Consider the following 57,671-nt stretch of genomic DNA (forward strand, 5'->3'; position numbering starts at 1 on the left):
TCACTTACGCGCCAGTAAATACTCGGTAATTAAATGACAGGAATAGTTATGACTGGTTTGTCTCGGTTCCCCCAAACTTGGTTGCAAAAAAATAAAATTCATTTTAGCCTCGCCCCCTTAGCACTCGCCTGCTCTATTAGCCTTTTTTCTCAACACACTAGCGCAATGGAAGTTGACGGCCAATTAAATGAAGTGCAGTGGCAAACAGCGCACACATTAGTATTAGATAAAACAATTAGACCTTTTAGTCTTGCGGCTGCGCCAGTTGCCTCTGAAGTGAAATACTTTACGAGTGAAGAAGGCATTCACGTTGCAGTCATTGCTCAGCAACCTAAAACACAGCAAACAGCCATGCGTACAGCCCGCGATAGCAATCTTGAAAGTGACTATATTGAACTCATCATTGATTTTGACAACAGTAAAAATACCGCTTATGGCTTTATTCTTGGCAACGGCGGCTCAATGCGTGATGGCATTTGGCAAAACAATAATAGCTTTAAAAGCGACTGGGACGGTACGTGGTTTGGTAAAACCACACAAACTGATAACAGCTGGACTGCTGAATATTTAATCCCTTGGTCAGTTGCCCCCATGGCACAAGCAAGCAGCGCACAACGTCAGCTTGGCCTTTTTGTCCGTCGTCACGACGTCAAATCTGACAGTAGCTACAGCCAAGTGCCTACATCTCGTGAGCAACCTGATTTTATCCGCGAGTTTGGTACTGTTAGCGTTGATAATTTTGCCAGTTCATCACTGGAAATATTCGGCTCCGCAATGTATCAACGAGATATGTTGAACAGCAAAAATAGCAGCAATCTGAGTCTTGATATATTTTGGCGACCAGATGCGAGCCAGCAATTAAGCGTGGCGCTAAACCCTGATTTTGGCCAAGTTGAATCTGATAACCTCGTCGTTAACTTTTCACCATTTGAAACATTCTTTGCCGAACGTCGCTCTTTCTTCACTGAAAACCAGTCACTGTTCGACTTGCAAGGTAATGCAGGGTTGCGATTAGTGCATACACGGCGCATTGGTGTTGATGGCGATATTGATGCTGCAGTAAAATACACCCGCAATGGTCAAAACATAGATTTTGGTGCCATGATGGTTATCGAAGACGATACTCACAGCGGTTTAGACGCAAGTCGTTTTGCTACAGCCAGAGGTCAATATAAGTTCGCAAAAGCACAAGTTGGTTATTTAGCCACTTACGCAGATAGAGCCAGCGAAGGGCGAGAAGCGCAAGTACATACTATTGATTTTAGAACAGATGTCAGTGACAGCATACAAATACAGGGTCAGTTCAGCGGCAGTTTTATTGATAATAAACACACACAAGAGCCTGACACACAAGGCCAAGGCGCATGGTTTAATGTGGTGCATAAATTTAATGATAACTGGCAGCAACGACTTAATTTAACGCGCTACACTGATGATTATGACGTTAACGATCTAGGCTTTTTATCGCGCAATGATTTACAGCGTATTTACTACTCTAATGAGCGTTATTTTACAGACTTTAGTGCCGATGATTCATTAAAGCAGCGCCGTGTTGAACTTGCTGCGCGAGTTGATTACAACAGCCAAGGCGATCATCTAAAAAGCTTTATATTTCTCAGCGGTAATGAAGAATACAAAGATACCTCATTTTTGTTTTGGCGCGCTGAATATATCACCTCAGGTAAAGATGACCGTACTAGTCGTGGCAATGGTATATTCAATACCGAGTCAGGTTACGAATTTTTTACTGAATATAACTTTGGTAATCAAAACAAGTTTCGCCACCATATTGGTTTAGGGTATGAAGACACTTTTTCTGACGGCCAAGCCACCAGCTTACATTACCATCCCAGTTATTACTTCACTGATAATTATCGTATATCTTGGAGCTTGTGGGCTGAACAGGAAAAAGACAGTTTACTGTGGATAGATAATCAACTGGCTCGCTATAACTTTAAAGAGCTTAATAACAGCATTGATTTTGATGCCACTATTGATGATAAACAAGAACTGAGAGTACGCTTTCAGTGGATCAGTGCCACAGGTACAGATGGCCAAGCACAGCGTATTAATAGTAACGGCGACTTATACGCTAGCAATGCGGTAGCCAATGACTTCTCGCGCTCTACCACTCGCCTGCAAATTCGCTATCGTTATGAGCTGTCGCCACTATCAAATATATTTTTAGTCTACAGCCGAGGCGGACGTTCGGTGAATGACCTAAATCAAGCTAACTTGGAGTTATTTAGTGAAGGTTGGGGAGAGCGCACTGGCGATAATTTTGTCGCAAAAATCCGCTACCGCTTTTAAGCCTACTTAACTGACACTCTGATTACTCACCCCAAGCCTGTTTACTAAGCCCGGGGTGAGTAACGCGCATTCAAAACCGAACACAGCCGTGTTCGATATCGAACACACATCTACTAAAAAACACCACAAAAACAACCAAGCCATTGAAATATAAATAAATTTAATTTTGGCATCAAACTTTCATTAACTACAGTATCAACCAAGATGATGAGTAGATAATGAATATCAATATTGACCAAAAAACAAAACCGAACACATTAAAAGTTGTGCTAATTATTGCAGCGCTTGTGGCTGTCACATGTATCGGTTATTTCACTATTAAACCGACCACACCACAGCTTAGCGCTAACACGCTCAATGTAGTTACTGTACAGCAAGGCGATATTGATATTATGACGCCAGTGTATGGTCAATACGCATCGCGCTATGAGCGCCTGATCAGCGCACCAGCAACAGGGCAAGTGGGTGAGATTTATTTACGAGCAGGTGCTGATGTAGAAGCAACAACTATTATCGCGAAGTTAGTTAATCCTGATTTACAACAGCAATTGTTTGAATCACAGGCCAAACTTGAGCGTATGCATTCTGAATTTGCCTCATTTAAATTTCAAAAACAAAACGAGCAATTAACCTTCCAAGCCGAATTGGCTGATATTGATAGTCAGATACAAGGGGCTAAGTTAGATGTTGACGTAAACCAGCGCCTATCGGATCAAGGTATTGCTGCCAAAATTGATTTAGAGCGTGCCATTCTTAAACACAATCAACTTAAGAAACGCCTAGAATTTGCAAATTACCGCTTTGAAAAACAAAAAGAAATGCACAAGTTAGAACTTGAGCAACAGAAAATTCTATTAACACAGCAACAAAAACAAGTCGATTTAGTCAGCAACAAAGTTGCGGCATTAACTATCACCGCTGGGATTGCAGGCACCCTACAACGTTTAGATATTGAACTTGGAGAGCGGGTAAACCAAGGGCAAGCAATGGCGCGCGTTGGTTCAAAAACACAATTAATGGCAAGACTGAATATCCCACAACGTATTGCTGAGCGTATCCAACTTGGTGCTACGGTTGAATTAAAGCATCCCAATGGCACGCTAAAAGGCACAGTTAAACAGCTGGCATCTGTAGTCGAAAATGGCTTTATTGTAGCTGAAGTACATCTGAGCGAACCATTACCTTCAAACCTACGCCCAGCACAACCAGTCAATGCATTGGTATTCGTTGAGCGCAAAGAGAATGCATTATATGTGAGCCAGCAACCCGGTTTAAAACCACTTGGCGCACAACGACTATACAAACAAATTCCCAACCAACCACAACTACAACAACAGCAAATCACCTTTGGCGAATTAACAGGCTCTGAGCTGTTAATTACCACCGGGGCTATTGCGGGTGAAAAAATTATCACAAATGATTTAAGCCAATGGCATACTTACACCCACTTGGCCCTAGACACTTCAAAACTTTAAGGAAAACCTCATGACAGCACTCGTAACAATTAACAATATCAATAAAGTGTACAGTAAAGGCCAAGTAAAAACACATGCCCTACAAGATGTATCTTTAACTATCAATAAAGGTGAATTCATCGCTATCTCAGGGGCTTCAGGTTGTGGAAAGTCAACCTTGCTCAGTATATTAGGCCTGCTAGATACGCCAACTGATGGCCATTATCAATTAGCCAATATTGATACACATAGCCTTAAAGTTGATCAACGCTCTAGCGTACGTAACAAGCATATTGGCTATGTATTTCAGTCATTCAATTTAATTGATAGCCTCACTGTATTTGAAAACGTGGCATTGCCATTGGAGCACCGCGGCACATCTAGCAAAGAAATAAAAACCGCAGTGGAGAAACAGCTAGCTGCGGTAAACATGAGTGCACGCTTAGATCATAAACCAAACCAGTTATCTGGCGGACAGCAGCAGCGCGTTGCAATCGCTCGCGCATTAGTAGGCAACCCTGACTTACTGCTAGTAGATGAACCAACCGGTAACTTAGATAGCCAAAACGGCGATGCTGTAATGCAACTGTTACTTGATTTAAACAAGCAAGGTGCCACCGTTGTTATGGTGACGCATGATGAACGTTACAGTCAAATGGCACAGCGTCAAATCCGTTTATTTGATGGTAAAGTATTGGTTGAACATCAGGAGGCCGTTGCATGAGTTTTTATCTACGCGCATTACGTCACGGTGTTTTACGGCTATTTACATTGCCACGCTTGTCACTGCCAATTCTACTTACGTTAAGTTTAACGTTGGCAGCGGTGCTTGCTGTTGTCGCCATGAGTAGCCATCTTATTTTTAAACCTTTACCTGATATAAAAGACGAAAACAGCCTGTATGTCATTAACCGTACCATGGCGGTTTCACAAGACATGCGTGTTTCTATGTTTACCGCTAAGCGCTTGGCACTATTAGCTGAGCAATACAAAGGATACGGCCAGTTTGCTGCATACCAAGCTGACGAAAGTGCGGTAAAAGTGCATGAAACGAATTACCCAGTGTCACGTTTTGATGCCAGTAATAACTTTATGACTATGGTCGGAGGAACCCTGCTACTAGGTGAACAACCAAACAAAGTAAATACTCAAAACTCTGTGTGGATCTCTGAGAGTTTATGGCAAAGCGCATTTCAAAAAAACGTAAATGCAATAGGTCAAACATTACAAATAGACGCCACATCGGTGCAAATTCGCGGAGTGATCAGTGACTTTTCATCGTTTAATTCCGATAACGATGAAAAATATACTCAACAAGTTTGGCGTTATTATGATTTAGCCGAAAAAGCAGCAATGCCTACACAAATGACGATAGATGGCAGCCTGCAGCCCCTATTTCGCCAAACCGAACGTGTATTTACGGCCGATGACATGGAGAGTTTTTGGCAGCAGTATTATCTTGACCAAGGTGAACAACTTGGCCCTATGAAACAAATGTTTGAGAGCATGGCCCCAGAAAGCACGGCAACCTTATATCGCGATAACCTGATGGAAGATCAGCAAACCATGCTGTTGTTTTTATTAGCAACTGTGGTCATCTTACTCGTAATGGCAAGCCTCAACCTACTAAACCTATTTATTGCCCATTACCAACAACGCGAACAAGAATTTGCCACACAGTTATGTATGGGCGCATCACGCAACAAATTATTAGTAATGAGCTTTTTAGAAAACCTGAGCACCTTTTTACTCGCTGCAGTATTAGGTTTGTTAGGTGCAGCTTGGCTGATTAGGCTATTACCTATCATCAGTGGTGGTAATATCGCGATGCTTGAACTAGTGCAAATTGATGCAATAACTATTGCTGTTGCGGTTGCAATTGTACTGACGATAAATTTATTTTTTGCATTTTTATCAACCCGTCAGTTTGATCAAACACAACTAATTAGCAACCTTAATAACGGTAATAAGGGTGTCAATGCAGGTAAAGTGACCCGTCTTAGTCACGTGTTATTTATTGCACAGTTAAGCTCCGCTGCGGTTATTTTAACGGGCACCGCTATGCTGGCAAATACCGCCTACGATAAGCTAAATATTCACTTAGGTTTTGAGCCAGGAAATACACTAATAGCCAATGTACGTCTACAAAGTAACGATGATCCGATTTTAGACAGTGCTGAAATTGAGGAAAAAGTAGCGCAAGTCGCACAAGATCCTGAGGCCGCAGAGCAAAAAACTAAGCAACGCTATCAGGGGGCGCTCGAAATAAAAAATCAACTTGAGCAAGCAATCCTCCAAGTGCAGCCAAATATCACCCCACTACAAAGCCAAGGCGAACCCTTTAGTTTTAATACCGTCATAAATATGACTGAGGATGAGCAAACACAAGAGCGCTTTACCTATATGACGATTAATATTGCGCCTGATTATTTACAGACCTATAAGCTCAATTTGCTAGCAGGGCAGAATATGACTCAAACGCAGTATCAAAATTTAGAGCCTGTGGCATTGATCAACGAAACCTTTGCCAAACAATTGTCCACAGATGGCACGATTGAATCGGTAATAGGTAAAAAAGTTTCTAATCGTCAAGTTATTGGAGTAATCGCAAACAATTACACCATGATGGCAAAAGATCAGGGCTATCCGACTATGCTTTACAGTTATTCGCACGATAATGCTAATTTTGGGATCAATATTGCTATGCAGCTACCACCAGGGCAGAGCTTTGACAAACATGCCATTATGCAAGCGATTCAATATGCTCACCCACAAGTGATTGAAGTAGATGCACGCACACTTGATGAGCGCTGGGCAGAACAAACAATGCCGCAGCGCGTACAGTTTTATTTTATCAGTGCGTTATCTCTATTAACTTTGCTACTTGCAGCCGTAGGTAGTAATGGTATGGCGATGAGCTTTACAGAATTAAAACGCTTTGAACTTGCAATACGCATGGCAACCGGCGCAAGCCGTATTAACCTAATGAAGCGAACATTAAAAAGCTTTAATGGCTTACTACTGAGTGCGCTAGCTATTGCTATTACCCTCGCCTGCGGTCTTTATTTAGCGCTACAAAAAGCAATTCCTATGTTGCCAGCATTTTCTTGGCAAGCACTAACAATATTCACTAGTTTATTGATTGCTATCGTCTTTATTGCCATTGTTTTGGTAGTATGGCGTATTATTAATGCTGACCCTATGCGTGCGCTTAGAGAGCAATAAACTTTTAAGGAGATGGCAGCATACGCTGCCATTACAACCACAATGACCCCACACACTATTTTAGTTGTTGATGACGACGATGACATTCGCTTTGCCCTATCACTACTTTTAGAGCAGGCAGGCTATCGTGTGGTTGAAGCTGATGGACCAAGCCAATGCATGCAATTGCTCTGTCGGTTAACGCCTGCGCTGGTGTTACTGGACATGAACTTCACCCGTGATACAACTTCAGGAAAGGAAGGTCTTGCACTACTAGAGCAAATCACGCCATTGGATATTCCCGTTATGCTAATGACTGCATGGGCAAATATTGAACTTGCAGTAACCGGGTTACAAACTGGCGCTAAAGATTTTATTGAAAAACCATGGCGAAAAGAAAAATTACTCAGCCAAATAGCTAATCACATTAAGCCTATTACTACGCAGCCGACACAAAGTGATTGGATAGCATACTCCAGCGCGATGCAATCGCTCAATACCCTAATAACACAGCTTGCACCTACCGATGCTAACTTATTAATTTTAGGAGAAAACGGCACGGGTAAATCACAACTAGCCAAGCGTATACACCAATTAAGCGCACGCAGTGAAGCCCCCTTTGTGAGCCTAAATATGGGTGCTGTTGCAGAGTCTTTATTTGAAAGTGAGCTATTCGGTCATCATAAAGGCGCGTTTACCGACGCTAAGCAAGACCGCACTGGTGCGTTTAGCCGCGCCAAAAATGGCACCTTATTTATGGATGAAATAGGCACTTTACCGTTTCATTTACAGCCTAAATTATTGCAAGTACTCGAAACCGGTGAATTCACACCACTGGGCGCAAACAACAGTGAGCAGGTTAACGTACGCCTAATTGCAGCAACCAATCAAGACTTAGCCAGCGCGATTAAAAACGGGCAATTCCGCCAAGATTTATATTATCGCTTAAACACCTTTGTGATCACGCTCCCAGCTCTGCGTGAACGAAAAGACGATATATTGCCACTCGCCGCACATTTTATTAATCAGTTTGCTGGTAAATATAACAAGTCGCCTTGCACATTATCCCTAAGCGTTGAAGAGCTGCTATGCAACCATAGCTGGCCCGGTAATATTCGTGAGCTAAGCCATGTAATAGAACGCGCTATGTTGATTTGCACGCAGAGTGTCATCGAATTAGCCCATATAATGCTGGATAGCCAAACAAGTAAAAGCCAATTAATTCCACAACTCACACTTGAAGAGCTTGAAAAACAAAGAATCACTGACGTACTACAACAGCATAACCAACAAATAACTGCGGCGGCAAAAAGTTTAGGTATTTCACGTAATGCGCTGTACCGACGGATGGAAAAATACCAACTAGAGGGGTTTGATGAGTAACTTTAAAGTGAGCCATAAAGCCAAGGTAATTAGCACGTTCACTGGTATTTTTTGCGCTATTATTGTGCCAAGTACAGGCTGGATTTACCAATTCAGCCAAGACGTACTGCTAACTACCACTTTGGCTATTTGCCTTAGTTACCTGCTTATTATGTGTATCTACAGGCTATTTAACGCTTATTTTTCGCCTGTTGCTCAGCTACAAGCCTACATTGATGCAAAACAGCAAGGGCAAAGTAACCTTAGCTTAGGTTACAAAGATCCAAGCTCACCATGGACGGCTCTCGGTGCACAAATTGAAACGCTATTTAACAAGCCTGCACCACAATCAACGCATTTGATCGGCGGGCTATTTCAACACTGGCCCCACCCAGTAGCCTTATTTAACGAGCAAGAGCAGCTTATTTTCTTCAATCATCCGATGTATCAGCAACTTAAAACGCCGCTACTACGGGGTATGAGTATGGCTGAATGCGGTTTTACAGTTAAAGATAAACAATGTAGTCATGCTAAATTAAATCAAAATTGGCAAGTGCAACGTATTGCGCTCAATGATGCAAAACAAACACTTATTACCGCCAGTTATATTGGTAATCAACTGCAAGATGCAAAACGTCAATCCCAAGCTGATTTAATTCGTATTTTATCGCATGAGTTAAATAACTCGCTGACCCCCATGGCATCTATGACAGATACACTACTAAGTGCAGAAACACTAAATGAAAAACAAACAAGACAAGTATTAACGCGAGTAAAATCACGCAGTGAATCACTGCTGCAGTTTATAAAAGCCTACTCAGAATTAAGCCGCTTGCCTGCAGCAAAGCCACACTACTTTGATTTAAAAGCCTTGGCGACTCTCAATGCTGCCGAGCAAAATATTCAACTTAATTTTGCAGGCGAGTCGCAATGCTTTGCTGATAAGCTACTTATTGAGCAACTGTTAATTAATGTATTTAAAAATACATTTGAGGCCACTCACAGTCCTGCATGTATAACCTTACGTTGCTTTCACCAAGCCGATATACAAATACTGCAACTGACCGACAACGGCCCAGGCTTTGCTAATCTAGAGCACGCAATCCAGCCTTTATACACCACTAAAAAAACCGGCAACGGGCTTGGACTCGCACTATGTAACGACATAATACAAAAGCACAACGGCCAGCTACAGTTAGCAAATACCGAACATGGCGCGCAAATCACCATTAAACTTCCACAAGGCAGCACCAAATAGCTGTTATTAATAGCGGTTATAAATAAATGGTGCCTTGCATATAGCGTACAGCCCGCCCTGTTAAAGTCACTGTATGATCACCTACATCACATTGCATATGTCCACCCCGGCTTGAAGCTTGATACGCGCTGAGTGACTTTTTACCTAATTGCTGCGCCCAGTAAGGCGCAAGACCCGTATGAATTGAGCCAGTTACAAAGTCTTCATCGCCACCACTTGCAGGCCAAAAATAACGTGAGATAAAATCATATTCTGTACTTTTAGCCGTCGCAACTACATCTAACGGATATAAGGTTTTGAGCAAACTAGAGTCTGTTTTAAGGTGAACGACATCGTCCTCATTTTCATAAATAACAAAGTAAGCCTGCTGGTTTTTCAACACCTTAATTGGTTGTATAGACAAGCCATCAAACAACTCTGAAGGTATATTCTCAGCCTCACTCGGTGCTTGCTTCGGGAAGGTCATAGTAAAGCTAGCATCATCATTTTTATTGATAATTAGCTCACCTACCGCAGGTGCATGAAACGTTACTTGCTTTACATCATGCTGTTCACACAACACAAAAGCGGCGGCAAGTGTGGCATGGCCGCAAAAATCAATTTCCATTAATGGTGAAAACCAACGTATTGCAAAGCTTCCATCGGCTTGTTTGCACGTAAACGCGGTTTCAGACACATTATTCTCAGCGCCTATTTTTAGCATCAACTCATCACTGAGCCACGCTTCAACATCGATTACCGCAGCATAGTTACCTTTGAATAATTCACTAGTGAATGCATCAATTTGATGAATCGTTAATTGCATCTGCTTTCCTAATTAATGAGGTATTTATAACTTAATGTTTAAACACGAAGAGGGCAAAATATCTTTAGGGACTGTGGTTTTATTCTCCCCTATCGCTTGCATACCAGTAACAGGTTTATCAAACCCACACAGCCAAGCAATCGGGCTTGTTGGGCTCCCCATCACAACCGCAGGACGAAATGTAAGTACCGTATTTTGTAAAGTCGCAGAAGCTTTGTTACCTAAGCTAATATGAATGGCGCCGCCATCTACGCTGATCCCAGTAACGCGATTACCAATTAAAAATTCACTCGCGGGTACGCCTGCCTGTTCATTATTTGCAGGAAATCGCCCTTGCTCTAAATAAAAAGCAGTGACGTCTTCGCGAATTGCAGCCGCCATTGCCAAGGGGTCAACCAATTCACTGCGTTGTAAGTATTTACTATATTGCGGCAATGCAACAGACGCCAAAATACCTATAATAGCCACAACGACCATTAACTCAATGAGTGTAAATCCTTTATGCCTCATACTATTTCTCCAATCATAAAAATAGGTTTGTATGCTTGTTGTAAAAACAAGCAAATGATTAAAACTAAAATAGCGGTGAATAGGTAAATGAGCTTGTTGATATAGACTTTAATCGTGTCATTTAATAGCCGCAGCTTTTGCTCTACTAAAAATGCAAATTCATCACTTATCGCCAGTCCATGTAATTGACAGCTTTCTAAATGCATGATTTCGGGTAAAGCTGAACGGTCTTTTGAGCCACGCTCAAAAAAGCCAAGAACTGCCATCAAAGTAGCGTATTGTTGTTTTATCTGCTTAGGAATAAATAAGCCACGTATTCCCAAAAATAAATCTGGTGAGGCTAAATTACACGCCTCTCGTAGTTTAAAAATAGTAAAGCACACAACTGCAAACAGCATTGCTAACACGACAATACCAACATACCAATACTGAGTGTATTGCATTAACGAGTCTGCCACATTGATATTATGAGAACTAAGCACCTCTGAAAAAGTAGGGAGCACAAACACTTGATAGATAGTGCTAATCGCAATAAAAATAACGAACAAAGCAGCTAAATAACTAAGCTTATCTTTATAGTCAAAGGAAGGGGATGCGATGATTTTTGGCAATGTGCTATAACAAGCTGATAATTGCTTTTGCTCACTCGGATTTGGATTGTCGACTAACTGCGCCGCTAATTTTTTTGCAAGCTGACTTTCAGGCTGCCCTGCTTTATAGATTTTTAAGTGAGTCGCTGAACGTAATTGATTTTGCTGGGTAGTGTTAAGATCATTTGCTAGTGAATATAATCGACACAAATAACCGAGCTGATTCCAATTCATACCCTATCCTTTTTATTTTAAGATAGGGTAATTTGCCATACAATCAGCTGGTTTGGAATTAATTGTTGACTATTCAAACACATTTTAGATTATTGCAGGGCGCATTTTATAGTATTGAATACAGCCCAGTTGTGCGGCATTAGTAAGTAGTATCATCACAAATGTTAAGATATGCGAAGTGCTTGGTACAACCATCGCCAATTCTGCAAATAAACCACACACACCCGCTAAAAATTGCAGGCTAAAGTAACGCGCACTTAAGTTACTTATATCGCCACTGCGTAGTGTTTTATAAGTTTGTGGCATTACCCTTACCGAACTCATAATTAGCCCTACAAACGTTAACCACGTCAGCACTTTTGCAATCTCAAGCTCAGGGTTTAGTAAGAGTAAAAATGGTAAAAGTGAGAAGCCAAGCATCGCTGCTAATTGAATTCGCTCCTCTCGCTTTGCGTTATAACGGGCAAAATAGTACAAAATCAAGCCGCTTAAACCACCAGTCACTACAAACGGTAACACCATGTAATACCGCTCAAAGTACAAATTAAAAGTAATAAAGTAGACACTTTGCGCAACACCAAATGTCATCATCAATAACGATAACCCTGACACACTGCGATTTTTACGTATTTTATTAAGTAACGGTAAAAAACTAAATACTAGAATAAATGATGATAATATCGGCAGATAATGCGCCAAAATAAACCTCGCTCGTTATTAATTGGTTAATAAGTTATCAGACTTTAAACAAAACAAATTAAAATTGTAAATCACTGTTTTTATTTGTTTTATGTAAGGCGCGGCATTGTAATGATCTTCCTCAAACAAGCAACCATTGAACAAAATAAACTCACTCGTCAACTGGCAAGTTACCATTACAGTTCCTGTTATCTCCCGCTGATTTACTGCTGTAAATGTTAAAAAACAATAACAGCAATTGAAATAACATTGCGAATTGTTATCATGCGTCATTATTTATTGTTGTGATTACTGGGTTTATGAGAAAAACACTGTTTAAAGTTCATAGTTGGTTTGCTCTTTGTGCATTGATCCCACTGATTGTGATCAGCATTACTGGCAGCATATTAGTATTTAAAAGTGAAATAGACGGTTTGCTCATGCCTGACAGCCACTTTGTTGTGCCGTCGTCCTCTGAGCGAAAGCCAATCGATAGCTTAATTACCATTACCGAAAATGCATTCCCACGATTCGTGATCGGGAGCTGGGAAATATTTAGTGATGATACTGCTGATCGGGTTTATTTAGTTGAACGCGGAACGGGGATTTGGCATAAATTTCATTTAAATCAATATACAGGTGACATTCTCTCCCAACCGGTAGGCACTAGTCACTATTTCACTGATTGGTTTTTAGAACTACATTACACTTTTTTACTCAACGACATAAAAGCACTGCCAGGGCAAACGGGCACTGTTTTAGGGTTTTTCTTCGCATTGTTTTTACTTGTACTAGGTATTACAGGGTTAATTATTTATCGTAAATTTTGGCAGCGTTTATTCTCAGTGCGCTGGCGTGCAACGTTACAAATAGTGCTGAGTGACATTCACAAAATGACAGGTGTGCTTGGCTCGCCGATTATTTTAATTTTAGCGATCACGGGGGGTTATTTTAACTGGGCTGTGTGGTATCACGAGGTGATTGAACATGCAGAAGAAGAACACTTTGTACTGACCAAAAACCTGCACAGCGATGCCATTAATTTTCAAGCTATTCTTGATGATAGTAAAAAGCAAATACCAACGTTTAATACCACTTTTTTAGTTATGCCATTAGAGCCTGATGAAAATATTACCTTATTTGGTGAAGTTGATAGCAACAACCCATTAGCCAGTGAATACGCAAATACTGTTACTTACAACAAGTTAACCGGAAAACACATGGCTAACTGGGATATTCGCGAAGTAGCCGTAGGCTGGAAAGTTATTGATAGTTTTAGAAAATTACACTTTGGCTACTTTGCAGGGTTAATCAGTAAAATTCTATGGTGCGTGATTGGTTTAAGCCCTGTATGGCTTGCAGGTACTGGCTTTTACCTATGGTTTAGCCGCAGAAAACGTAAAAAACAATCGCAAAAAAACCGACAGCAAAAGCAACAACACCCATTAAACAAATAACGAATAGATAAGCTGAAAGAGGCCTTTAAAAGCCTCTTTCACTATTAAAGAGAATAATAAAACCCTAACCAACCTCTAAGCTCATCTTCAAAGCTGTCACCTTCAACCCTGACTAAACCAAAATCAAAATTAAGATCACTTAGACCCGCAGGGCCTAAGCCAAAATTGAAAGGGCCTTGCCACTTCAATCCATAGCTTTGTGCGTATACTTGGCTATCCACCTGGTGCTGTTTATAGTAAAGCCATGGCATTCCCTCTTCCAAGCTAATACCGCCGCCATACCCCTGATAACGTTGACCTACAGTGCTATAAAAGGGAAGCTCGGGTGAAAATACAATGTCACTGTGCGTTTTAGCTGAAATCAGCGAGGAACTAAAGCCACCTATTACAAGGTGTGTATCATCACGATATTGCTGCTGATAACTAACGTACATTGGTACATCATAGGCTTGTCCAAACACCTTCGCAGCTAAATCATAACCTTGCCAACTCTTTGCTTGTGCTTTGCCTGTGTACCATCGGGCATTAACCTCCTGGCCAATAGCAAATACTTGCTGATCATAATGCCATGATTGCTTCACACCTGCTCGTAACCATTGGCTAGCATTATCTTTAAGGGATTTATCTGCATACTCATAATCGGTGTAGTTATATGCCAACTCCGGAGCTAGCTTAAATTCGCCAAAGCGTAGTGGCAGATTTGCAGACAGATAACCCCCAGTTGCAACATAATGCGCACTTAAGGCTGTTTGATACTGTTTTTCGGCATTAAGGTCATACGAAAATAACTCGGCATTAATTTTAACGGGGAGGGCACTGTATCGCACTTGCCCAAACGCCCCTTTAAGTGCAGAGTCATGTAGATCAATACTGTATCCTGCTTGCCAATCTAACTGCTTAAGTAAGTCACTGCCTTTTACACTTAGACTAAATAACGATGCTGACGCTGAGTTATATTGCTCCCCCAGTGCTAAAGTGGCTTTTTGTTGCCAAATATCATAATTAGTTTGCTCACCTATCGGCTGCATATAAACTTTAGCATCAGGCAAAGTATGCTCATCAACAACCAACTTCGGGGCTATACTATTTGGCGCAAAATCAGTGACCAGCTCTGCATTATCACCGACTCTTAGTTGCATCACATCGGGGCCATCGCTGCCAATAGAAAAATACAGCATTGAGTCATCTAGCATAGCAAGTGGGTTAGCAACAGCCTGCTGCCCTTGAGTTAATTTGTGTAAGCTTTTATCGGCTAAATTGTAGCGATAAATATCTGTAGCACCATTTAAGCCAGCAACAAAAAGTACCGAAGCTCCATCACTGCTCCAACTCGGCTGAGAAAGATATTGATAACCTACGGGCATGGGCACCGCGACCGTTTTAGCACCATGCAAATCTTGTATATACAACTGCCAATTATGATTAAACTCGGTTTTTATAAACGCTAACTGCTGCTGATCTGGACTAAGGACTGGATAGTCATAAACAACTGCTAAATCTTTCTCAAATAATGCGTGACTTACACCTGTTTGGACATCAAATCGAACTAATTCAGAATAGCCACCACGCACTTGCTCTGCATAGAGTGTTTGGCCATTATCAGTAATACTAAAACGTCTAATACCTGCCAAGTTAGTCAGTTTCTCAATGTCACCGGTTTGCGTATTCCAGCTAAAAATATCTGCAACTCGGTTGTTAGCGCCCTCCTCCTCAGTACTAAAAGCGCCAAAATAAATTACCTCATCATTTAACCATTGTGGATTTTGAATACCCGCATGATTAATCTGGTTAAGAATGTGCTTTTGCTTACGCTTAAATACACTTGGCGCAGTATCTATAATATCGTTTGGATCGTCAGCTAATAGCGCTTGCTGCTGCTTATTAAACCTCTTTGATGCCTCTTCGTTATCTTGCGTGCTATAAACTTTAAGTTGAGTTTTACCATCACGGTCGCGTTCAACCACAGCTAACTGTTGATTGTTTGGTGATAATGCAGGGTTACTCGCATATAAATCTAGTTCAAGCCACAGCTTACTTGTAAGCGCCTGTTCGCCCTGCTCTTTGCTCATAGCTTGAAAAGTATATTCAGCAACAAAACGACGGTAAAGCTTACTCGGTGAATCATTAAAAACGCCTGCAAAAGCCTCATCAAATTCACGATTTTTAACACCTTGCATCCGCGTCCATACTGCATCTAGCGTTTGCTGCGAGTAATTAAGTTCGAGCCAATTCAAATAGCGCACACCCATTAAATACGCCATTGAGCCAGCCATAAAGCCACCTTCGGTGCTATTTAACTGCCCATAAGTTGGCAATGCGCCTTGTTGTGCAAACTCAATCAGTATCGCTTCGCTATAATTATCAAAGAGCCGCCCGCGCCCGGTCATTTTAGATTCAAGCAAAGTTGCATACCCTTCAGCTGCCCAACGCGGTATTTCGCTATGCGCGATATCATATACATCCCATATATCGCGCAATTCTTGGCGCCAATGACTTCGCGTTGGCTGCGCTAAATGAACTAAATGAATATATTCATGCAAAACAAGAAGCTGTTGCCAACCACTGCTATTTGAAATAACGGTATCTGACTGCGGGGGGGTGGTAAAAAGCGCCATCAATGGTTTATTAGATACTGGTAATGCAAAACCATTGGCGGCATTAAGAGGATCAAACACCACCACATCGACGGTTTCGTCAAGCGCGCGGTTTTGTTGTTTGAGTACTTTACTACGAACAATTTCGAGTTCATTGGCTGCTGAGCGAGCCCAATCAGCACTTTCGGGGCTAAAGTGAACATTAAAATGCTTAGTATGAATAGTTTGCCATTGCACAGCGGCCTGTGCGTTAGTAGCAACTAATAGCGCTGCGGCAAGTAAGGTCTTTTTCATCATGATCCCTGAATCTTTATATTGGCGTTATTATGGCCATAACCAAGATAAAAAGAGAGCATTAAAATGTAAGAAAGCGTGTGCTACTTTTACAACTAATCAAGCTCCAGCGGTCGCACTAAACTGACCAGCATACTGACGATAAAAATTGAGATAACAAACACAAATACGGTACGTAATACCCCTAATCCTGCGCTATACATGGCTAAAGTGATCAAGCCTCCAATAACGAACACGCCACAACGGGCACATAATTGTGATTTTTTACTCTCGCAACGCACATTACACATTAGTACCAGCACACAGCAAAAAGCAATTAAACAAAGCGTTAATGCCATCATAACCTCCAATGAATGAGATAAGGTGGCATTAAGTATAGTGAGAATTAAAAATAGATCAATGCAATTGATAACTATTTGCAATTGGGTTTATTTAACTACATCCAACTGCGTTGATCTGATTCAGCTTGAAATAAAGTAAAGTCAATTATCTCATTTGCTACATCTGCCTTGAGGTATGGCATTGAAACAGTGCCTGCCGCAAGTTGTATATACATGCTTTTCAAGCCGCTTTTACGCATAAAATAAGTGCTTACACTATACGTACTTTGTGCTTTGTATAATTCAAACACACGGTATTGAACACCGATCATACCACTGCGAAATACACCGTAATAGCGACCTTTATATTGATAGAAATAGTAGCCATAACGCTTATAAGATAAATAAACTAACATGCTGAGTAGGGTAAAACTAAGCGCACTATAAAAGGGGTTTATTACTTCATTAAAGTAACCAAATATAGCAAAGATCAAACTCGGCAAAAATGCATATAAGAATAGATTTTTAATCAATAACGCCTTTTCGACTCCTTTAAAATTCAACGTTTTAAAATCAAATCCCTCGGTATTAATCCAAGGGTGCACCCATTGGCAAGCTTGCTTTACCTGCTCCAGTGTTAGCACCGGCATGACTAAGCTTTGCTTACTTTTAGCGCCCGCAGTAAACCCACCGCTGGTTGCTTGCAAGCATTGCACTGTATAGCGCTTTAATAAACGTGCGACAAGGTTTTGTTTAATAAGCATAGATTGAACTTTATCAAGACTCACTGATAACTGGTGACGCTCTAATAGCCCAGATATACGCTTAAATTTTCCACCATGAAAGTACAGCTCATAATTATAAAAGCGGATCAACGACATTAACACCGACAGTAATACTGCGATTAGCACAATAAATACGAATAATGAAAAAACAGCGAGTGCAGCTGCATTTACCAGCATGCCTACTTCTTGTTGATAAAAAGACTCAAGACGGTTAATGACTGCTTTTTCTAAAAACTCAAATACAACATTCATAAAAGGCGCAAGCGCTGCCAGCGCTAAAATCGCCATGTTCGACATCAGACCAAACTTTGCGACTTCTTTATTGCTTAATGTAAGGCACTGGTGTGGTTCACTTGCATCTAAATCATCCGCCTCTGGCGCAGTGGCATCTGGTTGTTGCGTTTGTTTGTAAGCCAGTACACGCTCACGCATCTGCTCTGCATAATTAACGGTAACGCCAGGCAAAACGGCCTCTTGGCTGGTACTCCCTGCGGCATCAAAAATGCAATTAACTAAGCCTAGCGGTTTAAAATAAAATGGTTCAGCGATATTAACGTTTTGTACGCGCAAAAAATTAAGAGTCAGGCGCTCTTTTTTAAATACACCTTTGTTGAGTAAGATTTCGTGATCATCAGAAATGCAATATCGAAAATTTATATAATAAGCAAACGAATAAACGAGTAATCCTACAACAGCCACCGCTCCCGCTATTTGACCCCAAAACAATTTGTCCTGTACCTGTGTGACAAATACAATGCCAATAGGCAAAAGGTTAAATATACCGTCTTTTACAAAACGAAAAGCAAAGTGCAGCACAAAATAAACCAGCGCCCAAGGCGATACTCGCTGCCATTTTAGATTACCCATTTGACTGCTCATTACCAGTGTCGATAACTTTTTCAATCACTAAATCTTCACTTTCGGTCGCTTGCCTGTCTTCGGTGTATTTTTGGATAAACTGACGGATATCTTTACAATCATCATGGCTTAACCCGCTAATATTTAAATCAGCGCTCATGCCACCTGCACTGTATAAACGTAAACTCGCAAGCCCTAGCCTTCGCTCCAACGGGCCCCTGTGAATTTCTGTGTGCTGTATGCGAGAAAGCGGTAAAATTGTTACTTGCTGCCAAATAACCCCTTTTTGATAAGCAATATCATGAGTACGTACTGCCACGCCCCTCAATCGCACACTTATCACATTGTAAGCTAACGAGATCAGTAAAATAATCGGCAAGCCAATCAATAAAGGCGTTTGTGCAAAATTAGAAAAATCGTCATTAAACACACATACACCAGCCAATACAGCCATAACTGGTACATAAAAAAGCAAACAACTAAGTTGTGTATAAAGTAATGCTTTGTCTGCAAGGGGTTTAAAGTCAATAATATGGTGTTTTGGTAAAGTATCTAGCTGATGGTTTTCGAACACAGTGGTTAAATCCTTAAAAAGCCAACCCACATAGTGAGTTGGCTTAAATGAGGTGAGTAAATAGACTATACCCAGCTAATTGTCGTAGCTAGGGTATGACTTTCACCGGGCGCAACAACCGCGCTGTCATTCATTACATTTGCGGCTTCTAAACAAAGCATTGTGTGATACTCATCGTCAGCAAAATTAGATAAGCGCTTTGATTTATCAATCCATGGATTCCACAATACACAAGAGCTTGAGTTCTCACGGCCGACTTCAATAATGCCATCTGGCGTGATAATACGCTGTGTTTCTGATGCTTGGGTATAAACCATATCTGTTTCACGAGCAAAACCAACTAGTTCATTTTGATCAAATGGCCCTTCATCAAACTCTATATACTTCGAACCTTGCAAGCCATCAACCTTAGTATCAACAATTGAAGGGGTGGGGAAATAAGTGTGTAATGCTTGGGTAAAGGTAATGGTTTCGCTGCTCAAATTTGTAGTCGTCAAACGCACTTCAAGTTTTGACGTTAAGATAAACTCAACTTTTAATTTAGATTTATGCGGCCAATAAGTTTCATCCACCTGTGCCATTGGTAAAGTTAAGCTCACTTTAATTTCATCATCTTGCTCAGCCACTTCATCTGCACGCCAAAGACTAGTGCGCGCAACACCATGAATCGGCCATTCTGGGTTAGGGTTTACGCCAAACCATGGCCAACAAATTGGAATGCCACCTCTAATGCCTTTACCTTCTTGGTAATCTTCCTCACTCGACACCCAAATTAATGGCTTTTTGCCGCTAGGTGTAAATTCAGTGAGTTGCGCACCTTGCAAGAAAATTTTAGCACTGCAAAACTCGCTTGCTACATTGATATATTCTAAGCCTGAATCAGTTTGTTCTATGCTTACAGATGGAGATAACTTCATAATACGTCCCATAAAAATGAAAAGCCTGTCACACCTTACCCAATACCTAACCAGTTAGTAAATATTATTTAGTGAGTTTTTATGTCAAATTTACAATTTCTCACTCTGTCGCTGTCTTTTAGCAAGATGAGTACTCTAAACAATTAATTAAAATGCATTGAAATGAAGTAATTTTGATTTCAACTCAAATTAAATAAAAAGCAATCATAGACCACTGTAAAGCTATTAATACGCCATTAATCACCTACATCTATTTGAACTCTATTTATTAGATGTGTAATATTTATTGATTGCGCTCGTACCTTGGCCGTAAATCACCTTCTAATGAGATAAAAAATGCAAAAATATGACGAGTTACTAGTTTCTTTACGCAAAGTGATCCGTGCGATTGACCTTCATTCTAAACAATTAAATAAAACATCAGGCCTCACCGGACCACAATTATTGATCATGACTGAAGTGGCGCAAACAGATGGCATTACGGCAAGTCGCATCGCTCAAAATGTAAATTTAAGCCCTGCCACGGTTACCAATATTTTAGATCGCTTAGAAAACCGAGATTTAGTCAGCCGTGTACGTAGTCAGCTAGATAAGCGCAGAGTAAGCCTCTACCTTACCGAAAGTGGTGAAACTATTTTGCAAGCCGCACCGCAACCGCTACAAGAGCATTTTATTGAGCAGTTTTCCGCACTTGAAGAATGGGAGCAAAGTCAGCTACTCTCATCAATGCAACGAATTGCAACCATGATGGACGCCCAAAGTCTCGATGCAGCCCCCCTGTTAGAAGTTGGAATAATAACTCGCCCAGCTGAAGGTAAGAGCTCAACTCAAACTAGTTAAAACAGCAACTTAAGATTATTCGATAAATTGAGATATTTGGGTTAAATTAAGAAATAGTTTATTCTATATATACTCATTTCGAATTTAGCGATTTATCATGCTTAAACTCTCACAGTTAGCCCTCGCGACCATGCTAGGCGCAACAACTAGCACTGCAAATGCATCTGATATCGATGCCATGCAAGCTCAGCTTAATCTGTTACAACAACAAATGCAGCAATTACAACAGCAACTTGCTGCTGAAAAAGCGAAACAAGCAAAGGTTAATCAACAGCTTGAAGAGCAAAATATAACCATCGCCAAGCAAGCTGAGAACAACACCGAAGCAGCCCAATCAGGTGTTAAATTTGGCGGCGCAATTCGTACTAATTACAGCCATACATCGTACAGTGATGGAAATAAAAATCGCGGCGGCGATTTTGACTTTGATATTTTCCGTTTAAATGTATCTGGCGAGGTTGGCGGTGTATTAATTGGCGGTGAAATTCGCTTTTTTGATTATATGACCGCAATTAAATCTGCATGGGCTGGTTATCAATTTGCTGATGATTGGCAAGTACAAGCTGGTATTACCAAAGTCCCATTTGGTAATGACCCCTATAACTCACATAACTACTTTTTTAGTACCAATTACTACATTGGTTTAGAAGACGATCATGATTTAGGCGTTATATTTAAACGCCAAGTCGCAGACAATTGGCAGCTTGACTTAGGTTTTTTCAAAAATGATGAACTTGGTGGGGTTGATGGTTATGTTGAAGATCGTAGTCACCGCTATTCATATGATATTGTAGGGAGCCGTCCTGTTGACGAGGGCATTTACGCACAGCCAACAAAAGAGCTTGGTGAATACAATACCTTTACAGGCCGCTATGCCTATTATTTTGACCATGGCGAAGGCATGACCACCGAAGTGGGTCTCTCAGCTCTAGCGGGTGGTTTACATGACGGCCAAGATCGCGCGGGCAGCTACAACGCCTGGGCGTTACACCTTAATAGCACCATTAATAAGTGGAATATTCAGCTACAACATGGCGAATATGACTATAACCTAGATGAAACCAACCGCATTGCTGTTGGTTCGTATGCGTTTTATGACTCGATTGCCGCCAGCGCAACCACGAGCACATTCAACGTAGCGTATAGCGTGCCTGTTCAATGGGGACCGGTCAGTAACCTGCAATTTTATAATGATTACGGCATTATTTACAACAAGTCTGATGAGAGTGCAAACACCTGGATGAATGTAACGGGTGTATCTGTCGCCGCTGGTGGCTTATTTACTTACTTTGATTTAGTGCACGCACGTAATCAGCCATTTGTTGGTGGTTCTAGTGCTGGCGACAGCGATGAAACAGAACGCCGCTTTAATATCAATATTGGTTACTATTTCTAAACCTCACTTTACTTAAACACCCAGTATGTATGCATACTGGGTGCTCACTTAACTTTTTTTAATACGTTATAAACTACAACCATAAGCCCTTTGCTTTGTGTGTACTCGAACACACAAACGATAACAATTGTCATTACTGATATAAACTGCTAGCATCCACCTCCTTTTTTAGAAACAAAACAGGTGTGAATTGGAACGATATTACGCTGAGGTCTTAAGCTTTATTTCTCGTTCAGTAGGCTGTCGAGATAAAGCGGAGAACATAGTTCAAGAGGCTTACACTCGCCTACTCAGCAACCGTACTAATAAACAAAGCCAAGACGATAACCATCAACGGGCGTTATTTTTTACCACCGCAAAAAATATTGTTATTGATCACTATAGACGTAGCAAAAAATTTGCAGAACCCGTTGAAATTGAACTGATCGCACCTACTGATTTTGAGCCTGAAGCAAAATTAGCCAGCCAGCAACAACTCAATTTACTTTATACTTGTATTGATCAGCTACCACTTAAAACTAAACAAGCATTTGTGCTTTATAAATTTAAAAATTTGAGTTATCAACAAGTCGCTGATCAAATGGGTATTTCTGTCAGTATGGTTGAAAAACATTTGGCAATCGCCATGCTGGCATGCCGCGATACACTAAAAAAATAATTATGAGAAAATGAAAATGGATCGTCATCAAACACAGTTGCAACTTCAGCAGCAAGCAAACGCTTGGCTTGAACAACAAAAAACGGGGCTTAATAAAAACCAACAGCACGCATTTTTAACATGGCTTAATACCAACCCCGAGCACCTGGCGGCATATCAGCAGAGCCAGCAAGTAGAGCAATTATTAACACAATTTTCTGATAATGATATTGCACAACTTAATATATCAACCACCAAGCGTGTATCACCATTGTGGGCGATTGCTGCGTGTGTGGCATTATTTATGGTCAGCATAACTAGTTATCAATTTTGGCCGCAAAATGACACCAGTGCACATTACAGCGCACAGTATCAATCAGCCCGAAGTGAGCAATTTGATGTTGCGCTGCCTGATGACTCGCAATTAAGCCTTGATGCGCAAACTCACCTGACATTAGCTTTCGATGCTAATCAACGGGTAAATAACCTCATCCAAGGCCGCGCGTTATTTGATGTTGCCAGCGATCCACACCGCCCTTTTATTGTCATCGCTGATAACACAAAAATAACCGTACTTGGGACACGCTTTAGTGTTGATAAAAAACAAAATAGCACACGAATCAGTGTCGAACACGGGCGTGTCAAAGTGCAAAACAAGCAACATTTAATTGAGTTAGTACAAGGCCAGCAAGTACTATTTAATGAGCAAGGTATGGCTGTACAAAACGTAAACCCACATCTTGTTGCTGCGTGGCGTGATGGGCGCTTAATATTTAATAACGCACCTTTGGATGAAGTGTTTGCTGAGTTTAATCGTTATCATGATACTCATTTTGAATTTACTGATAGCACGGTAAGCAATATGATGTTGTCGGGGACTTTTAGCGCAACAGATCTCGATAACTTTTTAAATTTACTCCCTCACGTTTTACCAGTTGAAATTAAAAATACTAATAATCATATAGTTATTAGTAAAATTTAATTAATTTTATATTTTTATAACTTTTTATTGAGGGATTCTCATTATCATTCGTTTTCATATAAACCAATTTGTTTTATATGGAACGATTACAATGCCAAAATACCAGCCTTACCATGCTAAGTTAACCCCGCTTGCCTTCGCATTGGGACTTGCTTTGAGCCTACCAACAATGGCTCAAAGCTCATCAACTATTGTAACCTTCAATATTGCGCAGCAGCCATTAAGTCAGGCACTCAATCAATTAGCAAAGCAAGCAGATATGAGCCTAATTGCTGATGCCGCTATTTTGCGAAATTTACAAGCACCTGCAGTGTATGGCCAAAGAACAATTCATGATGCGTTATCACATGCATTGCAAAATACAGGCATTAACGCGCAAATTATAGATAACACCATTATCATCAAAGCCGATATCGCGGCTGATACATCATCTCAAACACCTGATTTAAGTAAGACCCAGATCAATGAAAAAACGACAATAACAGACGATCAAAATATTGAAGTAATCGTGATCAATGGCGATAAAATAAACCTCAATCGCCATGAGCTTGACCGTAACAAGGGGAGCTCTAATTCAGACATATTTTCAACATTTACCGGTATTGATGCTAATAATTTACGCAATGAAGCTGGCGCATTAGATATAGGTATTCGAGGTGTGCAAGGCGAAGGCCGGGTACCTATTTTTATTGATGGCAGTTTGCAATCAACCCATACCAATCGCGGCTATATGGGTACTTCAGATCGCACTTATATCGATTCAGACCTAATCAGCACTGTTGCCGTAGAGAAAGGTTCGGCCATTAAAGGCGCTGCATTTAGTGCTGGTGCTATTGGCGGAACGGTTAATATTACCACCTTAAATACGAGTGATATTCTAAAGCCTAACGCCGATGTTGGCGCATTAATAAAACTCAAAACATACAATAATAATCACACACCAACCGTCAGTGATGATGCCAACCAGCAACAGTATTATCAGGTTCGTAACCACAATAGTAGCAGTGACTTTGATAATGGCGGCATCATGTTAGCTGGTGCCTATAAAACTGATCAGCTTAATGCTGTAATTGCTTATAGCCACAAAAAAACCGGCAACTACTTTGCTGGTAAGCACGGTTATGAAAATTTCGTTGAAAAATATGAGTGGGGAGGGGTTGGTTTACCACCAGTAAATCAAAATGGTGAAGTAGTAAACACCAGTTTTGAAAGTGAGTCTTATCTTGCAAAAATACAGTATGCTTTTAACGACGAACATAATATTGAGCTAAATACACGTCATCACCAACAAGAAGCGGGTGAAATGCTTGCATCATACTGGCACAAACAAAGAGAAGGCGATTTTTGGATGCAGCCTGACGGTGAGTATGGGTACGTTCCTGCAGGTATAGAAACCATGCCACAATGGCAGCCTGGCTCTGCAGTGGTTAATAGCGCAAACCTACTCTATCGTTTTTTACCAACTAACAATCCATTAATTGATTTGAAAATAAACGCATGGACAACGAATGCAAAACTACAACAGTACAATGCATTAGCAAGCAATTTTGGCCCTAATGCGCTGCAATACTTTCATGAATACAGTAACCAACGCCACGGTTTAGGTGTTTATAATACCTCTGCTTTTAATGTGATTTCAGTGCCGACCACATTGATGTATGGCCTTTCTTTACAAAACGAAATCCTTAAACCTAAAGCAGGGTCTCTAAAACACTTTTACGGGGATAAAACCACCTCTCGTGATGGCAAACAAACAATCCGTAGCTTATTCGTGAATGCACAGTTTGATTTAGATCCAATTGAGTTAACCGTGAACCTTAACCACCATGACTCACAGACTAAAGATAACCAAAGTGAACTGGCGCTAAATTTCGATCCAAAAACAGATTTTACAGCGCAGCTTTATTACAGCTTATTTGATAATACAGCACTAAAAGCGAAGTACAGCAAAGCGTACCGCATGCCAAACATATACGAAACGACCGTTTCAAATGAAGTGTTTTCATATTCGCCTGACTACCCTGTCACACCCGAAAACAGCAACACGTTTGAGCTAGGAATTGAAAGCCACTTTAGTGACACGTTAATTAAGGGTGATAGCCTAACGCTATCAGCTAACTATTTTGATACCCGAATTGAAAACATGTTGGCAACAGCGCAATTGCCAAACAAAGATCCTAATGCTCAACCATGGCAAGTAAAATATACCTTTACCAACTACGACAGCTTTGAATTACCGGGTATTGAACTTAACCTTAATTATAAAAGCGATTTATTCTACAGCACTATTTCATACACCAATTACACCAATATCAAAATATGCTCAGCGCTTATTGCAGATATTGAAGGGGTTAATAACTGTAACAATCAAGGTTTTTCGGGCAGCTTAACGCCTCTTCGTATTCCACCAAAAAGAAACATCGTCGCCACGATTGGTACGTCATTTATCAATAATCGCTTAGATACCGGACTTACCTATAAAGGGCACTCCGAAAAACACCACCCAGCCGGGTTCTTAAGTGGAACTGGCGCAAAAGCTATCAGCAAAATTCCTGCTAGCTACCAGCTTGATTTTTTTGCTAATTATAAATTTAACAACACATTTAGTGGCTATACCACTATCACTAATCTAACTGATAGATACACGGTGTCATCAGGCTCAATTGTTGCTATGCCTGAGCCAGGACGCACTATCACAATCGGCCTCGAGATCAAGCTATAACCCAATGATGGCGGCTAATTAGCCGCCACTTTGTACTTCACATTCCCAAATAAATATTTATAAACCGTCAATCCCATTAAGGAATCAAACAATGACAGCAGTAAGCACTCCATCTAGGGCACTAAAACTTCGCCAACACACCGCTGATTTACATGACAATATCGATAAAAGCATTATGGAAAAAGACCCATTCGCTAGCGTAGATAACTACGTGCAGTTTTTATCATTGCAATATCACTTTTTAAAAGATGTAGCGGCTTTATATGAACACAGTGAATTAAGTGAACATATTGATGACTTGGTAGCACGTCGTCGCTTAAGTTTATTAGAGCAAGACTTTATTGATTTAAGATGTAAATTGCCAACTATTACACTCAATCCTTTAGTTGATAACACTACAGATTTGGCAACCGCACTTGGTTGGTTATATGTTGTTGAAGGCTCAAAAGTAGGCGCAGCAATGTTAGGAAAACAAGTGCAAGTTCGTCTACAATATAACGGAGACTTTGCTGCTCGCTACTTAGCAGGACCAGGTGCTGGGCGTGGTAGTGCGTGGCGTCATCTAGTACAATTAATAGATAACATTGAGCTAAGCGATAAACAAGAGCAGGCACTTATCAACGGTGCTCGTCAAGCGTTCAGCCGCTTTCAACTATATCAGGCACACGTCTATTCATGAGCTTAAAGGTAACGTTAGTCGCGTATAAAAATGCTGGATACCAACTTCTCGGCTTAGCCCTAGTTGGGCTGGGGATCATTGGGATTGTTTTACCCGTTATGCCCACCACTATTTTCTTTATCTTGGCGCTGGCTTGCTTTACACGCTCATCACCTAAACTTACGGCATGGTTACTTAATCATCCAAGATATGGCGCAACACTGCGCCATTGGCAAGAACATAAAGTTGTGCCTATAAAGGCCAAATGGTTTGCAGGTATTGGCATGTTGTGTGGCTTCGTCTTATTGGCTATGTCATCACCATCGGGTTGGGTTCTCTACATGGTTGCCGTAATTGAGTCGTCAGTCATGATTTACTTATTGTCTCGACCATCCCGCCCAAGTCAACCCAAAGAAAAACAAATATCACAACAACAAGTTAAAATATTAGCCGCTTCAATTGCAATGCTAATTCATGCTGTCGTATTAACTGTTTTTATACATCAAGCAACTTCAGTGTAATTTTATAGTAAACCCACATCGGCACTGCATAGTTAGCTTGGCATGCTTCTTCAGTGCCGCTTTATAGTTCGCTAGCAGCCTGTGCCAAATATTGCCAAAATAACTCTACCTGCTGCGTGTTTTCCTGATAAAACACTTTATTAATTGGTAGATACAATTTTATTTCCATTATGTTGTGTTTAGTTATTGTCAGTTGCTCAGTTAAGTTCAATTTTTGGATGTAATGCTGAGCAACCTCACGCTCAAAAATGTACCCATCTAACTTATCTACAGCAACCAATTGCAAGCCACGTTCAAGCGAGAGCTGTGAATCAGCAAGTAAGCCCGCTTGTTGGAATGACTCATATGATAAATAGCCAAAAGGTGCTGATAACCCAAAACGCATATTAGCTCGATATAATAATTCGTTAAGTCCCTGCTTATTTACCAAAGGAGTGACTAAATGATCCCGATCAAATACACCGCCTTTTTTAACAATCAGCGGGTAGCTAGCTTTGGCTAAATAGGCTGCAACAGGTGGAAATTGATACTCGCGCGCTCGCTCATCTGTGCGCGCCATTGAAAATAAGCCTTGGGACTTATTTTGGCTTACATTTTGCTGACATTTTAACCATGAGCTACGTTGGTATTGTACTTTTAAATTGGCGTGTTTACCGGCGGCATTAATATTATCAATAATACTGCCTGTGGGTCTTTTCTCTATATTTTGCCCTAAAACATAAGGCGAAAAATCTTTTGCCTCTAGGCATAGCTGCATCAATGGTTTGGCGGCCACTGCAGGTATAAATAAAGCACATGCTATTAGTAAATAATACTTCATCACTAAGCCTCTAGAATATTATCTCTACCATTATAACATCTTACTTCCTTGGATTTGATAAGCCTCTAGATGGATTTTTAATCACTATCCTAGGGCGTGTTGACCTTTCGTGATTGATTTTGCAGCAGTATGTTTGGTATTTAGGCAAGGCAGCGCCTATGTAGTGTGGTTGTTCCCCATAAATAGGCGATAACGCAGTATAAATGCCAAACATGCGCTGCCCAAAGGGTTCTTCCTAGAGGCGATTAACTCTTTGTTGCTCGGTTTTTACTTAGCCCGCTAGGTTACAAACCTCGCGCCGCGATTAAATCGCCCCTAGATTGAACAAATTTCAATCCACAAAGGTCAACACGCCCTAGTAAACAATGTAAAGTTCGTAAATAATGTTGTGATAGCTAATGCAAATCATTACCATGTAGATAATATTGCCTTAACTACTTAATTATTTATGCCGTTAATAAATAAACGAACCTTATACAGCACTAGCCGTGCGTTACATATTTACCTATCTACAGCGTTGCTATTTTTACTTATTCTATTTTGTGTCAGCGGCATTGTGCTTAACCATGTTGATTGGCTCGAAGGCGATAAAAGTGATGGGCAATTAAATACGCCAATTCCCACGGATTTACTCGACAAAGCACAGCAAAATTTAACAACCTTACCTGCTTTATACCCTGAGATAGAAGCCTTTCTAGCAGCGCAATATGGGTTAACAAAAGTGAAGAGTATTGAGTGGGAAAAAGAAGATGCATTAGTCATGCTCGACTACCCTCTCCCCGCAGGTTTTGCCTTTGCTGAGCTCGACTTTACCAGTGGCGAATTGAACTTAGAATACCAAACGGGTGGAATTTTAAGCCTAATAGGTGATTTACACAAAGGTCGCCACACCGGCGAGGCGTGGAGCTGGGTTATTGATATCTCAGCGGTATTGATGATCTTATTTTCCATCACTGGAATGATTATTTTATTTCAAAATAGAAAAAAACGCTTAGTAGGAATATGGCTAACAGTGCTTGGGGTCGCAACACCTGCCGTCATTTATTTATGCTGGGTACCGCAACTAAAAGGAGTGTCTTAATGCAAAAACTTAACACCTTAATTAGCGCCGTAATCTTATTTACAGCGGCTTTGTTTCTACCTCATGTTACTGCTGCGCAGGCTGAGCTTGAAATTGAAATAACTCTACCTGATTTAGACGTACAGCCATACCACCGCCCTTATGTGGCTGTTTGGTTAGAAACCCCTGAACGAAAGCATGTAACAACACTCGCATTGTGGGTAGAAAAAGCAGAATGGTTTAAAGATTTACGTCAATGGTGGCGTAAAGCTGGTAAAAGCGACGCCAACTTTGACGGCATAACAGGCGCGACAAAACGCCCCGGCACTTACACCATTAATTGGCACGGCAAAGATTTGGCTAACAATGCAGTTAAACCAGGTAAATACTTGCTAAACCTAGAAGTTGTTCGTGAAGAAGGCGGCCGTGATTATACCCGCGTTGCAATCGATCTAACAAAAGATGGCAAAATAACCATTGATGGTACTAATGAATATTCACAAAGTTTCGTCACTATTATTGCTAAGTAATACGTAAGCAAAGCAGCTACAACAATTTAAATAAGGAAAGATTATGAAAATCAATTTACTTAAAAGCGCACTAATTGGTGCACTTACTTTCACTGCTCTTGCATCAAGCTACGCCAGCGCACATGCACAATGGTTAGTGCCATCGCACACCTCTTTATCAGGCGATAAAGCGCATTACGTAATGGTAGATGCGAGTATTTCAAATGAAATTTTTGCACCAGATAAAGCATATCGTCCAAAAGAAAAAGGCGCTGAATATGACGATAACTTAATTATGGCGATTGGCCCTGACGGTAAACCTGTTAGTGACAAAATTCGTGCTTATTACCTAAAGCGCAAAAACTCAGCAGCTGTGAAGCTTGATGGCGAAGGGACTTATCACATTGCCATGACTCAAAAACCACGCTTAATGACATTTTATAAGAATAAAGATGGCGACCGTCGTCGTGTATTTGCTGGTAAAGACAGCAAGGATATTCCAGCCGATGCAACCGATATCAAAACAACGAAAGCAATCTCTACCGTTGATACCTTTGTAAGTCGTAACGGCACATCAAAACCTGCTCTGCTCGGTAAAGGTTTAGAAATAAGTGGTCCAACGCACCCTAATGATTTATTTGTTGGTGAACAAGCGCGTTTTCAACTATTAAAAGCAGGAAAACCTGCGGCTAACGTAGAACTTGCAATCTTAAAAGGCGATACACGCTATCGTAACGAACGTAATGAAGTAAAAATAACCACCGATAAAGAGGGATTTTTTAGCACAACGTGGCAGCACCCTGGCTTATACCTAATTGAAGCCAGTATCAGTGAAGAATCGACTGAAAAAGGCATTGATAGCGTACGCTATTCGTTATTCACGACACTTGATGTAGCGCCAGAGTAACCTCTTTTTATAACGCAAAAAATAAGGTCAAGCTGTTTGCTTGGCCTTTTATTTGCTGTGCTCGCACCAACAATTTTCTATATTTATACACCGAACCATAAAACTAAACCTTTTGATTTTAAATCAAAAAATACCAATCAACGCCAAATCATTTATTCCTAAAAAAACAACAATTACTATAACCTAGTTGCGTTAAGTTTTTTGTGATGAAAAAAAATACAGTTAATTAACGCAATCCACTTGCTTACTTGTATTTTTAGGTACATATTCAATACCAGTTTTGAATAATTACTTTAAAATATATTTAACGGATATAAATAGTATGGAAATTGGATTTCATTCCTGCATGAACAATGTAATTACTTACCCCATAATAATTATATCCACCCCACATTCTTAAAATAAATTTACACAACAATGTTACCGATAAGGAAATTGATATGACGTGGAAGATCTTAATTCCGTGTGCTTTGGCATTTACACTCACTGCATGTGGCGGCGGCTCCGATTCACCGACAGGCAATACAAACCCAGGTAAAACAGCACCAACAAACACCAAACCAACCGCCATGATTAATGCCCCGGCAGGTGAAATGCGTGTAAATACAACACTCATATTTAGTGGCACAAACAGTAGCGACCCTGAGAACGATACTTTAACTTACCAATGGCGCTTAACCAGTGTTGACGAACAAACTGAATTTGCCATTGCTGTAAACAATCAAAGTAAAGTCGAAATATCCGTAACTGAAGCACAAAGCTATAAGCTCACTTTAATCGTCAGTGATGGCAAGCTTTCGAGCACACCGGTTGATAAATTAATTGAAATTAAAACCGCTCCCACGCAATTAATAGCCAAAGCAGGACAGCCTCAAACAGTAAAACAAGGTGATGTAGTTTTATTAGATGGCGCACTAAGCAGCACCTCAAACGGTGTGATCAATCAATACAAATGGCAATTTAATACCAAACCACTTAGCAGTAGTGCAACAATAGAAAACAATAATAGCGTTAAAAGTCAATTCATTGCAGATAAAAGTGGGAGTTATGCAGTAAAGCTAACAATTACTAATTCATTAGGCGAAACAGCAAGTAATGAGGTATTGATACAAAGCGAACCGCTCGATGATAATTCTGCTCCTCAAGCTGTTATTAAAGTGCAAAATAAAACCATCGCACCTAACAGCATAGCCACACTTGATGGCACGCAAAGTAGCGACCCTGATCAAGGTGATACCCTGAGCTATTTATGGGCCATTACCTCACAACCTGCCAATAGCAACCCAGCACTAACGGATAACTTAACCCACACAGCAGGATTCTCTTCCTCAGTACTTGGCCAGTACACGCTTTCATTAACAGTTAAAGATCAACACGGTGAAGCAAGTACAGCCTCAGTAACGTTAGCGGTAGAGGCGACTAATCAAGCCCCAATTGCGCAGCTTGTAGCTGAAAGAAGCATCATGTTAAATGACTTAGTCACGCTACAGTGCGCGCAGTGTAACGATCCTGAAGGGCAACCTTTAAGCTATCTTTGGAAATTACAAGGCAAACCAGAAAACAGTATCGCGCAACTAATCCAGCACACAACAGCAACACCTTCGCTTAGCGCTGATATTGAAGGTGATTATGTGATCACATTAATCGTATCAGATGGACAACTTAGCTCTGAGCAAGCTACAACCGTGTTACACGCGCAAGCTAATGAAAAACCAACAGCCATTATTAGTGATGTACCATCTATTTTAGTCGATGAAGAAATTCAACTTGATGGCTCACAAAGTACAGACCCTGAAGGCAAAGACCTTACCTATGAGTGGGAAATTGTATCACCGATAGGTCGTGCTACGCTTTCTAACACCGATGTTGCTAAGCCTTTATTTAAAGCATCAATGGCGGGAGAGTTTGTTGTTTCGTTACGTACCAACGATGGCGCTAAATACTCTGATACGCAAACTATTACTATTATAGTTAGAGATAATGCAAAGCCAGTTATTATTCCTAAAGGCGAACAATTACGTCAGGCTTTTGTTGGTAATATAGTAACATTTGATGTTAGCCAAAGCTACGACCCAGAAGGCACCGCGCTTAATTATACTTGGGTACTTATTAAGCCTGATGGTTCAAATGCAGCTTTAACAACTACAGATCAAAGCACCACACAATTTACACCTGATATTGCTGGCATCTACAGCAGCGCTATTGTTATTGAGGATGCTGATGGTAATTCGAAAAATATGCTTTTCATCACCTCAGCAACAGACACGGCAATACTCCAAGGTACTGTAAAAGGGCGAATTACTGATATTAATAATTTAGGAGTAGCTAATGCCAAATTGACACTGAACGATGTACCACTAACTACCGACGCAGAAGGCATCTTCGACACTATTTTAGTATTGTATGAAGGTGAAAGAGCAACAATTGTCACTACAGATGACAGATTAGCTGCCGGCGAATATAGCTCAGTGGCAATTACACAAAATGACTTTACCTTAAATTTAGGCCAATCAAGCTTACCGACAGTGCAAGATGTTGAAGTATCTGTATTCGTATGCCCAGAGTTTACTGGTCCTGATACAGTAAATTTACGCTTTAAAATGGTTGATACTATTTTAACTTCAAACAGCTTTGAGTTTCACTTTGACGAAACAAAATCTTTGGTATTGCCAAAAAGTAATGGCACCTACCTAGATGCGACCTTGAATATTGCACTTCCTAGCAGCGCAATTTATGAGGTAACGGTCACTGAGGATACTGTGAGTAATACAACTGGTGCAAACACAACTATTTACTACTCTCAAGCCACACCAAACCTAGCAATAATAAGTATTTGTAATATCTAAAATAATCATCTAAGCCACTTTAACCCTTGTTGAAGTGGCTTATAAGCCTTCTCTATCGACCCCACAATATTAATAACCACTCGAATTTAGTCCATTTGACCAATTATTCGTTATGCTTATCAGCAATGAAAAATTAAAACTAATAAAAACAGCTTGTTAAACTTTGGCTTTATTTTTGCTATTAAAATCATAAGCTGTAAATCTAATTAAAAAAATGAGAACCAATATAATGATCAACAAACGTCTGTCTTCGCTAACTAAAGCCCTTCCTATTGCCGCTAGCCTATTATTGCTCAGTGGCTGTATTGTGCATATTTCAACCTCAGGCTCCAATGTACAACAGCAACAACAACTCTCACTGTCAGCAGCGCAGTTACAGCAACTTTCTATTGATGCTGAATCGGGGTCATTGCAAATAATTGGCTCAAGCACCGCCACTGAAATCACCGTAGATGCGACTATTTATACAGCAAAGATAGATGACGCTTACACACTCACTCTAGAACAAGTAGGCAACAAAGCAGTATTAATTGCAAAAGACTACAACCCAACAGGCATGGTTGTATACCAAGGTAATTCGCCAAGTATCGATTTAGTTGTGACTGTACCAAGTGCATTTAACCTTGATATAGATGATGACTCTGGCGATATTAATATAGCTAGTGTGCAAGGCAATATCGAAATAGACGATGACTCAGGCAGCATCACTATTAATCAAGGGCACAATGTTACGATTGATGATGATTCTGGGGATCTCGATTTGCAGAATATCACCGGTAATATTGAAATCAGTGACGACTCAGGCAGCATCAATATTCGAGATGTACGTGGTAACCTGGTTATCGAAGATGACTCTGGCGATATCACCCTGACCAACATCACCGGCAGTGTCGATATTGACGATAACTCTGGCAGTATTAATGCCAAAACTCTAGGCAATTACATCACAATTGAAGATGAATCTGGCGACATTTATGTTGAACACGTTAATGGCCTAGTCACGATTGAAGACGGCTCAGGCAGTATTCGCGTCAATGACAGTAAAGGCCTAACTATTATTGAAGCTGGCTCAGGCGATTTAAGCATTGATAATATCAACGGCCCAGTAAAACTAAATTAATACTAAGTTTTTATAGCCGGTGCTTCGAATATTACAAAACGAAGAATTGGCTAACTTTAGCCTATAATTACCTGTTTTTAGATTTTAATATTACCCACTAATGCCCAGCATACGATTGCTTCCGCCCTTATTGCACCCAGTATCACTTTTTCAGAATACGAATTGGCATAATTTCTAAGGCAGCCTCAGCACAACCCTATTTATAGCCCCTTAGAATAAAACTAACCCTAATCATTTTGAGGTTGAAGATTGAAGAAGAAACAAATATTCTTTGAATGTTTTTCCTACTTTTTTATTACACATTAACAAGTAGCAATTACTTTATATCGCTTTACCTCTTAATGCATAGAATCAAAATACTCGCCTTTGTGCTGATAGATCGTTCAATTTTAATTAATTGAGTAAATAATAAAAATATAATATTAAGGAATAATATGATTAAAAGAACAGTTGTTCACTTAGCTTTATTGGTATCTTCAAATAGCGTATTCGCTCAAACTCAACCTTCATATGCTGAACAAATAGACGCACTTTTTAGTGATATATCTGACCATATCCCTGGTTGTTCCGTTGGCGCTATTAAACAAGGAGAGCTCATACATAAAGCTGGCTATGGGTCAGCAAACCTTGAACTAAATGTACCTTTAGATGGCAATCATATTCATCGTATCGCTTCTGTATCAAAACAATTCACAGCGATGGCCGTATTACTTTTGGCTGATGAAGGAAAAATAAAATTAGAGGACGACATTCGCGAACACTTGCCCGAATTACGTGATTATAAAAACAAAGTAACAATTAACTCGATGCTTGGGCATTTCTCGGGCATGGGTGATTACGACTTTGTGGATGACCTAACAGATGAAAAGGCAATGGATTTACGCTCTTCCGCGGGAGGACCATTTAGGCTTGGCAATCAAGATTACCTGAGTATTAAAGAGTTTTACGATTATGTAAAAACAGTGCCATTAAGAAGAGCACCCGATCAACAATGGGAATATAGCAACTACGCGTATTTTTTACTTTCGATGCTGGTCGAAAAAGTTTCAGGGGAATCATTAAGAACATATTCCGATAAACGTATATTTAAACCTCTTGGTATGAAGCATACCTTTTTTAGTGATGATAGCACTGAGATAGTCGCTAATAGAGCCAGTGGGTACAGTAAAAACAAAAGTGGTGAATACTTTACAAATATGACCAATTTATTTTGGGTCGGCGATGGTGGCTTACATACAAATATTGAGGATATGCTGCTATGGGATCACTATTTTTATAGCCCTACTTTAGGCAAACAGCCGCATGCTTTACTTAAGCATTTTAATACGCCTAATAGCCAACATTTAACAAGAGGCTCTTTGTATGCAAACGGGCAAGGGGTTGAAGAAAAAGACGACGGTAAAGTTTTTTCCCACGGCGGTGGCTGGCTAGGTGTAGCAACGCACTATCAACGCATCCCTGACAAGCAACTATCCGCAATAGTTTTTTGCAACGATGACACGCTTAACCCTACTGAATATAGTAAAAAGATTATAGAAATTATTTCTAATTAACCATTAAATGAAGCACAAGCGACCTAAAGTTAAGATCTTATGTCGCTTGTTTAACCAACTCTCAGGGCTTATTCTGCGCTTCCTAGCCCTAGGGCGTGTTGACCTTTTTGGATTGAAATTTGTTCAATCTAGGGGCGATTTAATCGCGGCGCGAGGTTTGTAACCTAGCGGGCTAAGTAAAAACCGAGCAACAAAGAGTCAATCGCCCTAGCCCTCGAATAGCAGCTCAAAGTAATCAATGCGCTGAATTCTACATACTGGGTGGTTTAAGCACTTAGTTAAGAGCCACACCAAACAAGTGACACTTCACGCTAGTTTCTTAGTTTTTACTGCGCTAAACTAGCGATAACTAAGTAGAATGAGCGTTTATCTTGTCAGCAAACTTACCACTTCGTCAGCCCTTTTCTGTGCTGGTGGTTATTTATAAAAACAATAAAGACTGTTTATTGATTCAACGCACTGACGACGCTAATTTTTGGCAATCAGTCACAGGTGGCATCGATGAAGGCGAAAGCCCTACAACAACCGCCTACCGCGAATTACTTGAAGAAACCGGCATTGATGCACGGTCATTAGGTTTAACCATTCGCAATCACCAAAAGACCAACCAATATACTATCCGCGAAAACTGGCGTCATCGTTATCATGCCAACGCGCTTATTAATACCGAGCATGTGTTTAGTGTTTGCGTCCCTGATGATATCGTCATCATACTCGATCCTAAAGAACACACTGACTACGAATGGCTACCGCAACAACAAGCCGCAAACAAAGCATGGTCACCGAGCAACCGCGACGAGATATTGGCTCTATAAGCTCCTATCTCTTAGCTATTTTAGCGGTAATCGTTCATATTTATCACAGCCACTATTGAGCATAAAGCATGTATTGCCTACAATAGCGCACAATCTATTCTTTGCAGATCACAATTATGACTGACACAAATAAACCTGAACTACCTGATCAACTTTCGATCAACCCTCGTAGCCCACATTATGTGGAAGCCGTTTTTGATCACGACATTGGTATTCGCCACAATGGCAAAGAGCGCTCAGACGTTGAAGAATACTGCATTAGTGAAGGTTGGATCAAAGTGGCAGCACCAAAAGCGTTAGATCGCCGCGGCCAACCACTTTTAATTAAAGTAAAAGGCACTGTTGAAGCGTTTTATCGTTAATACCTAACGGTAAACAAAAGCTCAACGTTGCAGCTTACGATGAATATTAACGTATCCGTCGTAAGCACAACACCATATTAGCGATCTATTCGTACTAACTCGTCACGTTGTGCTAAATGCTGCGGCAATACTAAACCCCACACCAAACCGATCGCGAACAACCCTTTTAACACCCACCAGCCAATATCCAATTGCCCTTTTTCTAAAGCAAAATTTGCAGAGCCAGGAAATGCATGATGATTGTTATGATAACTTTCGCCCATAGTTAATAATGCTGCAAAAGGCACGTTATAGCCTTGAACATATGCTTGCTCAACATGCCAATCCCTTTGTCCATGATTATGTGCAAAATAACCAATTAACCAATGCCCAACCACAGATACACTCACTCTAAGGCATACACCCCACACCACCCAAGAGACACCGCCCAGCCAAAATAATAGCAGCGCTAAAGGAAGTTGTTGCGTCATCCATGTTCTTTGCATCCATAAATACACGCGACTATTGGCCACACTCGATTCAATATTAAAGCTTGGTGGATCGGCAAGTTTTATATCGCAAAAGAGCAAAAAAAGACTACAGACTAACCTTCACACTCTGCCATTGGCCTTTCATAGGCCTTTTTACTCTTTGTTTTACATGCTTTTTAATACTTTTAGTTACAAAAATGCAAAGTTTTGTCCTGCTAGGGCATATTGTTGATCTATAATACCGATCTAAGCAAAAGCTTTCGTATAACAACAACACTGAAGAGATATAAATGAGTGATTTAACCGCAATAGCCAATTTATCAATACTGTTAGTTGAGCCTTCCGATGTGCAACAAAAGTTGATAATAAAATCACTGACTCAGAGCGGTGTAACTCAAGTTGAAACAGCTAACACACAAGCCCAAGCTTTAGCGTTGCTTGATAGCTATCAGCCTGATTTAGTGATCAGTAGCATGTATTTTTCTGACGGCACCGCTGATTCACTTTTACAGAAAATACGCTCAACACCACAAACTGAGCATCAAGCGTTTATGTTGGTATCAAGCGAGCGCAACAAAAAATATTTAGAGCAACTAAGGCAATCTGGGGTATTAGCTATTCTACCCAAGCCATTTAGCGCCGAAGCAATTACCCGTGCGCTTAAAGCAACATTAGATATTATTAGTGAAGAAGAAGTTGAATTAGAGCATTTTGATGTCACTTTGCTGCGCGTGCTTGTTGTTGATGATAGCCGTTTTGCGCGTAAGCATATTATAAGGGTGCTTGCAGGTATGGGGATCCCTGCACCTGTTGAAGCAGAAGATGGAAAACAAGCTGTAGAACTGCTTAATGAACAGTCGTTCGATTTAATTGTAACCGACTACAACATGCCTGAAATGGATGGCAAAGAACTGACCGAAACAGTAAGAAGCTCAGCAACCTATTCGCATATTCCGGTTCTAATGGTAAGTTCGGAAGCCAACGAAACTCATTTAGCAAACATTGCCCAAGCGGGTGTAGATGCCATTTGTGACAAGCCATTTGAACCCGCAACAGTAAGAGAGCTGCTGTTTAAGATTATGTCTTAATATACCCAAGCCACCTCAAGGTGCGAGTTTCAGTTGGAATTAAAAGCGATTTAGGCAAGGCATTGATTGCAAATAATAGTGGTTCTATTATTAAAATCAATAACGCAGTATAAATCGCTTTTAAACCAACCCTTTAGGCGTTTCACAGGCACTTACTCTCATCGTTGTTACTTCTTAAAAGGGATGGCCATTCTTGCAAAGTAACGCCTTGATATTAAGCCCCTGTGAAACGCTGAATTCTGCATCTTGAGGTGGCTTGGGTATATGCCCATAGCATTAAATTAATGACCTATTATTACAGCTTAATAACAGGGAAATAACTCATACGGTTAGTGAGTTATTTCACCGATAAAATTCTCCATTTTGGGTCTTTAAAGCTTTTCGTAACCATGTGAAGATTTATGATCAATAACCACCGCATTATGAGCATGTAAACTTTCTTGATGCTCAACCTTAAACCAGTAGTCGATGACTTGCCCATTATTTTCTAGCGCTAGTTTTAAACGTCTTGCTGCGTCTTCACAGAACATGAGGTTTTCAGCATTTAATTTTGCAAACGCTTGTTCGTCTTCGCGTTTTACTGCGGTTTGCACAGGTGTGCCTATCACTTCTTCTAAGTTTTTAATCAATGTTTCAAGGTTCGGCAACGCATTATTTTGCAGGCGTAATTTTAAATAGGCATATGAACGCTGACTATGTGGTGTTGCAACTGAACCTTGCTGCGAGGTAACCCAATCTAAAAGCTGCTCTTTAGATATAAGATCCTGACTAAACTGTGAAGTAATGGCATCACTCATTGCCTGCCTTGATAAAGCCGCAGAACAAGGACATGTACTTGAATAAGGAATGGTCAGTGACAACTCCATATTCATTTGTTCATTAATGTATTCACAACGAATACTCACAGGATAAGTTTGATAACCAAATTGATCACTGAGCAACGCAGGTTTGCGAATCGTTAATTCAAACGCTAATTGCAGTCGTGCAGCAAGGCTTAATCCTTGTTGAGACTCGACTAGCTCTTTTAAAAGAGCAGCCAACACACCTACACTTAATTGCTCTCGCGCCAAAATATCTTTTACCCTTAGATACAACCGCGACATATGTATGCCTTTCGCGTCAGCTTCATCTAAACTTACAAATACATCCGCTTTTGCTGCAATTGATGAGCTGGGTTGTTCAATAAGATTTAGAGGAATGGCAATGCCTTCCATACCAACCCATTTTAATGGTAAGGCTGCCCCGGCGCGCTGCCCAGATGCAATATCAGGTAATTGTAATTTCATATTTTAACTACTATTCACTTTTAACGATTAAATAACAAAGGCATTGCAATGCCAGTCGTGTCTATTAGCTGCTGGCCATCAAATACTTGTTTACCATTAACCCACGTGGCCATAATTTTTGCCGGGAATCGATGACCGTCAAAGGGGGTCCATTCACAATGGTAGCGGGTGCTTGTATGATTGACTAAGGTTTGCTGATTTGTATCAACTAAAACCAGATCGGCAAAATAGCCTTCACGAATAAAACCACGATCTATTATGTGGTAACGCAATGCAGGATTATGGGCTGTTTTTTCAACGACCTGCTCTAGTGTTAAGCGCTGTTGCTCTACGTGTTCAAGCAAAGTTAATAATGCATGTTCAACCAAAGGCAGGCCTGCTGGTGCTTGACTATAAGGAACCTGTTTTTCACTCCAAGTATGTGGAGCATGATCGGTTGCAATAATATCAATTTGACCATTTATAACTGCATTGAGTAGCGCATCGCGGTCGCTTTTTGCTTTGATTGCTGGATTACATTTAATCAAATTACCTTGCTTTGCATAATCCTCTGCACTGAACCATAAATGATGAACACAGGCCTCAGCAGTTATATGTTTATTACAAATATCACCTGCTGAAAACAAGCTAAGCTCTTTTTCTGTGGTGATATGCAATACATGTAATTGCGACTGATACTTTTTAGCCAATGCAACAGCATAAGACGATGAGGCATAGCAAGCCTGCGTATCTCGGATAATAGGGTGATCGTGTATGTCTAAGGTTTTCCCCTGCAACTTACCAAGGTTTTTTTCAATAACACGACCATCTTCACAGTGGGTCACAATTAAAATTGGGCTCTCTTTAAAAATTGCATCTAACGCATCAGGGTGCTCAACAAGTAAATCCCCTGTGGATGCCCCCATAAAAACTTTTACGCCACAATGGCGAGTTGGATCAAGCCTTTTAATTTGCTCTAAATTATTTTCAGTAGCACCTAAATAAAAGCTATAGTTTGCCAATGAGCTGTCGCGACCTAGCGCAAACTTATGCTCCAGTGCCTCAATCGTGGTCGTTGACGGGCTTACATTTGGCATTTCCATAAAGCTAGTGATGCCACCTGCAACGGCTGCGCGCGATTCACTGCCAATATTGCCTTTATGAGTTAAACCAGGTTCGCGAAAGTGCACCTGATCATCAATCATTCCAGGTAATAAATAACGCCCATTTGCTGCAACTACATGGTCATTCGCTTGTGCGGGTATATCCGCCGCTATTTTATCGATACGCCCACCAACAATGCGCACATCAAGAACCTGTGACTTACCCTCATTGACTACACAGGCATGTTTAATTAATGTGGCTTTCAATTTACTTGCTCTGACATGCTAGCTGAACACGGACAGTCTTCATTATTTTTGGCTATACACTGACGAAAATTAAACCAATGGGCAACAGCAATAAAAGCCGCACCTAATAGCGTAAACCCTTTCTCGCCTAACTCACCGAATAACGCCTCACCAGCGGTCACTGCGAGTACCATTAAAATCACACCAACAAGCCCTGACACCATATAGCGAAAACGTTTATGCTTTTTACAACCTAAACTTAATGCAAGTATGCTTGTAGGTATTACAGCTGCCAATATCCATAAATGGAACTGTTCATTATCAAGTTGTAAGGCAGCAAAGCTAGGTAAAAGTGTTAGTAAAATAGGTGTTGCAAAACAATGAACTGTGCATACCATTGAAAGACCTATAGCAAGCTTATCCATTACACTTTGTGTCGATTTCATTCTATTTCCTCTAATTGGACTGCGGCAATTTTGGCTTGCATTGGCAACATAATCCCGAAATCTCTAACTGCGAACCCGCCGGCGAAAAACCTGTAAGCTCCAAATGTTCAAACAAAGCCTTCACCTTGTCATTATCATCATTCATCTCGGTCACTTTGTTACATGAAGCACAAATTAAAAACATAGATAACTGATGCTGGCATCCATCATTGGCATGACTGCATGCCATAAATTTATTCTCTGATTTTAATCTATGTACCAAGTTGACCGATTCTAAAACATCTAAAATCCGATAAACTGACATAGCCAAAATCGGCACATCCATCACCTTATTGAATTGGTCAGTAAGTTCATAAGCCGACAAAGGCTTATTTGCATGGAGTAAAATTTCGAGTACCTGCTGACGTTTTTCAGTCAGTTTTTTTCCTGATGTTTCGCACTTAATATTTGCAAAACGAATCGCTTTTTTAACTTGCCGTTGATTCACTTTGACCACACTAACTCAGGCTTACTCAACTCAAACTTTGCCATTCCTTGCCCCTTATCATGATTCCATTTCGTGTAAACCTGTTCCATTTGCGCCAAACATTAATTAATTTTTCTATTGATACGATATAACATTTCAAGCACAATTGATATAGTATAACATTCACTAAGGTAGTCAAATGAAACGAAGATCTCAATTAGCTGTGTTGATAGCGGCTTTATTACCCGCAAGTGTGCTTGCAAAATCCATTGAAGGCGTTGTGTTAAACAAGCAAGGTAACGTTGTTGCCAACGCAACAGTAGAAGTTGAAGGCTCAGACATAAAAGTTACAACGGATGCAAACGGCAAATTTGTAATAACGGGCTTAAAAAACGGTTTAAAAGAACTTCACGTTGTTGCCCCAGGTTATGCTCACCTTCATCGCGATATCACACTCAATACCAGTAATAGCCAATCGGTTGCTTTTAATTTAGAGCGCTCACCGATTGAAGTTATTGACATTGAAGCGACGCCGATTCATATGTCAGCAATGGAATCTGCCTCTCCGGTGAGTGTTTTATCCGGTGAAAAATTAAGACGCGAACAAGCCGCAACACTCGGTGACAGCTTGGAAAGACTGCCAGGTGTTAATACTAATTTTCACGCCAAAGTAGCCAGTACCCCAATTATTCGTGGCTTAAGTGGACCTCGAGTTCTGATCACTCAAAATGGCCTTGATGTGAGTGATGTGTCAAGAGTGGGTCCAGATCATTCAGTTGCTTCAGAGGCGTCAACTGCACAACAAATAGAGGTATTACGCGGCCCTGCAACGTTATTTTACGGCAGTGGTGCAATTGGCGGGGTAGTCAATGTGGTAGATAATCGCGTACCAACCGACAGTTCAACTCGTGGTGAATGGAATGTAGAGCACAACTCGGTTGATGATCAAACCGTTGCTTCTTTTAATGCCACCACAGGCACTGATTCGTTTGCTTTTTATGCTGATGCATTTTGGCGAGAAGCGAATGACTATGAAATACCCGTCGCTGCTGAATTAGCACATGACGATCATGACCATGCAGAACACCATAGTGATTATGTTGTAAAAAACAGCAACGAAGAGTCTGACGGCTTTACTGTTGGCGCCAGCTATTTATTCGATCAAGGCTTTATTGGTTTAGCCATCGAGCAATTTAATCGTCAATATGGCATTCCGGGTCACTCTCACGGTGGTGAAGACGAGCACAGTGATGAAGAAGAAAGCGTATTTGCCGATTTAGAACAAACTAAAGTGCAACTATTAGGTGAGTACAACCTAGATAGTAAATGGCTTAATAAAATCAATCTACGTGCAGGTTTTACAGATTACGAACACGCAGAAATTGAACATGGCTCAGTTGGTACCACATTTAAAAATGAAACCAACGAATTACGCGTAGACATTCTGCATAGTCAATTTAATGAGTGGAATGGCGGCATTAGCTTTCATTACAAACAAAGTGATGTTGAAGCACAAGGCTCAGAAGCGTTTACCCCTCCTTCACAAACACAAAGCTATGCCATTGCACTAATGGAAGAAAGACACTTTGGTGATTTTTTAGTGCAATTAGGTGGCCGCGCCGAACGCGTAACTATCGATGCAGATAACGTATTACTACCTAGTATTGATGCCCACGCGCACGATGACGTAGGTGGACATGACGACCATGATCACGGCCATGATGAACACAGCAACGCAACTCGCGTATTTGACGCAAAGCATGAATTTACTCCTGTTAGTTTATCTGCTGGCGTAGTATGGGACTTTGCTCCTAGCTATAATTTAGGCTTGTCATTGTCGCGTTCAGAGCGTGCGCCATCAGCCTCTGAGTTATTGTCGTTCGGCCCTCATATTGGTACTGCAACCTATGAAGTCGGCGCATTGTTTGATATTCATGAAGACGGCCATTTAGGCTTATCTGATCACACCATTGATTTAGAAACCGCCAATAATATTGACTTAACCTTTCGTAAAACCCAAGGCGATATAGGCTTCATTTTTAATGCCTTCTATAACCAAGTAGACAACTATTATTATCAAGTTGAAACTGGCTTATACGCTGAAAGTGGCCACGACCACGGGGATGACCATGATCACGGTGACGAGCATGATCATTCATCTGAATTACCTGTTTATTTATTCAAGACGGACGATGTAACTTTACACGGTTTTGAAGCGCAAGTTGCATGGCAGTTAACCGACGAGTTCAAGCTTGAGCTATTTTCAGATTACGTGCGCGCTCGCCTTGACTCAGGTGGCAACCTACCACGTACGCCGCCACTGCGTTTCGGTACAGAGTTTAGCTACCAAACCGAAAAACTCAGTGCCCACATTCATGCCACTCGCTACCAAGAGCAAGACCGTACCGCTCCTGAAGAAACCGCTACCGATGGTTACACCTTGGTCAATGCCAGTATTTCTTATGATTTATCGGTACTCAATCAAGACCTTTCTTTGTACCTACGAGGCACAAATTTAACGAACACAGAAGCCCGTGTGCATAGCTCATTCTTAAAGAATATTGCGCCACGCCCAGGCCGTAGCTTTGCATTAGGCATTCGTGGCTATTTCTAAGCCATAAAAATTATAAATTAAAGGAAACTAACATGACCAAACTATTCAAACTAAAACTTATTGCACTTGCAATTAGCAGTACATTAATTACAGCCTGCGGCGATGCAGAAACCAACATTGTTGAAAAAGATCCAATTGCAGCGCCTGATGACGGCCATGATCACGGTGATGGTGGCGACCACGGCGATGGCTATACAATCGACTCATTAGGAAGACTCGCTGTACTTGCCGCTGATAGCAACGCAGCCAGCTTTTTTGACTTAGACGACAATAAACTGCTTGAAACATTCACCCTAACACATGATTCAAATACGCTGTCAGTGTCTCCTGATTTTCGTTATGCACTTATTGCAAGTCGCAGCCAAGATTACCTTGGCTTTATTGATGGTGGCTTATGGCGTGAAGATCACGGTGCACACCTACATGACTACGAACAAAGCCCTGTACTTAGCAGTTATGAACTAACCAGCGGCAGCCGCCCTACCCACCTCGTTAATCACGATGGTAAATTAGCCATATTTTACGATGGTGATGCAGACTCAGGCACAACCGCCTCAGTAGCGGTGCTAACCGACAACAATATTACAAACGCAACAGCGGCATTACCAAGCATTAGCTACAATATAAATATGCACGGTGTAGCGCAACCACGCGGCGAGCACGTATTATCAACAATTCGTCGCGATGATGCACAGAGTACATCAAACGCTAAGATTCTGCCTGATCAAGTCGGTGTTTACCACCTTCACGATGGCGAATACGAACTAGAGCAAACACTTGAACTTACTTGCCCAGATTTACACGGTGCAGCACAAAACCACGACACCATCGCATTTGGTTGTAGTGACGGCGTGCTATTAGCGCATCAACATAATGACGAGTACGAAGCTGTAAAAGTGGCCAACATTGATGCTGTAGGCGATCTACGAATTGGTCGACTATACGGCCACGAAAAAAGCGATACCTTTATTGGTATAGCTTCGGGTCATGGCGGCGGCGCTGCTGTGCTGTTAAGTATCAACCCAAGCGACGCTGAAATGGAAGCGTTAGAATGGCAACTAGCCGATGGCGCAAGTGCGGTATCTTACTCTTTCTCAGCCAATGGCGAGCACTTTTTAGTACTAGACAGCCTAGGCTTTTTAAATGTACTTGAGGCACATGCGCACGACGGTCACACGCACTGGGAACTAGCAGGTCAAGTTGATATCACTGAACAAGACGTAACAACCATGCCTGAGGGTATGAAGTTTAGTATGACAGTAGCACAAAACGGTCATTTCGCTTATGTAGCCGACCCTATTGCTCAGCACGTTGTACAAGTGCACTTAGAAGACCTAGAAGTGGAAGGTGAACTAGAACTAACCTTCCCACCTGCTGCTATCACTTGGTTAGGTATAGCACAAGAAGAAGAGCACGACCACGAACATTAAACTCGTAGCGTGTTTAAACAGTTAAAGTAAACGCTTGAATTATGAGAACCTAATGCTGAATAGTATATTTTATTATTCGGTATTTTTTCATTTAAGTGATATCGAAAATATTTCGAAAGCTCTATACGCCTAGCTTTTAAATAACTGAGTGTATCTTTTGGCATAACTTAGTACTATTTTTGCTGTTTCTTCATTATCAAGTAATAGAATTGGAGGATCCGTTAATGGCGGTAAATCATCAAAGCTAGGTAATGGCTTTTCCAACCAGCGCCAGCATTTAGTTCGATTAGCTTCAACTTGTAATAAAGTTAATATTATTTCTTCAAGTATTTCTGGCTGACCAAACCAACCTATAGGTTTAGAAACTGGTTTTCTTCCTCCCTGGATAACACGTGGCAACTGCGACTGTTTTAGCTCATCAATTGAAATATTCCTACGCGTCCAATCAGCATGTATATCTAATTTTTCATTAGGGTAACGAACATTATCAGTAGTAGGGATCACTAAGCCTATTTTAACTTTATTTAGAGATTTTATTTTTTCTAAAGCTCTTTCTAAATCAGTGTCATTAGTAACAAACACGATTTGCTCAATTGAATCATCTGTAAATACATCAAATAAAGCCTCAACGGCAATGTTTACATCAGTTTGCTTTTCTTCAAGCTTCCAAATGTCCACATACTCACATTCATTTGGATGCTTTTTAGGTTCTTTTTGATCAATTTTAAATGCACGTGTTGGATTTATAGAGTAGTAACCTTTGATTATTTCTAGCTGACTATTTGAACTATTAAAAGTTAAAGCTCGGTGATAAGCCTGCTGATCAGCTAAAGAATCTTTTGACGTAGCTGCTTTTTCTACAATATTAGCGGTAAAAAACTTAATGCTTAAATTGTCTTTAGTATGGGCTTTACTTGCAGAACTGGGGAGGATGTAGTGATCAAATAATTTAAATATATCTAACCACTTGTAAGGTGTTCGCTTAAGACATCCATAATATAAATTATATCCATCAATATATATTCGAGTCTTCAAAGTCGATCCTTAAACTTTAGCTACAAAAAAACCGACACTAAGGTCGGCTTTTTCTCCCTATATCCAGGAGACTCAATGCTACGCGTGGAAGTAGGGTTAGTTGTTAATAGCAATCTTAGTCAAAATTGACCAATACGTCAACAACTGATTTTATCGCCAATTGTAGGTTTAGACAAAATAATAAATTATATTTCCTATTTAGAGCGCCCTCTCCAGCCGCTCCATACGTCATCTTCTTGGTTGGCTTTTTTCTTCTTTTTCTTACCTGTGCCTTCAGGCTTGGCCATTGGCTTGTCGTTTTTAAGCGCCTCGGCGGCATCAAGGTTGGCTTGGTTTACAGCAAACCCTGTTACTTCCTCACGCTCTAAACGTAGTTTGTTTTTCTTCTCGATGATTCTAAAGTGATGAAAGTCTTCGTAATCAATCAGTGATAACGCTAAACCTACTTCACCAGCACGGCCACTTCGGCCAATACGGTGCATGTAATCAGCGGGACTGCGCGGTAGGTTAAAGTTTATTACCACTGGCAGCTTTTCAATATCTAAACCACGGGCGGCAATATCGGTTGCAATAAGTACTTCGATTTCGCCCGCTTTAAACTTTTCGATTACCCGAGTTCGTTCACTTTGGCCTTTATCGCCGTGGAATACTTGCGCGTTCACACCGCGTTTTTCAAGTTTGCTGGCTAAGTGCTCACAGTCTTTTTTGGCGTTCACAAAAATCAGTGCTTGGCGCCATTTATGGGTTTTAATTAAATGCGCTAAAACCGTGGTTTTCTCGCCTTTGTTAACACTAAACACGCGCTGTACAAGTGTGCTCTCTTCTTTGTTTTGTACTTGTATTTCAACTGGATTATTTAGCAGCTCTTGCGTTAATTGTGTTACTTGCTCAGGAAAGGTCGCTGAAAACAACATAGTTTGCTTTTTAGCAGGCATTAACGCTAACAGCTCTGCAAGCTCTTCTGTAAAGCCAAGGCTTAACATGCGGTCAGCTTCATCAAGTACTAAAGTTGAAACTTTATCGAGCTTAATGGCGTTACTTGAGATTAAATCGAGCAAACGTCCTGGCGTTGCAACAATAATATCGGCGCCGCCGCGTAGAGCCTGCATTTGTGTATTAACCGACACACCACCAAATACCGCCACGGTTTTAATCGCGCCATTAAAGTTCGCAGAATACGATTTAACGCTATCAGCCACTTGCGTAGCAAGCTCACGAGTCGGCACTAAAATAAGCCCTGTTACAAAGTTACCCTTACTTGCAGTACTTTTAGCGCCCTGCTCTAGGAAAGCTTTTTGCAACATAGGTAATGCAAACGTTGCTGTTTTACCTGAACCGGTATTTGCCCCTGCAATTAAGTCACTTCCCGCCAAAATACTTGGAATTGCTTTTGCCTGAATCGGCGTAGGTTGCGTGTATTCAAGATCAGACAATCGAGCAATAAGCTCTGGAATAAGGCCAAGTTCGTTGAAATTGCTAGGGTTTGCGGCTGAGGTCATAAAAAGTGCGGCTCATTACTAAAAATAGCCTGCAATTTTAGCGTATTTATTGCCCGTTAAGTAGGGATAAGTGATTTTAATGTGTTTTAGGTAATGGCACGTGTGGTGGTGTGCGCTACGAATACCGCGAAAATTAATCTATTCATGCGCAGGCTTAACTAAGCCTGCGTTTTTATCAATGGGGTATCTTGGCTTTTTAAGAACTCAACGGCCTTAGCTTGATATTCTTTAATAAAAGATTCTGAGGTTAATTTTTCTACCGTTGATAAAGCAGACTGCGCATATCCAACAACTTTACTAAAAGAGCGAGGGTGCTCTTTTCGCATTTGTTGTGCTTCCTTAACACCAAGTTCAAAAAATGCTGTTATATCGATTTTATCACTTGAAGAAAAACCTCTGTTCTGGAAGTTGATCCCTTCAAGAGAGCCCTTTACATCCATAACATCCCCCCAAAATGCTCCTCTGAGGCTTTCTGTGTTACCGCTTGCTCTTTGTGTATCCGACTCAAGTTTTCTCACCGCATCGACTATCCCTTTGAATTCATTGATCGACATATTACTAAAGTCAAAGCCTTCAGGATTAAGCAGCGCACTATAGGGTGAGCTTTTTTGCGCTCCGCCGGTAAATGCAGCAATCGCTTCTGGTTCTACCTCTTTTTTAGCATCTGCCACTTGCTGCTGAGGAGCTATCGGCGCTTTGGGTTGATTTGTAGTAGTCAGACTTACCGCTTGATGAATATTAAAATTAATAGTCATAAAAGTTCCTTTTTTAGTTGTTCTGCATTCAAGTATTTCTGTATCGGCTGACTTCCTTATTAGTTTAGGACCTATTTTAGGTAATTCATTGAAACGTGATATTTCAGTACAACCTCCCCACAGCCCTTTTTCAGGAACAAAATATTACTGTAACATTCTCTTCGGCATGCAAAGTGTCACTATCTATATTGGAAATTATCTAAAACTCAAAGGACTAAGATGAAACTTACACATTTACTCAACGCTATTATCCTCACGGCTTTAACCGCGACTAGCACTTTAGCTATGGCTACAGTAGAAAGTGAATTAACAAAACGAGCCGAGGCAGTGGCAAAAGCCGAAGGTATAACAATGGCTGAATTACTTGATCGCTCTGAATTGGGTGAGCTGGATGTCAACCAAAGAGCCGCTGAGTTAAATCCACAATGGGCGAGTTCACGCTGTGAAACATATAAATACACCAAATATGCCAGCGTTAAGATAGATGAAGAAGCTACACTAGCGCGATTTTCAAGTTTTGGAGGTGGATGTAACTCATTCTTTTTCACTATCGAAAAAAATTACGATGGTCATGATATGGAGCTCGTTTTATATCGTGACAATCGAATTATTGACTCTGGCACCCATATTGGCCAATATTTAAGTAGTGGTAGTTATATACTAAAACTCAGAAATAATGGTGGCGGTAATGGTACGCGTGGTGGTGTGCGCTACGAATACCGCGAAAATTAATCTATTCATGCGCAGGCTTAACTAAGCCTGCGTTATTAACGCATTTATTGCCCGTTAAGTAGGGATTAGTGATTTTATTGATGTGTTTATAATAAGTCGCTCTGAAATTAATTTAAATGAAGCAATGCAAGTATCAAAGTCATGAGGCTTTGAGTTGTATACCATTGGCGCAACGAACGCATTAAAATGCTCACGAAACTTCTCATTATTTTGCAGTTCCTCCAATCCCAGCTTTAGCTCATTACGGGGATCGTCAACAAACTCCTGATGTTGATTACCAAATCGAATCCTATCTTCTTCCAAAATAGAATCAAACATCGGGCGTAACACGTCCATATCAACCCTATGACCAATAAAAATACAATGAACATCATAGATATGACGGACCAACGTATCATCATCCTTACGATGTGGATTACGCTTAACAGACATCGTACGGCGCAACATAGAAAGTACTTTTTCAACCAGCGTAGAATCAATCGATACACACAACATAGCCTTAACTTCACCAGGTTGCTTGTAGCTCTGAGCCACCAGCGATGAAATAGCGCGAAGCTCAATGCCATGAAGTTCAATAGTCTCAATAAACTCTAATTTTATATACGGGCGTAGGCACGGTGCTTGGTGATATTGTTGTGGGTACTTAATTTCTATTTCGACATAGCGATACTCATCATTCACCGTTTTATCAGCGTAATTAAGATAAGGATGATCAGCCAACTTCATTATGATGTGTTCAACTAGTGCCTTGCGTGCTTTTTTCTTTGCTCCTTTACTCTTGTTGATAAACTCAGCAGTAGGGATCAATTTTATGTCTACGTCTTCAGACATTCTCAGGATTTTAATATTGGATTTAGCCAATGCAGTTCCGCCAGAAAAAACCAGCAGATGGTTTTCACTTTTTACATCTTCCAACAGTGCAAGAAGAGACACTACCCAATAATCTTTTTCTGGGATCGATGGATTACCTAATTCCAATGCATCAGATACCTCAAGAAACTGTTTTTTCAGTTTGGGTATACTCACCTGCGATAACTCAATACTCTATTGCCAACTTTAAGACTTCGGTTGAATTGCTTAGAGTCCCAGCTGTACTTGATGGATGCAGGTATTTGGGTAGATTCACCGTTAATACTCCTAAGTGACATGGTATCCATTTCAAAGTCTACACCGCGCAGCTTTAGAATCTCACGTATGAGTGCGTCAGTACCGCCTGGGTTTGTTGGCATCGGTTTATTAGTAAGACTATTAATCGTTGCTTTAGTATATAAACCATAGCCAATTTTTATCAGTTCACCTTTATCAACTAATTGCTTTAGTACACGACCAACCTGATCATAGCTCGCATAATTGTCGAAATCTTTACGTTCAAATACATAGCGGCGAGAACGCTTTATTTTTTGATAAATACGGTCAGTTGCAGTCATGGCTAATTCTCCTACGTAATGATTTGTTTTAGTATAACCCAAACCACCTCTGCCTAAAAATAATACGGCACTGAAAAAAGAAAAAACACGACAAAAATCACCAAAACAAAAAAATAAGCTGTTGTTTATATTAAGATATAAGTAAGTTAAACAAAACTGACATAAACTTTAAATTGCAACCGACCTAATTATTGATAAAACCTTAGTAAGCAACGTAATGATGATTTTTGAATAAAAAGTCAACAACTTAGTTGGCAATATTATTAGCTCTTGCTCAGCTCTGCTTGCAACCTAGCTTTTGTCTCTTTTAAGTAATTTATATAAGGATATGAGTCGTCTGCAATCGCTAAAGCAGATTCCATCTGTGCAAGCGCTTGGCGAGTGTCACCTTGCATTTCATAGCCATAAGATAGGGCTGAAAGCGCATCGACTGATTTTGGGTGGTTTTTTAAATTGTACTTAAACACCTCAATTGCACGAGTAAACTGCTTGCTTCGCGTTAAGTTATAACCGAGTGATCTAACAGCGCGATCTGGTGGCGAAATTTGCTCGCCCCATTGCTGAGATAAGTTTTTATAATAAGCATCAATAGAGGCTACATCGTCAGTTAAAGCACTTATGGGCATTTGTTTAGGCAAAAATAAGTTGTAGTAGGCATTAAATACGCCAGCAGCAGTGGTTAAGCCATGCGAGATACCATCAAACGCATCATTAAAAAAGCGTAACCCCCGCACTTTAGGCGATTGTAGTGATTGCTGTAGTTCATCATACCTTTCACGCATTATGCCGGCTTCTTCGCCAATATTGATGTAAACGTAGCTGTTAAGCTCTTTGTTTTTAGTTATAAACGATTTTGTGCTTTTTACCATTGCGCCATAATTCCACCAAACCGCAGGGCTATAAGCAATATGCGCTTGAAACAGTTCAGGATTTGCCTGCAACGCATACAGCGCAAATACACCACCAGCAGAGGCGCCAGAAATCACTTTATAGTCATGCGTACGATAATTTTTATTAACTAAAGGAATGAGCTCTTGTTCAAAGAACGCTAAAAATTTTGCTGCGCCGCCCCCTTCACCGACAGGACCTTGTGGCTCTTTATTCACTGTAGGATAAAAATCTCTGAGTCGATTAGTGTTTTCAATAGCGACAATAATAACCTCAGGCGCACGATTATCATTTTGTAAGCGCTCAATGACAGCACTGGCAAGCGGTATATTACCCGCTCCATCTAAGCGATAAATCACTGGGTAGACTTTATTTGACTCAGATTGATAGCTCTTAGGTAATTGTACTGTAACTGTGCGTTCTTCGTCTAAAACAGCCGATTTAAAAGTATGCGTGTGCACAGAGTAATCAACGGTTTGTTGTTTAGTGTCAGATTGTGCAAAGGCACTGTATGAGCTAAAAACACAAAAACTAATAAAACACAGAGCGGTAAATACGCGCATGACTAATCCCTTAGAGAATAATGAGTTACTTAAGCTAACAGAGTTTCAGGCATAAAAAAAGGCGCATTAAGCGCCTTTTTAGCTTCAACAGCTAATTACCAACCTATTGATTTTACTCAACTGTTACCGATTTAGCTAAGTTACGTGGCTGGTCGACGTCAGTGCCTTTAATTACCGCTACGTAGTACGACAGTAACTGTAGTGGAATTGTATATACAACAGGGGCAATCACGTCATCTACATGGTTTACGTTGATAACGCGCATGGTGTCGTCTGATGCGAAGGCTGAGTCTTTATCAGCAAATACATAAATAATACCGCCGCGAGCACGTACTTCTTCCACGTTTGATTTAAGCTTTTCAAGCAATTCGTTGTTTGGTGCTACAACAATAATAGGCATGTCGGCATCAATTAGTGCTAATGGGCCGTGTTTAAGCTCGCCTGCTGCGTAGGCTTCAGCGTGAATGTACGAAATCTCTTTAAGTTTAAGCGCGCCTTCCATTGCAATTGGATATTGTGAACCACGGCCTAAAAACAGTGAGTGGTGCTTGTCGGCAAACTCTTCAGCTAAGTCAGCAATACCATCAGCAAGTAATAAAGTTTCTTCTAACTTAGCTGGAAGCAATTTAATAGCGTTAACAATAGTGCTTTGATCTAAGCCTTTTTCTTGCGCTATAGATGCAGTAAGCATTAACAAACCAACAAGCTGTGTAGTAAATGCTTTAGTAGAGGCTACGCCAATTTCAGCGCCCGCTTTGGTCATAAAGGCTAAATCAGATTCACGTACAAGTGATGAGCCCGGTACGTTACAAATGGTCATTGAAGCCATGTAACCTTGCTGTTTAGCTAAACGAAGTGCCGCTAGCGTATCGGCTGTTTCACCTGATTGCGAAATAGTTACAAGTAGGCTGTTTTCGTGTACGAAAGACTCGCGATAGCGGAACTCAGAGGCAATCTCTACATTACAGCTTACGCCTGCGTACTGTTCAAGCCAGTAGCGGGCAACCATACCTGAATGATAAGACGTACCACAGGCAATAATTTGTACGTGTTTAACGTCTTTAAAAATTTGCTGTGCGCTGTCGCCAAAGGCATCAATCGCTACGCGGTCGTCGTTTAAGCGCCCTTCAAGTGTATTACGTACAGCAAGTGGCTGTTCGTAAATTTCTTTAAGCATATAGTGACGATAATCACCTTTGCCTGATGCATCTTGAGTGATATTTGACTCAATCACTTCACGTTCAACGGCGTTGCCGTCTACATCAAAAATTTCGACTGTGTCACGAGTAATACGCGCTACATCGCCTTCTTCAAGGTAAATAAAGCTGCGTGTTACTGGTAATAATGCTAACTGGTCAGAGGCAATAAAGTTTTCGCCAAGGCCTAAGCCAATAACCAACGGGCTGCCTGAACGCGCTACGATAATTTCGTTATCGTTGGCTTTATCAAATACCACTGTACCAAATGCGCCATCAAACTGTTTTACAGCGGCTTGAACTGCTGCAAGCAAGGTTGTGTGTTGCTGGCGAAGTTGATGAATTAAGTGCACCATTACTTCTGTGTCGGTGTCTGATAAAAACTCGTAACCGTCGCCTTTAAGCGCTTCACGCAAGCTTGCGTGGTTTTCAATAATACCGTTATGTACTAAGGCAATTTCGCTATTTGAAATGTGCGGATGCGCATTTGCTTCAGTCACGCTACCGTGAGTAGCCCAACGTGTATGCGCGATGCCGGTAGTGCCTTTAACGCCCGCTTCATTAAGTGCATTTTCAAGGTTTACTACTTTACCAACCGCTTTTACGGTATTTAGCGTATTGCCGTTTAAAAGTGCCACGCCAGCTGAGTCGTACCCGCGGTACTCTAGACGTTTTAAACCTTCAACTAAAATTTTATTTACTGGGCGTTCTGCAACTGCCCCAACGATTCCACACATAGTATTCTCCATTTTTGCACGTTACCCAATGTATTCACCTTGGGTTGTATGTGTTGTTAAATATTAAATGCCCATAATTGGTGTTGTCGGCCTATTATGAGCTGAAATTATTACCTTTTCAGGTCAATTTACTTCGGCGCAGATCAACTGCACGCCACATGCTTCAATTGCTTGGCGAGTATCAAGCGCCAAGTTGCTATCGGTAATTAAAGTTGTAACACGTTGCCAAGGTAGTTCTAAATTAGGAATTCGACGACCTATTTTTTCAGACTCAACTAGCACGATTACCTCTCGAGCCGCCTCAGCCATTACTTGGCTAAGCCCTACTAACTCGTTAAAGGTGGTAGTGCCTCTTTCAACATCGATGCCATCGGCACCAATAAAAAGCTGATCAAAATCATACGAGCGCAAAACGTTTTCAGCTACTTGCCCCTGAAAGGATTCTGAATGAGGATCCCAGGTGCCACCGGTCATCAAAAGTGTTGGTTCATTTTCTAAAGAAAGCAAACGGTTAGCTACGTTTATTGCATTGGTCATCACCACTAAACCACGTTTTTTAGCAAGCTCAGGGATCATCGCTGCTGTTGTACGGCCGCTATCTATAATAATGCGGTTGTGATCTTTTATAAGGTTACTAGCCGCTTGTGCAATTGCCATTTTGCGAAGTGAATCGCTTTTCTCATCGCTATTTGCAACTATCTCTTGAGGTAGTGCAATTGCACCACCGTAGCGGCGTAATAATAGTCCACTTTTTTCAAGCGCTGTTAGGTCTTTACGAATGGTTACTTCAGAGGTTTGAAATTGTTCAGCCAATGCTTCAACAGCAACTTCTCCTAGCTCATTTACTTGGCTAAGTATTGTATGGCGACGTTGCTGAGTGTTTCGTTTGGTCATAAAGTAATTTATTAAGTTTCGTTTCGAAAGTTACAAGATTTTAAACGAAACTAATAAAATGGCAAGCCGTAGATCAAAAAAAGCGCAAAATGCGCTTTTTATTAACCCCAAAACAGTGAATTTAAAACTATTGCATTACATTCACTCACTGAATTTCAATAGAAATAATTTCACTAGTCCTGCTACCTAAACGTTTAACTACAACCGTATTATTGATTTTATCCACATAAAAATTTGGTCTGATCACACTAAAGTCAAACGTTGTAGAGCTTAGGCTAGAGCCATCAACATCATCTATATCGATTTCATTGAATGTTGTATTTATTAAGTTATGGCTGCTCCAGAAAATTTTACCGTTTACAACATCCCAGTTAGTATTTTTTTCTTTCGACACACTTATCTGCAGTGGAGTAATTGCTTTTAAATCAGCATCAAAACGAGACAACTTGCCGGTATTGTCACCTAAGATATAATCGTCTTTAAATTGTCGGATGAAACGATATCCCTCAAAAAGAATGGATTGTGCTTCTTCCTTAATAGAGTATTCAAAAACCAACCATTCACCATTACTTTTTCTGGTGTACAAAATCGACTTTTCATCTTCTGAGAAAGCAACATCGCCAATCATTTCATCCACTTTAGATATATAAGTTAGATTATTATTAAGCGTATTTAGCACAGTAATACGACCATGGAGTTTAAGTAGTACATATTGCCCCGACAGAGATGGAGCTATCAACTCAAGTGATTTTTCCGTACTTAAAAACACCACCTTTTCCTTTGGCTTCTGTTTTTTATAAAAAGCTAAATCGCTTATACCTTTAAGCTTCTCGATCACCCAAACCTTATCACCTAAGGGTTGATA

49 protein-coding genes and 1 pseudogene (1 of these 50 running past the window's edge) are annotated in these 57,671 nt (G+C 40.7%); 26 read left to right on the plus strand and 24 right to left on the minus strand.

Features of this window, described 5'->3' with window-relative positions; genetic code table 11:
* Window positions 1-48 precede the first annotated feature (48 nt).
* The 6 genes from HH219_RS03725 (at window position 49) to HH219_RS03750 (ending at window position 9,588) form a co-directional block, all read left to right on the plus strand.
* The gene (locus HH219_RS03725) at window positions 49-2,310 is read left to right on the plus strand and encodes a DUF5916 domain-containing protein (protein WP_169326660.1); all 2,262 of its coding nucleotides are present in this window, start codon (window positions 49-51) and stop codon (window positions 2,308-2,310) included.
* A 218-nt stretch (window positions 2,311-2,528) separates the two neighbouring features.
* Window positions 2,529-3,785, plus strand: a complete 1,257-nt coding sequence (locus HH219_RS03730; RefSeq protein ID WP_054205857.1) for an HlyD family efflux transporter periplasmic adaptor subunit — start codon at window positions 2,529-2,531, stop codon at window positions 3,783-3,785.
* 10 nt (window positions 3,786-3,795) lie between these two features.
* Entirely contained in the window at window positions 3,796-4,488 is a 693-nt protein-coding gene (locus tag HH219_RS03735) for an ABC transporter ATP-binding protein (protein WP_054205856.1), read from the plus strand.
* Window positions 4,485-6,989, plus strand: coding sequence for an ABC transporter permease (locus HH219_RS03740; protein ID WP_169326661.1), 2,505 nt, complete (start codon window positions 4,485-4,487; stop codon window positions 6,987-6,989). Before HH219_RS03735 ends, HH219_RS03740 begins: the two co-directional genes overlap by 4 nt.
* A gap of 12 nt (window positions 6,990-7,001) precedes the next feature.
* Window positions 7,002-8,351 (plus strand): sigma-54 dependent transcriptional regulator, encoded by a 1,350-nt coding sequence (locus HH219_RS03745; RefSeq protein WP_249118439.1) that lies wholly within the window; start codon window positions 7,002-7,004, stop codon window positions 8,349-8,351.
* Complete coding sequence (locus tag HH219_RS03750) at window positions 8,344-9,588, plus strand: HAMP domain-containing sensor histidine kinase (protein ID WP_169326662.1); 1,245 nt, start codon at window positions 8,344-8,346, stop codon at window positions 9,586-9,588. The genes HH219_RS03745 and HH219_RS03750 overlap by 8 nt, the downstream gene beginning before the upstream one ends.
* 16 nt (window positions 9,589-9,604) lie before the next feature.
* Here the strand turns inward: HH219_RS03750 and HH219_RS03755 are convergent, their stop codons facing one another.
* The 4 genes from HH219_RS03755 to HH219_RS03770 all read right to left on the minus strand — a co-directional run bounded on the left by HH219_RS03755 (window position 9,605) and on the right by HH219_RS03770 (window position 12,426).
* A complete protein-coding gene (locus tag HH219_RS03755; protein WP_169326663.1) occupies window positions 9,605-10,393 on the minus strand; it encodes a PhzF family phenazine biosynthesis protein in 789 nt (262 codons plus the stop codon).
* A 24-nt stretch (window positions 10,394-10,417) separates the two neighbouring features.
* On the minus strand, window positions 10,418-10,903 hold the full coding sequence (locus HH219_RS03760) for a pilin (protein ID WP_169326664.1): 486 nt from the start codon (window positions 10,901-10,903) through the stop codon (window positions 10,418-10,420).
* Window positions 10,900-11,727, minus strand: coding sequence for a hypothetical protein (locus HH219_RS03765; RefSeq protein ID WP_169326665.1), 828 nt, complete (start codon window positions 11,725-11,727; stop codon window positions 10,900-10,902). Before HH219_RS03765 ends, HH219_RS03760 begins: the two co-directional genes overlap by 4 nt.
* Before the next feature lie 84 nt (window positions 11,728-11,811).
* Window positions 11,812-12,426, minus strand: a complete 615-nt coding sequence (locus HH219_RS03770) for a PQ-loop domain-containing transporter (RefSeq protein WP_054205850.1) — start codon at window positions 12,424-12,426, stop codon at window positions 11,812-11,814.
* A 299-nt stretch (window positions 12,427-12,725) separates the two neighbouring features.
* On the opposite strand from HH219_RS03770, the gene HH219_RS03775 reads away from it, so the two are divergent.
* Window positions 12,726-13,862: a PepSY-associated TM helix domain-containing protein gene (locus tag HH219_RS03775; RefSeq protein WP_169326666.1), complete on the plus strand. Its 1,137-nt coding sequence runs from the start codon at window positions 12,726-12,728 to the stop codon at window positions 13,860-13,862.
* A gap of 44 nt (window positions 13,863-13,906) precedes the next feature.
* Here the strand turns inward: HH219_RS03775 and HH219_RS03780 are convergent, their stop codons facing one another.
* The 5 genes from HH219_RS03780 to HH219_RS03800 form a co-directional block, all read right to left on the minus strand.
* A complete protein-coding gene (locus HH219_RS03780) occupies window positions 13,907-16,750 on the minus strand; it encodes a hypothetical protein (protein ID WP_169326711.1) in 2,844 nt (947 codons plus the stop codon).
* Between the two features lie 95 nt (window positions 16,751-16,845).
* The gene (locus tag HH219_RS03785; protein WP_157601505.1) at window positions 16,846-17,091 is read right to left on the minus strand and encodes a hypothetical protein; all 246 of its coding nucleotides are present in this window, start codon (window positions 17,089-17,091) and stop codon (window positions 16,846-16,848) included.
* 95 nt (window positions 17,092-17,186) lie between these two features.
* Complete coding sequence (locus HH219_RS03790; RefSeq protein ID WP_054454321.1) at window positions 17,187-18,734, minus strand: PH domain-containing protein; 1,548 nt, start codon at window positions 18,732-18,734, stop codon at window positions 17,187-17,189.
* A complete protein-coding gene (locus HH219_RS03795) occupies window positions 18,715-19,287 on the minus strand; it encodes a PH domain-containing protein (protein WP_169326667.1) in 573 nt (190 codons plus the stop codon). The genes HH219_RS03790 and HH219_RS03795 overlap by 20 nt, the downstream gene beginning before the upstream one ends.
* Before the next feature lie 65 nt (window positions 19,288-19,352).
* A complete protein-coding gene (locus tag HH219_RS03800; protein ID WP_054205844.1) occupies window positions 19,353-20,204 on the minus strand; it encodes a D-hexose-6-phosphate mutarotase in 852 nt (283 codons plus the stop codon).
* Between the two features lie 336 nt (window positions 20,205-20,540).
* On the opposite strand from HH219_RS03800, the gene HH219_RS03805 reads away from it, so the two are divergent.
* From HH219_RS03805 to HH219_RS03835, 7 genes and pseudogenes are all read left to right on the plus strand, one after another.
* Window positions 20,541-21,044, plus strand: a complete 504-nt coding sequence (locus tag HH219_RS03805; protein WP_054205843.1) for a MarR family winged helix-turn-helix transcriptional regulator — start codon at window positions 20,541-20,543, stop codon at window positions 21,042-21,044.
* 97 nt (window positions 21,045-21,141) lie between these two features.
* Window positions 21,142-22,440, plus strand: a complete 1,299-nt coding sequence (locus HH219_RS03810; protein WP_169326668.1) for a porin — start codon at window positions 21,142-21,144, stop codon at window positions 22,438-22,440.
* A 190-nt stretch (window positions 22,441-22,630) separates the two neighbouring features.
* Window positions 22,631-23,098, plus strand: coding sequence for a sigma-70 family RNA polymerase sigma factor (locus tag HH219_RS03815; protein ID WP_054205841.1), 468 nt, complete (start codon window positions 22,631-22,633; stop codon window positions 23,096-23,098).
* A 16-nt stretch (window positions 23,099-23,114) separates the two neighbouring features.
* Window positions 23,115-24,059 carry a FecR domain-containing protein gene (locus HH219_RS03820; RefSeq protein ID WP_169326669.1) on the plus strand — a complete coding sequence of 315 codons (945 nt, stop codon included), beginning with the start codon at window positions 23,115-23,117 and terminating at the stop codon, window positions 24,057-24,059.
* A gap of 91 nt (window positions 24,060-24,150) precedes the next feature.
* Complete coding sequence (locus tag HH219_RS03825; protein ID WP_169326670.1) at window positions 24,151-26,781, plus strand: TonB-dependent receptor; 2,631 nt, start codon at window positions 24,151-24,153, stop codon at window positions 26,779-26,781.
* A 91-nt stretch (window positions 26,782-26,872) separates the two neighbouring features.
* The gene (locus tag HH219_RS03830) at window positions 26,873-27,460 is read left to right on the plus strand and encodes a biliverdin-producing heme oxygenase (RefSeq protein WP_169326671.1); all 588 of its coding nucleotides are present in this window, start codon (window positions 26,873-26,875) and stop codon (window positions 27,458-27,460) included.
* Window positions 27,457-27,852, plus strand: a pseudogene (locus tag HH219_RS03835) (YbaN family protein); the annotation flags it as partial. The gene HH219_RS03830 and the pseudogene HH219_RS03835, both read left to right, overlap by 4 nt.
* A 169-nt stretch (window positions 27,853-28,021) precedes the next feature.
* Here the strand turns inward: HH219_RS03835 and HH219_RS03840 are convergent.
* Window positions 28,022-28,780, minus strand: coding sequence for a transporter substrate-binding domain-containing protein (locus HH219_RS03840; protein ID WP_169326672.1), 759 nt, complete (start codon window positions 28,778-28,780; stop codon window positions 28,022-28,024).
* A gap of 448 nt (window positions 28,781-29,228) precedes the next feature.
* Here HH219_RS03840 and HH219_RS03845 point away from each other — a divergent pair, with 448 nt between their 5' ends.
* The 8 genes from HH219_RS03845 (at window position 29,229) to HH219_RS03880 (ending at window position 37,952) form a co-directional block, all read left to right on the plus strand.
* Window positions 29,229-29,861 carry a PepSY-associated TM helix domain-containing protein gene (locus HH219_RS03845; RefSeq protein WP_169326673.1) on the plus strand — a complete coding sequence of 211 codons (633 nt, stop codon included), beginning with the start codon at window positions 29,229-29,231 and terminating at the stop codon, window positions 29,859-29,861.
* Entirely contained in the window at window positions 29,861-30,370 is a 510-nt protein-coding gene (locus tag HH219_RS03850; RefSeq protein ID WP_054205836.1) for a DUF2271 domain-containing protein, read from the plus strand. The genes HH219_RS03845 and HH219_RS03850 overlap by 1 nt, the downstream gene beginning before the upstream one ends.
* Window positions 30,371-30,413: 43 nt before the next feature.
* Complete coding sequence (locus HH219_RS03855; RefSeq protein ID WP_054454313.1) at window positions 30,414-31,256, plus strand: DUF4198 domain-containing protein; 843 nt, start codon at window positions 30,414-30,416, stop codon at window positions 31,254-31,256.
* Between the two features lie 440 nt (window positions 31,257-31,696).
* Window positions 31,697-34,102 (plus strand): PKD domain-containing protein, encoded by a 2,406-nt coding sequence (locus tag HH219_RS03860; RefSeq protein ID WP_169326674.1) that lies wholly within the window; start codon window positions 31,697-31,699, stop codon window positions 34,100-34,102.
* A 229-nt stretch (window positions 34,103-34,331) separates the two neighbouring features.
* Window positions 34,332-35,222, plus strand: a complete 891-nt coding sequence (locus HH219_RS03865) for a DUF4097 family beta strand repeat protein (protein ID WP_054454309.1) — start codon at window positions 34,332-34,334, stop codon at window positions 35,220-35,222.
* 434 nt (window positions 35,223-35,656) lie between these two features.
* On the plus strand, window positions 35,657-36,775 hold the full coding sequence (locus tag HH219_RS03870) for a serine hydrolase domain-containing protein (protein ID WP_169326675.1): 1,119 nt from the start codon (window positions 35,657-35,659) through the stop codon (window positions 36,773-36,775).
* A gap of 371 nt (window positions 36,776-37,146) precedes the next feature.
* A complete protein-coding gene (nudB, locus tag HH219_RS03875; protein WP_054454306.1) occupies window positions 37,147-37,590 on the plus strand; it encodes a dihydroneopterin triphosphate diphosphatase in 444 nt (147 codons plus the stop codon).
* A 116-nt stretch (window positions 37,591-37,706) separates the two neighbouring features.
* Window positions 37,707-37,952, plus strand: a complete 246-nt coding sequence (locus HH219_RS03880; protein ID WP_054205830.1) for a DUF3297 family protein — start codon at window positions 37,707-37,709, stop codon at window positions 37,950-37,952.
* A gap of 77 nt (window positions 37,953-38,029) precedes the next feature.
* On the opposite strand, the gene HH219_RS03885 is transcribed toward HH219_RS03880, so the two are convergent.
* Window positions 38,030-38,464 carry a fatty acid desaturase gene (locus HH219_RS03885; protein WP_349251603.1) on the minus strand — a complete coding sequence of 145 codons (435 nt, stop codon included), beginning with the start codon at window positions 38,462-38,464 and terminating at the stop codon, window positions 38,030-38,032.
* Between the two features lie 248 nt (window positions 38,465-38,712).
* Between HH219_RS03885 and HH219_RS03890 the strand changes: the two genes are divergently transcribed.
* Window positions 38,713-39,510, plus strand: a complete 798-nt coding sequence (locus HH219_RS03890) for a response regulator (RefSeq protein ID WP_169326676.1) — start codon at window positions 38,713-38,715, stop codon at window positions 39,508-39,510.
* 371 nt (window positions 39,511-39,881) lie between these two features.
* Here HH219_RS03890 and folE2 read toward each other — a convergent pair whose 3' ends face one another.
* The 4 genes from folE2 to HH219_RS03910 are packed head-to-tail and all read right to left on the minus strand — an operon-like array spanning window position 39,882 to window position 43,057.
* Complete coding sequence (gene folE2 / locus HH219_RS03895) at window positions 39,882-40,796, minus strand: GTP cyclohydrolase FolE2 (RefSeq protein WP_169326677.1); 915 nt, start codon at window positions 40,794-40,796, stop codon at window positions 39,882-39,884.
* A gap of 20 nt (window positions 40,797-40,816) precedes the next feature.
* The gene (locus tag HH219_RS03900) at window positions 40,817-42,145 is read right to left on the minus strand and encodes a dihydroorotase (protein WP_169326678.1); all 1,329 of its coding nucleotides are present in this window, start codon (window positions 42,143-42,145) and stop codon (window positions 40,817-40,819) included.
* The gene (locus tag HH219_RS03905) at window positions 42,142-42,570 is read right to left on the minus strand and encodes a MerC domain-containing protein (RefSeq protein WP_054205826.1); all 429 of its coding nucleotides are present in this window, start codon (window positions 42,568-42,570) and stop codon (window positions 42,142-42,144) included. The genes HH219_RS03900 and HH219_RS03905 overlap by 4 nt, the downstream gene beginning before the upstream one ends.
* A gap of 10 nt (window positions 42,571-42,580) precedes the next feature.
* A complete protein-coding gene (locus HH219_RS03910) occupies window positions 42,581-43,057 on the minus strand; it encodes a Fur family transcriptional regulator (protein ID WP_054205896.1) in 477 nt (158 codons plus the stop codon).
* A 178-nt stretch (window positions 43,058-43,235) separates the two neighbouring features.
* On the opposite strand from HH219_RS03910, the gene HH219_RS03915 reads away from it, so the two are divergent.
* Window positions 43,236-45,650, plus strand: a complete 2,415-nt coding sequence (locus tag HH219_RS03915) for a TonB-dependent receptor (RefSeq protein ID WP_169326679.1) — start codon at window positions 43,236-43,238, stop codon at window positions 45,648-45,650.
* A 32-nt stretch (window positions 45,651-45,682) separates the two neighbouring features.
* Window positions 45,683-47,080: a 5-methyltetrahydrofolate--homocysteine methyltransferase gene (locus tag HH219_RS03920; protein WP_169326680.1), complete on the plus strand. Its 1,398-nt coding sequence runs from the start codon at window positions 45,683-45,685 to the stop codon at window positions 47,078-47,080.
* A 129-nt stretch (window positions 47,081-47,209) separates the two neighbouring features.
* Here HH219_RS03920 and HH219_RS03925 read toward each other — a convergent pair whose 3' ends face one another.
* From HH219_RS03925 to HH219_RS03935, 3 genes are all read right to left on the minus strand, one after another.
* Entirely contained in the window at window positions 47,210-48,115 is a 906-nt protein-coding gene (locus HH219_RS03925; protein WP_169326681.1) for an NYN domain-containing protein, read from the minus strand.
* Between the two features lie 194 nt (window positions 48,116-48,309).
* Window positions 48,310-49,614 (minus strand): DEAD/DEAH box helicase, encoded by a 1,305-nt coding sequence (locus HH219_RS03930; RefSeq protein ID WP_169326682.1) that lies wholly within the window; start codon window positions 49,612-49,614, stop codon window positions 48,310-48,312.
* Between the two features lie 158 nt (window positions 49,615-49,772).
* The gene (locus HH219_RS03935; protein WP_169326683.1) at window positions 49,773-50,369 is read right to left on the minus strand and encodes a hypothetical protein; all 597 of its coding nucleotides are present in this window, start codon (window positions 50,367-50,369) and stop codon (window positions 49,773-49,775) included.
* Between the two features lie 219 nt (window positions 50,370-50,588).
* Between HH219_RS03935 and HH219_RS03940 the strand changes: the two genes are divergently transcribed.
* Window positions 50,589-51,101: a hypothetical protein gene (locus HH219_RS03940; RefSeq protein ID WP_169326684.1), complete on the plus strand. Its 513-nt coding sequence runs from the start codon at window positions 50,589-50,591 to the stop codon at window positions 51,099-51,101.
* 54 nt (window positions 51,102-51,155) lie between these two features.
* Here HH219_RS03940 and HH219_RS03945 read toward each other — a convergent pair whose 3' ends face one another.
* The 6 genes from HH219_RS03945 to HH219_RS03970 form a co-directional block, all read right to left on the minus strand.
* Window positions 51,156-52,127, minus strand: coding sequence for a nucleotidyl transferase AbiEii/AbiGii toxin family protein (locus tag HH219_RS03945; RefSeq protein WP_349251604.1), 972 nt, complete (start codon window positions 52,125-52,127; stop codon window positions 51,156-51,158).
* Window positions 52,124-52,528: a DUF6088 family protein gene (locus HH219_RS03950; protein ID WP_169326685.1), complete on the minus strand. Its 405-nt coding sequence runs from the start codon at window positions 52,526-52,528 to the stop codon at window positions 52,124-52,126. The genes HH219_RS03945 and HH219_RS03950 overlap by 4 nt, the downstream gene beginning before the upstream one ends.
* Before the next feature lie 263 nt (window positions 52,529-52,791).
* Complete coding sequence (locus HH219_RS03955; RefSeq protein WP_169326686.1) at window positions 52,792-53,979, minus strand: alpha/beta hydrolase-fold protein; 1,188 nt, start codon at window positions 53,977-53,979, stop codon at window positions 52,792-52,794.
* A gap of 112 nt (window positions 53,980-54,091) precedes the next feature.
* A complete protein-coding gene (gene glmS / locus HH219_RS03960) occupies window positions 54,092-55,912 on the minus strand; it encodes a glutamine--fructose-6-phosphate transaminase (isomerizing) (protein WP_169326687.1) in 1,821 nt (606 codons plus the stop codon).
* A 123-nt stretch (window positions 55,913-56,035) separates the two neighbouring features.
* Complete coding sequence (locus HH219_RS03965) at window positions 56,036-56,806, minus strand: DeoR family transcriptional regulator (RefSeq protein WP_054205815.1); 771 nt, start codon at window positions 56,804-56,806, stop codon at window positions 56,036-56,038.
* 145 nt (window positions 56,807-56,951) lie between these two features.
* On the minus strand, window positions 56,952-57,671 hold the 3' portion of the coding sequence (locus HH219_RS03970; RefSeq protein ID WP_169326688.1) for a winged helix-turn-helix domain-containing protein. It continues 1,329 nt past the right edge of the window; 720 of the gene's 2,049 nt are visible here — the last part of the coding sequence; the start codon falls outside the window, past its right edge — the gene reads right to left on this strand; the stop codon is at window positions 56,952-56,954.

This window comes from Pseudoalteromonas sp. NEC-BIFX-2020_015 (genome assembly GCF_012952265.1).
GTDB classification, from domain to species: domain Bacteria; phylum Pseudomonadota; class Gammaproteobacteria; order Enterobacterales; family Alteromonadaceae; genus Pseudoalteromonas; species Pseudoalteromonas neustonica.

Excerpts from the sequence above, each read along its gene's own strand:
- HH219_RS03735 (WP_054205856.1), top strand. The coding sequence starts at position 3,796 with ATGACAGCACTCGTAACAATTAACAATATCAATAAAGTGTACAGTAAA.
- HH219_RS03765 (WP_169326665.1), bottom strand. The coding sequence starts at position 11,727 with ATGAATTGGAATCAGCTCGGTTATTTGTGTCGATTATATTCACTAGCA.
- HH219_RS03905 (WP_054205826.1), bottom strand. The coding sequence starts at position 42,570 with ATGAAATCGACACAAAGTGTAATGGATAAGCTTGCTATAGGTCTTTCA.
- HH219_RS03930 (WP_169326682.1), bottom strand. The coding sequence starts at position 49,614 with ATGACCTCAGCCGCAAACCCTAGCAATTTCAACGAACTTGGCCTTATT.
- HH219_RS03955 (WP_169326686.1), bottom strand. The coding sequence starts at position 53,979 with ATGCGCGTATTTACCGCTCTGTGTTTTATTAGTTTTTGTGTTTTTAGC.
- HH219_RS03830 (WP_169326671.1), top strand. The coding sequence starts at position 26,873 with ATGACAGCAGTAAGCACTCCATCTAGGGCACTAAAACTTCGCCAACAC.
- HH219_RS03890 (WP_169326676.1), top strand. The coding sequence starts at position 38,713 with ATGAGTGATTTAACCGCAATAGCCAATTTATCAATACTGTTAGTTGAG.
- HH219_RS03740 (WP_169326661.1), top strand. The coding sequence starts at position 4,485 with ATGAGTTTTTATCTACGCGCATTACGTCACGGTGTTTTACGGCTATTT.
- HH219_RS03865 (WP_054454309.1), top strand. The coding sequence starts at position 34,332 with ATGATCAACAAACGTCTGTCTTCGCTAACTAAAGCCCTTCCTATTGCC.
- HH219_RS03940 (WP_169326684.1), top strand. The coding sequence starts at position 50,589 with ATGAAACTTACACATTTACTCAACGCTATTATCCTCACGGCTTTAACC.
- HH219_RS03790 (WP_054454321.1), bottom strand. The coding sequence starts at position 18,734 with ATGAGCAGTCAAATGGGTAATCTAAAATGGCAGCGAGTATCGCCTTGG.
- HH219_RS03785 (WP_157601505.1), bottom strand. The coding sequence starts at position 17,091 with ATGATGGCATTAACGCTTTGTTTAATTGCTTTTTGCTGTGTGCTGGTA.
- HH219_RS03760 (WP_169326664.1), bottom strand. The coding sequence starts at position 10,903 with ATGAGGCATAAAGGATTTACACTCATTGAGTTAATGGTCGTTGTGGCT.
- HH219_RS03920 (WP_169326680.1), top strand. The coding sequence starts at position 45,683 with ATGACCAAACTATTCAAACTAAAACTTATTGCACTTGCAATTAGCAGT.
- HH219_RS03855 (WP_054454313.1), top strand. The coding sequence starts at position 30,414 with ATGAAAATCAATTTACTTAAAAGCGCACTAATTGGTGCACTTACTTTC.
- HH219_RS03730 (WP_054205857.1), top strand. The coding sequence starts at position 2,529 with ATGAATATCAATATTGACCAAAAAACAAAACCGAACACATTAAAAGTT.
- HH219_RS03775 (WP_169326666.1), top strand. The coding sequence starts at position 12,726 with ATGAGAAAAACACTGTTTAAAGTTCATAGTTGGTTTGCTCTTTGTGCA.
- glmS (WP_169326687.1), bottom strand. The coding sequence starts at position 55,912 with ATGTGTGGAATCGTTGGGGCAGTTGCAGAACGCCCAGTAAATAAAATT.
- HH219_RS03870 (WP_169326675.1), top strand. The coding sequence starts at position 35,657 with ATGATTAAAAGAACAGTTGTTCACTTAGCTTTATTGGTATCTTCAAAT.
- HH219_RS03915 (WP_169326679.1), top strand. The coding sequence starts at position 43,236 with ATGAAACGAAGATCTCAATTAGCTGTGTTGATAGCGGCTTTATTACCC.
- HH219_RS03750 (WP_169326662.1), top strand. The coding sequence starts at position 8,344 with ATGAGTAACTTTAAAGTGAGCCATAAAGCCAAGGTAATTAGCACGTTC.
- HH219_RS03935 (WP_169326683.1), bottom strand. The coding sequence starts at position 50,369 with ATGACTATTAATTTTAATATTCATCAAGCGGTAAGTCTGACTACTACA.
- folE2 (WP_169326677.1), bottom strand. The coding sequence starts at position 40,796 with ATGAAATTACAATTACCTGATATTGCATCTGGGCAGCGCGCCGGGGCA.
- HH219_RS03810 (WP_169326668.1), top strand. The coding sequence starts at position 21,142 with ATGCTTAAACTCTCACAGTTAGCCCTCGCGACCATGCTAGGCGCAACA.
- HH219_RS03755 (WP_169326663.1), bottom strand. The coding sequence starts at position 10,393 with ATGCAATTAACGATTCATCAAATTGATGCATTCACTAGTGAATTATTC.
- HH219_RS03780 (WP_169326711.1), bottom strand. The coding sequence starts at position 16,750 with ATGAAAAAGACCTTACTTGCCGCAGCGCTATTAGTTGCTACTAACGCA.
- HH219_RS03745 (WP_249118439.1), top strand. The coding sequence starts at position 7,002 with ATGGCAGCATACGCTGCCATTACAACCACAATGACCCCACACACTATT.
- HH219_RS03850 (WP_054205836.1), top strand. The coding sequence starts at position 29,861 with ATGCAAAAACTTAACACCTTAATTAGCGCCGTAATCTTATTTACAGCG.
- HH219_RS03880 (WP_054205830.1), top strand. The coding sequence starts at position 37,707 with ATGACTGACACAAATAAACCTGAACTACCTGATCAACTTTCGATCAAC.
- HH219_RS03800 (WP_054205844.1), bottom strand. The coding sequence starts at position 20,204 with ATGAAGTTATCTCCATCTGTAAGCATAGAACAAACTGATTCAGGCTTA.
- HH219_RS03725 (WP_169326660.1), top strand. The coding sequence starts at position 49 with ATGACTGGTTTGTCTCGGTTCCCCCAAACTTGGTTGCAAAAAAATAAA.
- HH219_RS03805 (WP_054205843.1), top strand. The coding sequence starts at position 20,541 with ATGCAAAAATATGACGAGTTACTAGTTTCTTTACGCAAAGTGATCCGT.
- HH219_RS03820 (WP_169326669.1), top strand. The coding sequence starts at position 23,115 with ATGGATCGTCATCAAACACAGTTGCAACTTCAGCAGCAAGCAAACGCT.
- HH219_RS03825 (WP_169326670.1), top strand. The coding sequence starts at position 24,151 with ATGCCAAAATACCAGCCTTACCATGCTAAGTTAACCCCGCTTGCCTTC.
- HH219_RS03950 (WP_169326685.1), bottom strand. The coding sequence starts at position 52,528 with ATGACTGCAACTGACCGTATTTATCAAAAAATAAAGCGTTCTCGCCGC.
- HH219_RS03845 (WP_169326673.1), top strand. The coding sequence starts at position 29,229 with ATGCCGTTAATAAATAAACGAACCTTATACAGCACTAGCCGTGCGTTA.
- HH219_RS03860 (WP_169326674.1), top strand. The coding sequence starts at position 31,697 with ATGACGTGGAAGATCTTAATTCCGTGTGCTTTGGCATTTACACTCACT.
- HH219_RS03965 (WP_054205815.1), bottom strand. The coding sequence starts at position 56,806 with ATGACCAAACGAAACACTCAGCAACGTCGCCATACAATACTTAGCCAA.
- HH219_RS03840 (WP_169326672.1), bottom strand. The coding sequence starts at position 28,780 with ATGAAGTATTATTTACTAATAGCATGTGCTTTATTTATACCTGCAGTG.